Source organism: Cysteiniphilum sp. JM-1, assembly GCF_008711525.1.
Lineage (GTDB): Bacteria > Pseudomonadota > Gammaproteobacteria > Francisellales > Francisellaceae > Caedibacter.
Map to the genome: position 1 here is coordinate 115,344 of NZ_VXKS01000003.1, position 45,686 is coordinate 161,029.

Annotated in this window: 42 protein-coding genes (1 of these 42 only partly in view); 14 read left to right on the forward strand and 28 right to left on the reverse strand. The window is 38.1% G+C overall.

Annotated features, from left to right (window positions below; translation table 11 throughout):
- Window positions 1-880, forward strand: the 3' portion of a protein-coding gene (locus F3D68_RS01980) for a TDT family transporter (RefSeq protein ID WP_151192851.1). It extends 104 nt beyond the left edge of the window; the window shows 880 of its 984 coding nt (coding positions 105-984); its start codon lies off the left edge, out of view; its stop codon occupies window positions 878-880.
- Window positions 881-1,281: 401 nt separating this feature from the next.
- On the opposite strand, the gene F3D68_RS01985 is transcribed toward F3D68_RS01980, so the two are convergent.
- From F3D68_RS01985 to F3D68_RS02065, 17 genes are all read right to left on the reverse strand, one after another.
- The gene (locus F3D68_RS01985; RefSeq protein WP_117002275.1) at window positions 1,282-1,734 is read right to left on the reverse strand and encodes a F0F1 ATP synthase subunit epsilon; all 453 of its coding nucleotides are present in this window, start codon (window positions 1,732-1,734) and stop codon (window positions 1,282-1,284) included.
- 12 nt (window positions 1,735-1,746) lie between these two features.
- A complete protein-coding gene (gene atpD / locus F3D68_RS01990) occupies window positions 1,747-3,123 on the reverse strand; it encodes a F0F1 ATP synthase subunit beta (protein ID WP_151192852.1) in 1,377 nt (458 codons plus the stop codon).
- 18 nt (window positions 3,124-3,141) lie between these two features.
- Window positions 3,142-4,020, reverse strand: a complete 879-nt coding sequence (gene atpG / locus F3D68_RS01995) for a F0F1 ATP synthase subunit gamma (protein WP_117002277.1) — start codon at window positions 4,018-4,020, stop codon at window positions 3,142-3,144.
- Window positions 4,021-4,032: 12 nt separating this feature from the next.
- Window positions 4,033-5,574: a F0F1 ATP synthase subunit alpha gene (gene atpA / locus F3D68_RS02000; RefSeq protein WP_151192853.1), complete on the reverse strand. Its 1,542-nt coding sequence runs from the start codon at window positions 5,572-5,574 to the stop codon at window positions 4,033-4,035.
- A 24-nt stretch (window positions 5,575-5,598) separates the two neighbouring features.
- On the reverse strand, window positions 5,599-6,135 hold the full coding sequence (locus F3D68_RS02005; RefSeq protein ID WP_151192854.1) for a F0F1 ATP synthase subunit delta: 537 nt from the start codon (window positions 6,133-6,135) through the stop codon (window positions 5,599-5,601).
- A gap of 11 nt (window positions 6,136-6,146) precedes the next feature.
- Window positions 6,147-6,617, reverse strand: coding sequence for a F0F1 ATP synthase subunit B (locus F3D68_RS02010; protein ID WP_117002280.1), 471 nt, complete (start codon window positions 6,615-6,617; stop codon window positions 6,147-6,149).
- Window positions 6,618-6,655: 38 nt separating this feature from the next.
- Window positions 6,656-6,961, reverse strand: coding sequence for a F0F1 ATP synthase subunit B (locus tag F3D68_RS02015; RefSeq protein WP_117002281.1), 306 nt, complete (start codon window positions 6,959-6,961; stop codon window positions 6,656-6,658).
- Between the two features lie 70 nt (window positions 6,962-7,031).
- Window positions 7,032-7,817: a F0F1 ATP synthase subunit A gene (gene atpB / locus F3D68_RS02020; RefSeq protein ID WP_151192855.1), complete on the reverse strand. Its 786-nt coding sequence runs from the start codon at window positions 7,815-7,817 to the stop codon at window positions 7,032-7,034.
- Between the two features lie 27 nt (window positions 7,818-7,844).
- Window positions 7,845-8,222: an ATP synthase subunit I gene (locus tag F3D68_RS02025; protein WP_151192856.1), complete on the reverse strand. Its 378-nt coding sequence runs from the start codon at window positions 8,220-8,222 to the stop codon at window positions 7,845-7,847.
- 127 nt (window positions 8,223-8,349) lie between these two features.
- The gene (locus F3D68_RS02030) at window positions 8,350-9,816 is read right to left on the reverse strand and encodes an ATP-binding protein (protein ID WP_151192857.1); all 1,467 of its coding nucleotides are present in this window, start codon (window positions 9,814-9,816) and stop codon (window positions 8,350-8,352) included.
- Complete coding sequence (locus tag F3D68_RS02035; RefSeq protein ID WP_224728206.1) at window positions 9,817-10,500, reverse strand: response regulator transcription factor; 684 nt, start codon at window positions 10,498-10,500, stop codon at window positions 9,817-9,819.
- 75 nt (window positions 10,501-10,575) lie between these two features.
- A complete protein-coding gene (locus F3D68_RS02040; protein WP_151192859.1) occupies window positions 10,576-12,342 on the reverse strand; it encodes a cytochrome c biogenesis protein CcdA in 1,767 nt (588 codons plus the stop codon).
- Between the two features lie 177 nt (window positions 12,343-12,519).
- The gene (locus F3D68_RS02045) at window positions 12,520-12,897 is read right to left on the reverse strand and encodes a hypothetical protein (RefSeq protein ID WP_151192860.1); all 378 of its coding nucleotides are present in this window, start codon (window positions 12,895-12,897) and stop codon (window positions 12,520-12,522) included.
- 248 nt (window positions 12,898-13,145) lie between these two features.
- Window positions 13,146-14,849 carry a hypothetical protein gene (locus tag F3D68_RS02050; protein ID WP_151192861.1) on the reverse strand — a complete coding sequence of 568 codons (1,704 nt, stop codon included), beginning with the start codon at window positions 14,847-14,849 and terminating at the stop codon, window positions 13,146-13,148.
- 238 nt (window positions 14,850-15,087) lie between these two features.
- Window positions 15,088-15,774, reverse strand: a complete 687-nt coding sequence (locus F3D68_RS02055; protein WP_151192862.1) for a hypothetical protein — start codon at window positions 15,772-15,774, stop codon at window positions 15,088-15,090.
- Between the two features lie 52 nt (window positions 15,775-15,826).
- Window positions 15,827-16,321, reverse strand: coding sequence for a hypothetical protein (locus tag F3D68_RS02060; protein ID WP_151192863.1), 495 nt, complete (start codon window positions 16,319-16,321; stop codon window positions 15,827-15,829).
- A gap of 140 nt (window positions 16,322-16,461) precedes the next feature.
- Window positions 16,462-17,118, reverse strand: coding sequence for a hypothetical protein (locus F3D68_RS02065; protein WP_151192864.1), 657 nt, complete (start codon window positions 17,116-17,118; stop codon window positions 16,462-16,464).
- Window positions 17,119-17,574: 456 nt separating this feature from the next.
- Here F3D68_RS02065 and F3D68_RS02070 point away from each other — a divergent pair, with 456 nt between their 5' ends.
- From F3D68_RS02070 to F3D68_RS02095, 6 genes are all read left to right on the forward strand, one after another.
- Window positions 17,575-20,541, forward strand: coding sequence for a hypothetical protein (locus F3D68_RS02070; RefSeq protein WP_151192865.1), 2,967 nt, complete (start codon window positions 17,575-17,577; stop codon window positions 20,539-20,541).
- Between the two features lie 142 nt (window positions 20,542-20,683).
- A complete protein-coding gene (locus F3D68_RS02075) occupies window positions 20,684-21,805 on the forward strand; it encodes a hypothetical protein (protein ID WP_151192866.1) in 1,122 nt (373 codons plus the stop codon).
- A gap of 142 nt (window positions 21,806-21,947) precedes the next feature.
- On the forward strand, window positions 21,948-22,544 hold the full coding sequence (locus F3D68_RS02080) for a hypothetical protein (protein ID WP_151192867.1): 597 nt from the start codon (window positions 21,948-21,950) through the stop codon (window positions 22,542-22,544).
- Between the two features lie 43 nt (window positions 22,545-22,587).
- Complete coding sequence (locus F3D68_RS02085; RefSeq protein WP_151192868.1) at window positions 22,588-23,628, forward strand: hypothetical protein; 1,041 nt, start codon at window positions 22,588-22,590, stop codon at window positions 23,626-23,628.
- A gap of 33 nt (window positions 23,629-23,661) precedes the next feature.
- Window positions 23,662-25,554: an SGNH/GDSL hydrolase family protein gene (locus F3D68_RS02090; protein WP_151192869.1), complete on the forward strand. Its 1,893-nt coding sequence runs from the start codon at window positions 23,662-23,664 to the stop codon at window positions 25,552-25,554.
- Window positions 25,555-26,143: 589 nt separating this feature from the next.
- Window positions 26,144-26,791 carry an outer membrane beta-barrel protein gene (locus F3D68_RS02095; RefSeq protein WP_151192870.1) on the forward strand — a complete coding sequence of 216 codons (648 nt, stop codon included), beginning with the start codon at window positions 26,144-26,146 and terminating at the stop codon, window positions 26,789-26,791.
- 50 nt (window positions 26,792-26,841) lie between these two features.
- Here F3D68_RS02095 and F3D68_RS02100 read toward each other — a convergent pair whose 3' ends face one another.
- A complete protein-coding gene (locus F3D68_RS02100; RefSeq protein WP_151192871.1) occupies window positions 26,842-27,132 on the reverse strand; it encodes a hypothetical protein in 291 nt (96 codons plus the stop codon).
- A gap of 177 nt (window positions 27,133-27,309) precedes the next feature.
- Window positions 27,310-28,728, reverse strand: coding sequence for a glutamate--tRNA ligase (gene gltX, locus F3D68_RS02105; protein WP_151192872.1), 1,419 nt, complete (start codon window positions 28,726-28,728; stop codon window positions 27,310-27,312).
- A 363-nt stretch (window positions 28,729-29,091) separates the two neighbouring features.
- On the opposite strand from gltX, the gene F3D68_RS02110 reads away from it, so the two are divergent.
- The gene (locus F3D68_RS02110) at window positions 29,092-29,985 is read left to right on the forward strand and encodes a cation diffusion facilitator family transporter (RefSeq protein ID WP_151192873.1); all 894 of its coding nucleotides are present in this window, start codon (window positions 29,092-29,094) and stop codon (window positions 29,983-29,985) included.
- Window positions 29,986-29,987: 2 nt separating this feature from the next.
- Here F3D68_RS02110 and F3D68_RS02115 read toward each other — a convergent pair whose 3' ends face one another.
- Together F3D68_RS02115 and F3D68_RS02120 are read right to left on the reverse strand one after the other, a co-directional pair.
- Window positions 29,988-30,416 carry an NfeD family protein gene (locus tag F3D68_RS02115; RefSeq protein ID WP_151192874.1) on the reverse strand — a complete coding sequence of 143 codons (429 nt, stop codon included), beginning with the start codon at window positions 30,414-30,416 and terminating at the stop codon, window positions 29,988-29,990.
- Between the two features lie 20 nt (window positions 30,417-30,436).
- Entirely contained in the window at window positions 30,437-31,387 is a 951-nt protein-coding gene (locus F3D68_RS02120) for an SPFH domain-containing protein (RefSeq protein WP_151192875.1), read from the reverse strand.
- A 155-nt stretch (window positions 31,388-31,542) separates the two neighbouring features.
- Between F3D68_RS02120 and F3D68_RS02125 the strand changes: the two genes are divergently transcribed.
- From F3D68_RS02125 to F3D68_RS02135, 3 genes are read left to right on the forward strand one after another with little or no spacing between them, the layout of a single operon-like run.
- Complete coding sequence (locus F3D68_RS02125; RefSeq protein ID WP_151192876.1) at window positions 31,543-32,235, forward strand: response regulator transcription factor; 693 nt, start codon at window positions 31,543-31,545, stop codon at window positions 32,233-32,235.
- A 4-nt stretch (window positions 32,236-32,239) separates the two neighbouring features.
- Window positions 32,240-33,493 carry a sensor histidine kinase gene (locus F3D68_RS02130; RefSeq protein WP_117002290.1) on the forward strand — a complete coding sequence of 418 codons (1,254 nt, stop codon included), beginning with the start codon at window positions 32,240-32,242 and terminating at the stop codon, window positions 33,491-33,493.
- Complete coding sequence (locus F3D68_RS02135) at window positions 33,474-34,604, forward strand: hypothetical protein (RefSeq protein WP_151192877.1); 1,131 nt, start codon at window positions 33,474-33,476, stop codon at window positions 34,602-34,604. The genes F3D68_RS02130 and F3D68_RS02135 overlap by 20 nt, the downstream gene beginning before the upstream one ends.
- A gap of 354 nt (window positions 34,605-34,958) precedes the next feature.
- Here the strand turns inward: F3D68_RS02135 and F3D68_RS02140 are convergent, their stop codons facing one another.
- The 6 genes from F3D68_RS02140 to cyoA all read right to left on the reverse strand — a co-directional run bounded on the left by F3D68_RS02140 (window position 34,959) and on the right by cyoA (window position 41,825).
- Complete coding sequence (locus F3D68_RS02140) at window positions 34,959-36,827, reverse strand: cation:proton antiporter (RefSeq protein ID WP_151192878.1); 1,869 nt, start codon at window positions 36,825-36,827, stop codon at window positions 34,959-34,961.
- 166 nt (window positions 36,828-36,993) lie between these two features.
- Window positions 36,994-37,878, reverse strand: a complete 885-nt coding sequence (gene cyoE / locus F3D68_RS02145) for a heme o synthase (RefSeq protein ID WP_151192879.1) — start codon at window positions 37,876-37,878, stop codon at window positions 36,994-36,996.
- The gene (gene cyoD / locus F3D68_RS02150; protein WP_151192880.1) at window positions 37,836-38,174 is read right to left on the reverse strand and encodes a cytochrome o ubiquinol oxidase subunit IV; all 339 of its coding nucleotides are present in this window, start codon (window positions 38,172-38,174) and stop codon (window positions 37,836-37,838) included. The genes cyoE and cyoD overlap by 43 nt, the downstream gene beginning before the upstream one ends.
- 1 nt (window position 38,175) lies before the next feature.
- A complete protein-coding gene (gene cyoC / locus F3D68_RS02155) occupies window positions 38,176-38,781 on the reverse strand; it encodes a cytochrome o ubiquinol oxidase subunit III (protein WP_117002296.1) in 606 nt (201 codons plus the stop codon).
- Complete coding sequence (cyoB, locus tag F3D68_RS02160) at window positions 38,778-40,808, reverse strand: cytochrome o ubiquinol oxidase subunit I (protein ID WP_151192881.1); 2,031 nt, start codon at window positions 40,806-40,808, stop codon at window positions 38,778-38,780. Before cyoB ends, cyoC begins: the two co-directional genes overlap by 4 nt.
- A gap of 24 nt (window positions 40,809-40,832) precedes the next feature.
- Entirely contained in the window at window positions 40,833-41,825 is a 993-nt protein-coding gene (gene cyoA / locus F3D68_RS02165) for a ubiquinol oxidase subunit II (protein WP_224728207.1), read from the reverse strand.
- A 252-nt stretch (window positions 41,826-42,077) separates the two neighbouring features.
- On the opposite strand from cyoA, the gene F3D68_RS02170 reads away from it, so the two are divergent.
- Together F3D68_RS02170 and F3D68_RS02175 are read left to right on the forward strand one after the other, a co-directional pair.
- On the forward strand, window positions 42,078-42,332 hold the full coding sequence (locus F3D68_RS02170) for a type II toxin-antitoxin system Phd/YefM family antitoxin (protein ID WP_151192882.1): 255 nt from the start codon (window positions 42,078-42,080) through the stop codon (window positions 42,330-42,332).
- Window positions 42,325-42,588 (forward strand): Txe/YoeB family addiction module toxin, encoded by a 264-nt coding sequence (locus tag F3D68_RS02175; RefSeq protein WP_117002299.1) that lies wholly within the window; start codon window positions 42,325-42,327, stop codon window positions 42,586-42,588. The genes F3D68_RS02170 and F3D68_RS02175 overlap by 8 nt, the downstream gene beginning before the upstream one ends.
- A gap of 19 nt (window positions 42,589-42,607) precedes the next feature.
- On the opposite strand, the gene F3D68_RS02180 is transcribed toward F3D68_RS02175, so the two are convergent.
- Window positions 42,608-44,416, reverse strand: coding sequence for a hypothetical protein (locus F3D68_RS02180; protein ID WP_151192883.1), 1,809 nt, complete (start codon window positions 44,414-44,416; stop codon window positions 42,608-42,610).
- Between the two features lie 215 nt (window positions 44,417-44,631).
- Here F3D68_RS02180 and F3D68_RS02185 point away from each other — a divergent pair.
- A partial coding sequence (locus F3D68_RS02185; protein WP_151192884.1) for a transposase occupies window positions 44,632-45,686 on the forward strand: 1,055 nt, incomplete at its 3' end.

Sequence of the window (45,686 nt, forward strand, 5' to 3'; positions counted from 1 at the left end):
AGCTAACCATAGCTTACAAATCGCTTCAGCAATTATTGCTGGCATTTTATTATTATTTGTTGCTGCCAAATTTATTGTTTGGCCACAGAAGCTGCGTCAAGACCTTGCCCACCCTGTTGTTGGCAGTGTTGTACCTACTTTTGCCATGGCTTTAATGATTATCTCTAATAGCATTAATTACGCAAGTCATCTTGCCGCTGAGCTTGTCTGGGTTTTTGCGGTGACTATTCACTTGCTCTTTTTAGCGGCATTTATTTATCATCGCATGCGTGAATTTAAACTACACCATATGGTGCCATCATGGTTTGTGCCACCTGTTGGTATTATCGTTGCCGATGTTGCTTTCCCTGGTGGTGTGCTACAACCATTGGCAAGTGCACTATTGTATTTCGGCTTAATCAGTTATGCCATCTTGTTACCGTTAATGCTATATCGCGTAATGTTTACGCATGAGATTCCTGATGCAGCTAAACCAACCATTGCGATTTTTGCAGCCCCTGCCAGCTTATCATTAGCGGGTTATTTAACAGTTACCCAAGAACCATCACCTGTTATTGTGATGCTACTATTTGGCATCGCGATATTAATGACTGCAATGATCTATTTAAGCTTTGTTAAATTAATGAGCTTAAGCTTCTCTCCTGGGTTTGCAGCATTTACTTTCCCGATGGCTATCGGTTCAACTGCCTTATTTAAAACCGCTTACTGGGCAGAGCATACCTTAAACCTTGCACCGCAATATGTTAGCCAAATCCATTACTTGGCAGTATTTGAGCTCATTATTGCTGCACTCGTTATTGGTTATGTTGCATGGAAATACTTCTATCACCTTGTCATTGAAAACCTATTTGTTGCTCAAACTGCTTCTTCTACCAACTAATATCCAATATCCAATATCCAATATCCAATATCCAATATCCAATATCCAATATCCAATATCCAATATCCAATTAATTATTTCTGAAAAAACATAAAAACCAACTATATCAAATAGCACAGCATAAAACGGAGTTTAAGCGTGCACATTAAAAATAATAATCGCCTTACCACTACATTGGCTTGATTATTTTGTTGATATTGTCGTGAAGATTTCACTCACCACAGATGCTATTCAACTAATGCTTGCGGCGGTTATGTGGTATAGATTAAGAAAGAAATAGTAATGAATCAAGAATAAGTTGCGTTCTAATTACCCCTCACCCTTATAGCTTAAGCTGCACGAGCAATCCCACAAGGGGAGAGGTTCTAGCTGAGGCAACTTATTTATACATTGTTACATAATTATTTATCTGAATCGTTATAGTAGGCGTTAACACCTTTAAGAATTTTAAGCGCTTTTAAGCGTGCTTCAGCTTCCGCCAGCATTTGACGCGCTTCTTCGACTTCTACTTTGTCACTATCACGCGCTTTCTTTAATGCTTCTTCGGCTTGTTGGCGCGCCTTTTCAGCAGCAGCTTCATTAAGATCCTTAGCACGCTCCATCACATCAGAGAGAATAATCACTTGATGTGGCTGAACTTCTAAGATGCCACCAGAGATATAAAGCGTATCTTTTTCATTATTTTCACGTTCAATGCGGACAACACCAGGCGGCAAGGTCGATAAGAGTTGTGTATGACCAAAGGCAATACCCATCTCCCCTTCCGTGCCTCTGAGACTTACCATTTTGGCACGCGCCTCATAGACTGAGCCTTCTTGACTAACCACATTGACTTTCAGTAGTTTATCAGACATCACTGATACCTCTTAGATTGACTTTGCTTTTTCAATCGCTTCTTCGATGGTTCCAACCATATAGAAAGCCTGTTCAGGCAAGTGATCATACTCACCTGCAACAATTGCTTTAAAGCTTGCAATCGTATCTTTCAATGGCACGTATTTACCAGGGTTGCCGGTAAAGACTTCAGCAACGTGGAATGGTTGTGATAAGAAACGTTGGATTTTACGCGCACGTGATACGATCAATTTATCTTCTTCAGATAATTCATCCATACCTAAAATCGCAATAATATCTTTTAGCTCTTTATAACGTTGCAGCGTTTGCTGAACACTGCGCGCTACTTCGTAGTGCTCTTGACCAACCACTAATGGATCCAACTGACGAGATGTTGAGTCTAATGGGTCAACCGCAGGGTAAATACCTAACTCAGCAATTTGACGTGACAATACGATTGTTGCATCCAAATGCGAGAAAGTTGTTGCAGGTGATGGATCTGTTAAGTCATCCGCAGGTACGTATACGGCTTGAACAGAGGTAATTGAGCCTGTTTTTGTCGAGGTAATACGCTCTTGCAACACACCCATTTCATAGGCAAGTGTTGGCTGATATCCTACAGCTGATGGCATACGTCCTAAAAGTGCAGATACCTCTGTACCTGCTAATGTGTAGCGATAAATGTTATCGATAAACATCAATACGTCACGGTTCTCATCACGGAAGCTCTCAGCAATCGTTAAACCTGTTAATGCCACACGTAAACGGTTTCCTGGCGGCTCATTCATTTGCCCGTAAACCAATGATACTTTATCTAGTACGTTAGAGTCTTTCATCTCATGATAAAAGTCATTACCTTCACGTGTACGCTCACCAACACCGGCAAACACAGAGAAACCACTATGCTCTTTAGCGATGTTATTGATAAGCTCCATCATTGTAACGGTTTTACCAACGCCCGCTCCACCAAACAAGCCAACCTTACCACCTTTTGCAAATGGACAAATAAGGTCGATTACTTTAATCCCAGTTTCAAGGATCTCAGCACTTAACGCTTGATCTTCAAATGCAGGGGCTTTTTTGTGAATTGGTTGTCTTTCATCACACTTCACAGGACCGCATTCATCAATTGGATTACCCAATACATCCATAATGCGCCCCAAAGTGCCATGCCCTACAGGCACTGAAATTGGCGCATTGGTGTTTTTGACTTCCAAACCACGCTTTAAACCATCAGATGAACCCATCGCGATACAACGCACGACACCGTCACCGATTTCTTGTTGCACTTCTAACGTTAAACCTGCTTCGTTAACAATCAGTGCATCATAAACTTTTGGTACATTATCGCGCGGGAAAGTTACGTCAATCACCGCGCCGATAATTTGGCTAATTTTACCCATACTCATTTTTATGTCCTCTTAAATTTAAACTGCCGCAGCACCGGAGACAATCTCCGCGAGCTCTTGCGTAATCATTGCTTGACGTGCTTTGTTATATTGCAACTTCAGTGAATTAATAATATCACCGGCGTTATCCGTTGCATTTTTCATCGCTAGCATTCTGGCTGCTTGCTCACACGCGAGATTCTCAACCACACCACAGTAAACTTGCGACTCAATATAACGCACTAACAACACATCTAATACGCGCTTAGCACCTGGCTCATACAGATAATCCCAATGTCCTGTAATCGATTTATCTTCTTTTACAGCGCCCTCTTTCGGTTTAAGGATTGGTAATAACTGCTCTTTAGTCGGCTGCTGCTTGATGGTGTTGACAAACTTATTGCTAAACAGCATTAAGTTATCAATTGTATTCTCATCAAACGCCTTAACCATTACCGATACTGCACCGGTAATTGAGCTTACTGTATCACCATCGTGAAAGTTGGCGACAGAGACGATATTGACCTTACGTAAGCGCTTAAAAAAGCTCTCAGCTTTAGAACCAATCAAACATAGATCAACTTCAACTTTTTGCTCTTGGTAATGCTTAATTGACTTTAACACTTCTTTAAACAAGTTAATATTCAAGCCACCGCATAAACCGCGATCCGTCGAAACAATCACCATACCGACACGCTTAACTTCACGCGCTTGGAAGTATGGATGTGTATACTCCATACTTGCACGCACAACGTGATGAATAATATCAAGCGCATAATGAGCGTAAGGTCTTGCTTCTTCCATACGATCACGTGCTTTGCGCATCTTACTAGCGGCAACTAACTCCATCGCACGCGTAATTTTCTGGGTATTCTTAACGCTGTTAATTTTAGTACGTATTTCACGACTACCAGACATGATACCCTCCTATTACCAAGATTGCGTTTCTTTGCACTCTTTGATCACTTTTTCAAGTTGAGCGGCAATCTCATCGTTGTAGTTGCATGTTTTATTGATCTCGTCCATCAATGCCTTGTGCTGACTTTCAGCAAAAGCATGCAAGGCTGCTTCAAATGATCCAACTTTGCTTAGTTCAATCTCATCTAAGTGACCTTTATCAACTGCATATAGTGACAATGACATTTTAGCGATACTCAGTGGTGAGAATTGCTTTTGTTTCATCAATTCCATCACACGCTCACCACGCTTTAATTGAGCACGCGTTGCATCATCTAAGTCTGAGGCAAATTGTGAAAATGCTTCAAGCTCACGGTATTGCGCTAGTGCCAAACGTACACCGCCACCTAGCTTTTTAATGATCTTAGTTTGCGCTGATCCGCCAACACGCGATACCGAGTTACCTGCATTAATCGCAGGACGAATACCCGCATTAAACAAATCAGTCTCCAAGAAGATCTGACCATCAGTAATTGAAATCACGTTGGTTGGAACGAATGCTGAAATGTCCCCTGCTTGTGTTTCAATAATAGGTAATGCAGTCAATGAACCTGTTTTACCTTTGACTTCACCGTTTGTCGCTTTCTCAACGTATTCAGCATTAACACGTGCTGCACGCTCTAACAATCTTGAATGAAGATAGAAAACATCCCCTGGATACGCTTCACGCCCTGGTGGACGACGTAACAATAATGAAATCTGGCGATATGCCCATGCTTGCTTTGTCAAATCATCATAAATAATCAAAGCATCTTCACCGCGATCACGGAAATACTCACCCATCGCACAGCCGGCATAAGGTGCCAAGTATTGCAGTGCTGCTGAATCAGCGGCATTAGCGGCAACAATGATTGTATGCGCTAAAGCATCATGTTCTTCTAGTTTACGAACAACATCAGCTACTGATGATGCTTTTTGACCAACCGCAACATAAATACATTTTACACCCGTATCTTTTTGGTTGATGATCGCATCGATTGCTACTGCTGTTTTACCAGTTTGTCTGTCACCAATAATCAATTCACGTTGACCGCGACCAATTGGCACCATCGCGTCAATTGCTTTAATACCCGTTTGCACTGGTTGATCAACTGATTGACGCCAAATCACCCCTGGGGCTACTTTCTCAACCGGTGAAGTAACAGTTGTTTTGATGTCACCTTTGCCATCGATTGGATTACCCAAGGCATCAACAACGCGACCTAATAACGCTTCACCTACTGGGACTTCTAAAATACGTCCTGTGCAATACGCTTTTTGACCCTCTTGAATATGCTCGTAATCACCTAAGACAACGGCACCAACTGAGTCTTGCTCAAGGTTAAGTGCCAGACCATAAACACCGCCTGGCAGCTCGATCATCTCGCCTGCGGCAACTTCATTTAAGCCATGAATACGAATAATACCATCGGAAACAGATACGATAGTACCTTCTGTTTTTGTTTGTGGCGCATTGTCAAACTTGGCAATACGCTCTTTTATTAATTCACTAATTTCTGCTGGAGTAAGCTGCATAGTCTTTATTCCTATTAATCTTGTTTAAGCTTGTAGCTCGTGCTGTAATTTTTGAAGCTTGCCTTTGATAGAACCATCAATAATATGATCCCCTATCTCAATCGTTGCTCCACCAATTAAACTTGCATCAACTGCCACGTCAATTTCAATTGCGCACTGATATTTTTGCTCAAGTTTTGTTTTTAATTTTTGAATTTCTGCATCAGAAGTTTCAAATGCCGTCGTGATCTTCGCCTTTTTAGCTTTCTCATCTTCGGCTTTATGTAATAAAAACAACTTATAAATCGTTGGAATAACTGTCAAACGATTATGCTCTGCAGCCAGTTTGACAAAATTCTTACCATGCTCATCAAGCACGTCTTTTAAGACATCAAATATCAATACGGATACATCTGACTGAGAATAGGCAGGGTTATCAAGCAACAATGCCACCTGATTATCTGCCACACATTCCGACAGATTAAGTAGCATAATATTCCAGTTTGCAACGGCATTATGTGCTTTAGCATACTCGTAAGCAGCTTGCGCATAAGGTCTTGCAATCGGCGTTAAGTCTGCCATGATCGTACCTCTTAAAGTTCAGCTGCCATTTCTTCCAATAAATGATTATTGGTTGTCATATCAATGTTTTTACTAATAAGCTTTTCAGCACCAGCAACAGCAATGCCTACGACTTCTTTACGTAGTTTTTGCTTCATTGCAATCATATGTGCTTCAGCTTCATCATTAGCTGCTTTACGAATACGATCTGCATCAACACGTGCTGCCTCTTTTGCTTCTTCATCGATTTGCATCGCACGCATATTGGCTTGCTCAATAATTTTCGTTGCTTGAGCTTTTGCTTCATGAATAAGCTCTTGGGCTTTTCTTTTCGCAACTTCTAGCTCTTTTTCCGCGCGATCAGCGGAAGCCAAGCCATCAGCAATCTTTGCACGACGTTCGTCCATTGCTTTTTTCAACGGCGGCCAAACGAACTTCATGGTAAAACCGACAAAGATGATAAAGGTGATCATCTGACCGATTAGCGTAATATTAATATCCATGATTTCTCCTTGTGGATATGTTCAGGATTTATCGTTAATTATGCACCTAGTGCTTTTGTTGCAGCTTCTGCTAAACCGTTAATTGCTAATGGGTTTGCATAAAGAACCAAGAAACCGATTGCGATTGAGATTGCCGCGAACGCATCAACGAAAGCCGCCACGATAAACATGCGCCCCAGTAACATACCGCTTAATTCAGGTTGACGTGCCACACCTTCTAGGTACTTACCACCTAACACACCAAAGCCGATCGCAGTTCCTAATGCAGGCAAAGCAATCAATAACGCAACGGCAATTGCTGTTAGACCGTTTAATTGACCTAGTACTTGTAATGACATTTCCATTTTTTTCTCCTTAGTTGGTTTTTTTAGTTTTAGTTTTTTAACTCGTTTAATTCTTAACTCTTAACTCTCATTAATGGTCATCTTGTGCAAGATTCAAATAAACCACTGTTAGCATCATAAATACAAATGCTTGAATCACGATAACTAAGATGTGGAATATCGCCCATAATCCGCCCAATGTCCATTGAATCCACCATGGTAATAAAGCGATCAAGATAAAGATCAGCTCCCCTGCGAATAAGTTACCGTACAAACGCAGTGATAATGACAATGGCTTAACGACTTCATCAATAATTCTAAAGGCGATATTTAATGGGAAAGCCCAGATACCAAAGGGCGCACTTAAGATTTCTTTTAGTAAACCAAAGCCACCTTTAGCCTTAAGGTTATAACCAATAATCAAAATAAAGACGCTCAATGATAACGCAAAGGTTAAGTTAGGATCAGCCGTTGGCACGATCTTGAAGTATGCTTCAGACGAACCACCAAAAAGCACGATCAAACGCCCTGCAAAATCTACTGGAATCAAATCCATAAAGTTCATCAACAATACCCATACGAAAATCGTAATCGCAAGAGGGGTTACAAAGTCACGCTTATGATGATAAGTATCAGCTACTGCGCCATCGATCCATTCACATATGAGCTCAACCCCATTTTGGAATTTACCTGGAGTATCTGAGCTTGCTTTTCTTGCTGCTAAATACATTAAGCTTAAGAAAAACACGCCCAATACAATACTGACTATAAGGGTGTCTAAGTTTAGCGTCCAGAACGAAGAATCGCCCAAACTCACCTGCCAATGGTGAAGATGGTGTCTTACATATTCTGAAGAAGTTAAGCTTTCTCCTGCCATATCACTCTTCTCTTATTTGTTTAGGGTTTATTTTAAATGGGTTAACTTCATAAAAAGCGGCATAAACCACATTGCCAGTTGCAACACCAAAAGCCCCGCAATATACGGCAGAAACTTCGGTTGCACATAAATTGCAATTAACACAGTGCCGACAGCAACCATGACTAATTTTGCAAACTCACAGGCATATAAAATGCACACTTCTTTGAAAGGATGATATTGCGCTTTGCGCAAAAAAAGACGTAATAAGAAAATAACATTGGCTACAAACATCAAACACGAGCCCAACAGGAACCCAACGGCATAGCTTTTACCCCACAAAAGACACACCAAACTCCCCAAGATCACAAGGATCATTTGGAAAGCAAAAAAGTGCCTTTTATATAGTTTTCGGTTTGCTAGCATCGTTAGATTTTATCCCTTAATTTTACGCCAAGCAGTATATAGAGCGTAAGCTATCGGCGCAAGCGAAAAGTGTTCTTTTTATGTAAAGGCTATTAACACAAGCACTAGAGCATTTATCAGCCTAGACTTACACCCTATCCATGGGCAGCTCAAAGCTAAAAGAAGTTCCCTTGCCTAACTTGCTCTCAACATAAATACTTGAACCATGTAATTCTAGCAATAACTTAACAATAGTTAGCCCCAATCCCATGCTATGTTGAGACTGCACGCTATTTTTTGCACGATAACTTGGGTCAAATACATAGGCTAACTCATCCTCAGGAATGCCTTTCCCTTGATCTTTAATGCTTATAATAATAACATCCACGCTAGATTTAATGCTTAAAACTACTTGTTTGCCTGAAAATGAATACTTTATTGCATTATCAATTAAGTTAGTTAAGATCCTTTCAAGCGCTCGAATATCAGCATTCACATATACACCAGTATCATCACAGTCAAGCGTCAGTAAAACACCTTTTTCTAGTGCATTTAATCGAAAAGAATTTAATACATCATTCGCTAAATCAGCAATTAATATGGGTTCTAAGCTTAATTTCTGCTGACTAGTTTGCAAGTAAGCAATCTCTAACAGCTGTTCAATAAGTCTTTGCAAATTATTGGCATTTTTTAATGCAATTTCAATATAACTCTTATTTTCAGCACCCTCATTTAGGATAAGCCATGTCTCCAAATAACCTTTTAAAGATGCAAGCGGTGTTTTAAAATCATGCGAAACATATGAAATCAAGTCTTTTCTTAGTTTCTCGACAGATTTAATTCTAGTGAACTGTGCTGCGATATGAAAAGATAGTTCATCAAAGTGCGACTCTAGGCTATTTATTTCTATTGCTTTCCAAATATTTTTTTTCGGTGATGACGGCAATTGGGTAAAATCGCTTTCTCGAAAGCGAAGCATCTGCTTATTCAGCCTCAGTATTGGCTTAGTAACACTTAGATATATATAGATAATCAAAAGCAATATCAATAACGACATAAATATCATAAATAAAAGTATCTTCTCAAAATTTGTTGACCACAGGTATTGTTGGTTGCTGCTTATTTTCTTGTGGCTATTTAAAACAATGTATAAATACCCAACAAGCGTATTATTAGACTTGCTAATGGGAGCAACCGAAAATGTGCTTAGCTCATCTAAACTTGCTGGGTTGGTACCATAAATAGGTAAATCCTTATCGCTCAAAAAATTTTTAATTGGCTTCAAGTCAACTATATCTCTTTTAATCTCAATATTTGCTTCTGATGTTGCGATAAGTCTCCCTGACTTATCAACAGCATAGACCTCATACTCAGGGCCTAGCTGCATCAGATTATTAAAAATCTGGCGCAAACATTGCTCATCAACTTTACCGTGCTTCAAATCACTGTTATTAGCAACAACATAGCTTGCTAACGATCGATGAATCTCTTGATCAACCGTATCATTAAAGGTTTGATTTAGGTCATAAAAGGCAAAAATAATAATTACCATAACAAGCAATGTTAATACAATGATAGGTGCTGCTAATTGAATACTTAGGCGATTTTTAAACATTTATGCACCATGAAAACTATAACCGACACCCCACACAGTTTTAATATATATAGGATTTGCAGGATCTGGCTCCAATTTCATCCTTAAACGATTAATATGCGAGTTCACTGTATGCTCATAGCCACTATATTTAACACCCCAAACGCAATCAAGTAACTGCTCTCGACTATAGACACTCTGTGGGTTTTTCGCCAAAAAATATAAGATATCAAACTCTTTACTGGTTAACTCAACTTCTTTTTGATCTCTAAATACTTTGTGTTTATCAGGGTCTATCACAAGACTACCTATCCGTAGGCTCGACTTATGCGTACTTACAGATAAGGTATTGCGCCTAATTAATGCTTTTACACGCGCTTGAAACTCCAATACTCCAAATGGCTTTGTAAGGTAATCATCCGCACCACAAGACAACCCTTCGACCTTATCAATCTCACTACTACGCGCTGTTAGCATTAATATTGGAGTTTTCTGGGTGTGCTCACGCACATATTTGCATAGATCCAAGCCATCACAATCAGGTAAATTAAGATCGATTGTTATTAAAGAAAACTCCTGATGCAATAGCGCCTTTTTCGCCGATTCACCATTAGCGCACACAACCACTTCAAATTCCAACATTTTAAGATTAATCTCAATCAAACCGCTAATATCTTCCTGATCCTCAATCACTAAAACTTTCACTTTTGAAATCCTCTTTGTCTTAAATTGCAAATCCACTATTTGCAGAGCTTTTGACAGGATATCATAGCACATAGCTTAACCAAATGAGAACGTATATATTTGCGCACCAGGTCTTAATGCTTTTAAAGCAATGACTCCATTTGTTACTTTTTTAAATGACAGCAGTCTATACAATCGATGATCGCTTACTAATAACTCATTTTTACTACTAATATCAGAGCCCCGATCAGCATTTAAAGGCTTGCCATTTAGAAGTATCTCAAAAGAAGCTCCTTGTTGCTTATCACCCAAGCCTGCTACCATATAAACTTGGCGTGCTGTAAAGTGCAAACTAATTTCAGCGCCTGCTTTTTGCGGGGTAATATATTTATCTGTGATTTCCCACAAACCTGACAATCCCCAATAATTAAGTTTAAGGTCTGTCATGCCTTTATATATGTTTACACCATAATGCAGTCCTTGCTTATTAGCAAATCGCTCGGCTCTTTCAAGTCCAGGATAAGTCTCTGGTGTGGAATAGTAATCAACATCTTCTGATATTTGACTTGATGCACTATTTTCATCTAGATTCTTGTTCAAGTTTAACAGCTGCTTTATATTATGCTCAATCACATCCTCATCACCTTCGCCATCATGACGATAAACCACTTGGCCATCTTGATCGATAAGGTATTGCTGTGGCCAATATTTATTTTCATATCTTAACCATGTCGCAAATTTATTATCTTGGACAACTGGATAGGTAATTTTAAAATCTTTCACTGCCTTGGCAACATTTTCATATTTTTCTTCAAATGGAAACTCAGGTGAATGAACACCAATCACGACAAATCCATACTTGCCATACTTTTGATATAAATTTTCAAGGTTAGGAACTGTACGAATACAATTAATACATGAATATGTCCAAAAATCTACTAGAACGACTTTACCTTTTAGCTCTGAGAAGTTTAATGCCGAAACATCACCATTCTTCTTAGCAAAGAATTCTGTTAACACAGATGTTTTTTTAACACTTACATCAGTAATCCATTTCCCTGGAGCAATCGTTGGTGCGTCATAAGGATCATTTAATCCATCCTTAAGATTACTATGTAATTTTATTTTTGGCTTATCACCTGGTGTAGTAGTTGATGACATCGACATAATATCTGCCGCTGAGGCATTGGTTACAAAATATTTCTGTACCACATTTGTGTACCCAAAAATTAAAGATGACAGAATGATAACAACACCAAATACTTTCTTTATTAACTGCGAACGCTGGCGCAAAAAAGCAATTTTCCCAATAATCTTTCTACTAAAGATCGCAATGATAAACATTGGAATAGCGCTACCTAACGAGAACGCCAATAAAATCAAATAACTATAATAAGTTGTTTGACTCGTAATTGTTTGCAAAATGACCGCCGCAAGTATAGGACCAGCACATGGCACCCAAACGATACTTATCAACGCACCGAAAATAATACCACTAAAAAATCCACCCTCATTATTATTCAATGTTTTTGAATTTTGCGCTGAATCGGTAAAACGCTGAGTGAGCATCGAAAATTTATTTGCCCACGAATCAAACACCATCGTAATTCCCATTAATATCAATAACGCATAAGCAACATTATTAATCCACTCATCAGGAATACCCGTCACTTTAATCAACGCCCTAAGTAATAAAGTTGCCAAAGTAAAAGTCAAAATAAAGCCTACAATAATTCCATAAGGTTTACGTTTTCCCCCTGTTGCGCCACCTGCTAACATAAATGGCAAAATTGGAATAATACAGGGTTGCACGACTAGCCCGATACCCTCTAAAAAAGCAAGTGGTAATGAAAAATTAAGCATGTTTATCTCTCCAGAATCAAGGTGAATTAGTCTATAAGCAGATAAAAGTAAGACATACACACATAAATATCATGATTAAGTGTGATCGAACTTATTAACAAACTAAATGAATAAGTAAAGTGAATAATGATTAATTCTCCCCCTAGAAATTAATCACTGAAAGTAAGATATATAATATTACATTGACATCTTTGCGTCTTTCTTCATCATCTCATCATTTTTTTTCATTGCCATCTTATCGTCTTTCATCATCATGGCGTCATGCTTCTTCATTGCCATTTTGTCGTCTTTCATCATCATGGCATCATGTTTCTTCATCGCCATCTTATCGTCTTTCATCATCATGGCATCATGCTTCTTCATTGCCATTTTATCGTCTTTCATCATCATGGCATCATGCTTCTTCATTGCCATCTTGTCATCTTTCATCATTGCATTACTTTTTTGCATTGACATATTATTGTCTGAAGCATTTACAATCGAGCTAGAAACTACTGCCATCACTACGACTGATGACATCAACACGACTGCTTTCTTAACATTGTTAAACTTCATATTCAGCTCCTATTATTGGTTTTTGATCTAAGCCATGCCATTATCTGTTGTAAAAATAACAATTACTTCACAAAAAAAATATTTATTTATCACGCTACAAGCAAAGATAGTCTGATATCGTAGTACGAGCGCACTACTATCTTTATGAGTTTGCGTACTATGTAGTTCTTTTATCAAATGATAATAATTGATCAAGTTAAGCAAATTACTAACTAACTAATTCATATCTAGATCAGTGGTTTAATCAGTTAATAAAACCTTCCACCGCCATCGATTGGATAGAGTGCTGGTGCGGACGCACTTAGTACACTAATTAGGCCCTCTGTATTCCCACACTTAAAAGCCATTCTCAAATACACGCCAGCGCTATATATATTTACGCCTTCACATTTTCTTGGTGTGAAATTATATCCATCAAGACTAAGTGTTCCTTGTGTAAGACTAAGTCCAGGAAAAGCAGCTACGCCCCAAGCCGTTCCACTAAAATGCCAATATGCCGCCCCAGATGATGAAAGTACCGGCGTATCAAGAGTACAATAGAAAGTCGCTCCAAACTCCCAACCGACACCCCAGCACATAGCACCTGTCTCTAGATCTACAGGTTGATGCAGCCTCCAATCTTCAGCTGTATAGCCGACAGATTCTATCATATCACTACTCCAATTGTATTTTGCATACCTACCATCAGCAAAGAAAAAGTAAATCTTTTCATCTTTATATTCTGTTGCTGCAATAATCTGATGAGGATCTAAATTATAGGTTTTGAATGCTGGCCACGAATCAATAGTATTAGTATCCTCAGAAGCATTTGATCCTTCATAATCCTTGACAACTCTACCATTGCTAAAAAAGAAATATAATGTATTACTATTAGGTCTTGGAACGACAGCTACTAAATCTTTATAATATTTTGTTACATTCTCATTGAATTCATTTATATTTCTTAGTTCTGAAAAACTATTGTAAGCATAGTGATAGCGCCATGTACCATTGTCATAAAAAACAATACTATAATTAACATATCTAGCTACCGCTACTATAGAATAGAGATCACCTCCCAAACCATACATTAAGTCAGATGTTGGCTTTGAATAATTGCTAGACTCATCACTATTATCGGCAAAGCCTAAATAAGTACCATTCGGATACCCCAGATATCTCGTATCATTATATGATGAGTTGTATGCAAAAATTGGCACAGAATATATGCTTTGACCATACTCTGATACAGAGATATATTGAGTATCACACGTTTGATTATCATTATTGGTCAAAGTCTTCATTTTTAATGAATTAAGACCAATGCAATTAGCCGCTAAATTATAAACATGACCAATTGTCTGTCGCAACACAACAACCCTACCTTGATTAGGGGCATTACCCCATAAGTTTCTTGGGGCTGGAGCATTATTATCAATATATGGCGTCATAATATGATGCGTATTATCTTGCGCCATCACCTCTACCCCATTTCTATAAAAGATAGCCCTATCAACATTGGCAACTCGAATAGGACCATTAATAAACCAAGCCATATCTGCTGTAGCAGATTGATTAAAATATTGTCTTTGATTTTCATCTAAAACATTATTCCAGTAATCAGTATCTCGTTGCATCGCTCGGATTGTTGCTCCAAGATTATACCAATAAGCGCCCCAAGTGTTCCGAACCTCTATTCTAAGAATCAAAGCATTTCCGTTTCTTGGCACAGCTGCAACTGGTGCAACATTATTTCCTAGGGGCAATCGATTTCTTTGTTCATTATTACCAAAAAATGAATCCACTAATGTGCCATGATTATCTACTATTACATTATTTTGGTCGCGAGCTGAATCAATCATTTGATATACTTCACTAGGAGAATAGTGACCACCAACATATAATAAATAGATATATTGAGCTGATGCAATATTTGAAAAAAACATTAACAGAAGAATTGATATATATTTCATTTTTAGATACCTCACAAAATTGACTTGACGGATTTGTATAATAGGCACACAGCCCTTTCTAAAATAGAGGTAGCAAAAGAGATTATCTATGCTGTGTAAGACTTGGATAATCTCATTGCAACCAAACAAACTTGGAGGTTATATATTAAAACCTTTAAATACAAGATCACTTGATTTCCTTTATAAATTCAATATGACCTACACTATCTCTAAAGTATTCGCGTACTTTGGATATGTGTCACCACAAATCATTGTAATAAATATTAACTACAAAACTTTCAGCTGCACCCCAATAACTTCTTGGAAGGGAACTGTTATTAGTATATACATAAGCTATCGGTATTTTTTCTTCTTCACTAAAATCTACATAACGACCATCATAACCACTATTTGGCGGATACATTCCTTCTTTCTTATACTTACAATTGTGAAAAACAGTACCTATTATATTATAACCACAACTAATACTATTGTGCCAAAAGACCATATTAGCACCAACCACTTTAAATTTACCTTTCCAGTAAAAGCTTATGTTTGCGTAAAAAGGAGAATAAAGTCCAGTATAATAACCCATACTAAAATATGATTTTGCAATCGTATAATCATCTGGCGTCTTAAAATCCCATTGTTTGTACCAACCATCATCGTCATAAACCTCAAATCCACTAGGGAACCAATAACTAATCTTGTGCTGATATTCCACATATTGACCCGTTGCTCTATTTAAGTAATATTTTTTACCGTCTTTACTAAAATCCGGCTTTAATAGATTTGAAATATCTACAGCTGTACTGACAGCAGAATGATCATTCTTATCGTTAAGCATATCCAAGTGCCTGGCTTTACCATTAGTTTCCTCGGCGCTGGAAAGATAAGGATACCACATAGACAATAAAACTAAACCACATAATATTTTACTTTTCATAACTTTGGCTCCTTGTTAAAAAAGTTATTTCGACAACTTTAAAATTAATAAATCAATATGTGTACTGATAGTTATATGAGACAGTGCAACTCCCACTATAAATATCGATAGTGGTAGGATCTGATCCCCACGGCACATTATTAAAGTTTATTTGTATCCATCCATCCCAATCTTTTATACTACATAGTTTTGCTCCTAAATAAGGATCAGTAAAAGTCACCATATCCACTATCCTTAACCGCTGAGTAGACGGGTTGAAAGTGTTTGCATAATCATATGTTATATTTACATGTCCATCAGCTCTAACATTTGAATAACTATACTTATCTCCATTATAAGCAGTATAATCAATAACATAACCCCACACATCAGCTGCGTTTGAACCTGTTGTCACCAATGGATAATCAAAATTATCATCGCTTGGCGGATTTTTCGGATAGCATTCACCATATAATAGAGGCTCGCCATGTCTAATTACACTGGGATAATATACCTCATGACTTAGGCTAGCAAATCCTACAATATTGTAACTCCACTCATATTGCATATCCTAACCTTATGGACACTATCAGCAGCAGATACCACACTGATCATACTTACGCTTAAAGTGACAGACAAAATCAAAAATTGAAAAACTTTCATTGGCTACTCCTTAAGCATTTAACACAAACTCTATTGATTAAGTCGTTATTTTCCAAAAACAACGATGACCTTATTTTCTTTAGGAAGGATTCTAAGGTAATGATTGCTGCGAACATGCTCAACAATATCAAATGTTGACGAGTCATATCCATACTTCACCCTGAATAACTGCTTATGTTCATTTGTAGAACTGGAAACAATATAGCTAAGTCGTTTAGTATTCTCCTGAGTTGCAGACTCAAGATCCTTACCGTGCAACCAGATACTATGATATGCAATCTTTTGCCAATAATAGCCACTTTGATGCTCCGCCTGCTGACCAGAAACAACCACAAAATTTGGCTGCCATGCCAAAGGAGTCGTTGAGAATTTAATATTTAAGACAGGGTAATACTGCCCATTTATTTCGATTTGCAAATATCCCGTTTTTGAGTCCACTTTGAAATTAAGCGGGTGTCCAAATTCTAATCTTTGTTGCGGCATATATGCTTCAAAACCCACGGCAGGCTTGTAGAGCACCGTATAATTAATAATAGGCATTTTATGCCCCGCATTATCATGCTCCCCAACTGCAAATTCAAGTGAATCCATCTTGACCTGATTGTAATTTGAACCGCTATTTAGACCGAAACCGAAATTAACACTAAAGGCTATAGAGCCTGCCAATGCGCTGATCGTTACAACTCTTTTTAAAAAATTCATAGATTTAAACTCCATATCTATTGAAGACATTGAATATCGTATCTCTAAGACTTCACAAAACAATCACATTCTAGTCATTTTTTTACTGAAGAAATGACCTCACAAAGCGCATCCATCCTTTTTAAATACTCAAAAAGCAATAAATTTACAATACATGCGCCCTTACACAGCATCAAGCCTGATAGTTGATGATCAATAATATGATAAATTTGTTATGAAAAAGGTATTTTTTCGTGACGCACAACCACAGCATCAAGCTTACAATACACTCAATTTCATCAAGCAAATTGCGCAGCATTGGTAGCGCCTTTGGTTGAATTGAAAATCATCCTGGGAGGGTTGATGACTTTTTGAAGGTGAATATTTTTAGTCACCTTAAATTTGGAAGCTGAGTTCAAAACAAACTCAGTCATTAAATGATGAAAAATTACCACTTTGATGGGAAAGGGGATAAAAATGAAATATGGGAAAATTAAGCCTGTGCTTGCATTGGTTACTAGCAGCTTATTTTTATATGGATGCTCTTCAGGGTCATCTGCGGATTATCAACAACAAGGATCTAGTTTAGATGGCTATGTCATCTCATCCGAGAATATTGACTCAACACAAAGCGCTTATACCAAACTTCCTGTTAACCTAAGCATGAAGCATTTAAATATTCGTAAAGAGAATAATGCGAAGCTTTATTCAATTATTACTAACGGCTCTAAGGACATTACAATTAACAATGTTTGCCAAAACATTCCTATTGGTGATAACTGTGACTTATTAATTAGCAATATTGGAAAGTACAATGTAGGTTCAGATATCAAATTAGATGCTTTAATTGACGGCAATAAGACATCAATATCGACAACAATACATGCCAATGCTAACAACCTGTGGACCAGCAGGGATAAAAACATTACCCTTCCACTTAATCAAGTCATTGATTTTTCAGTCCTTAATACTAGTACCATCGATAGTATTGTATTCAATCAGCCTGTGTTCACTAGTAATAGTGCAGCTAATGACAATGATTCAGTAAATATTTTAAACAATTCTTGCATAACTCAATTATCACCAGGTCAAACCTGCTCGTTTGATATCATAGCGACAAAAAGCATAAGTGGCGCTGTAACTCTGTCTGAACAACTATTACCTATTGCTAATATCACTTTTGGTAATACCGATATCGAGGATATTGCCTTAAAACCATTACCTGAAAACACACAACCTAATATAAATTATCCGGTTATCTACCAATTAATTAATAAATCCAGCTCATCCATTAGTGACCTTGCCATCAAAAGCACTTCAAGCGCTGATAACGCTTTTGCAATCAAAGCGGATAGTAGTTGTATCACTAAAACAACTTTAGCTGCTGGCGAATCATGCTTAATTGAACTTGATTTTAAAGGCGATATGTCTGATACCAATTATTTTAGTGATATTGATGTAACCTATAGTGGTGGTGAGGCACTTAAGCTCAAATTACATACTTATACACATGAAAATAACCTTACTGTAAGTTACCTTAACTCATTACCTGATAATATATTAACTGGTATTACTTACCCTTTTACCTATGAGGTCTCAAACAGATCAGAACAACCAATAGATATCAAAAGTCTCACCGATAACTTCGATTCTGATAAAGGAATTGTTATCAACCCTGATCAGAGTAATTGCCTAACCTATAAATCAGGGGGGACAATTGATATTTCTCAATCATGTCGCATTGCAGGAAAGTATATCACTACAGATAGTACGAGAAATGCCTTGATTGCTTCAACCATTTCTCCAGTTGGTGCAGCTAATGTCAATATCATTAATCATGCTCATAATATTGCATCTGCGTTGACGATTAAAAAAGATCTTGAGATCCCAGACAACATATTGCCCAATAGTCAATATCATTTTAAATATCAGATCATAAATAGCAGCCCAGAAACCGCTCAAGACTTGATCTGGTCAACAGCCACTAGCAACTATAAGAAACTAGAGTTCACAAATAACAGCTGCCAAGACCTTACGTCTCTTGCCTCTGGAGAGAGTTGTATTATTGAAGGAGATGTTACATCTGGTGAGTTAACCACTGGACAAACGATTGCGGTTTACAATATAGCAATAGCCTATAAGGGCGCTAAAACCATTTCTATTGGCACTATTTCGCAAATAACAAACGCTCCTATTCAATACACCCGTATACATGATATTCCCAAAGCAACGATTTCAGGAACAACATTCAATTTTGAATATCAGTTTACAAACGTTGGCACAGAGCCTGCCACTGGAGTGAAGTTTTATGTCAGTGCAGAGCAAAGTGATGGCTTTATTGTCGATAAAGATAACAGTAGCTGTAACACGCTAACCACTTTAAAATCTGGGGAGTCTTGTAGCTGGAAAGGGCAGTTTAAGCCTTTAAACCCAAATAATGACATTGACTATAGGACGATTGCAATAGCCGCCACTTATAATGAAGGGCAATCAACAACATTAACCTCCACAAGTAAAATTTCATCAATTGATATTAATAAGTCTAGTTATAGCATTACTAAGAACAATGCAGAATCGGATGGTAAAGATATTAATATTGTAGATATTTTTATCAAAGATAGCGCTGGAGATTTGCTCGAGGGAGTGACTAATTTATTAAATGCTAGCGCCGGTGATTTAAATTCGACATCGATTGCTAGTCTCAATCAACAATATCAAGCAAGTTTTGCATCGGATAAATCAGGATCATATCCGCTAAATATTCTTGTTGATAGTCAACAAATCAAGCCGCTTGATGACAACAATTTAATATTTAAGGGCAACGGTGGCTTTACACCTATATATCCACCATTACCTAAGTTATTAAATACAGGGGTTAATCAATTTGACGCTAATCATTCGCTAGGTGCTATCGGTCAGAGATTTACCGGCGAATCAGTATATCAAATATACAGCAATGATAATGGTGGTGCTCAAAGCTCTCAGTATGAAGTTAGAATAACTGATCCCAAAGCTATTAATGTTAGCGCTGACGATACCACTGCACGATATATACAGCCTACTATAACTATGAATCCTTCGATAGATCACCCGATTAATTATTTTTTCATTTATAGATTTACGCTACCTGATAGCATTGACCTAAGTAAGGTAGAGCTTACATTAGATGCATATACTAATGTACTGCCTGATGACTCTGTTCCATCTATTCCTAAAAGCAAAATTTCAATAAACAATCAGAAAATCTCTAATATCACCATGCTTGAGCCAGAGATGGGATCACATAGTCCAAATGTTATAATCAATGACAAAACATGTAAGCTGCAACACATTTGTCTTGTAAAGGGTGAAAACACTTTAAGATTAGATGTCTATGCATATATTCCAAACGCTGTAACTGCAATAAAAGTTGATCACACAGATCTACATTATACAAGCCTATAAAATACATCAACATTGTGAGTAGCATATAGCAAACAACATTAATTAAACACAGATCTTCTATGGGGGGGAAATCAAAGAAATAATCAAAAACTATAGTCATTTTGTAAAAATTTAATTTGATATAAAAAAACGGAGAGTCAATATGAAGAATAAAATAAATTTACTGTCAATAGCAGCCTTATCAGTACTATCGCATCTAAGCTTTGCAGCAGATACGCAGACAGATATCAACTTATATCCTACAGGATATAACCAATATAATGGTTCTTTAATCGATTACGATGGACACACCCCTGATTTCAACTACATAGCCATTAGCGATGATTCTTCATCACATCTTGCTGTAAATGCAATTATGCCTTCGGAGTTGGGCTTAACTGGTGAGAACCTTGATACAACTTCTCGCTATATAGGACCAACTGTGTCACAGAATGCTAAAGAAAAGATCGCGTTTACTACTCACTTTAAGGTAAGCCCAGATAACTTTAAAGATTTAGCAGTGGAATTTAATGCATACGCAACAATACTTGGCGATGCAAATGATCAGATGAATAAACCACTGCCCAAGATTGAACTCAACGGTGCTACTGTTGGTTACATCGTAAGAAACACCCCAGATGTTAATAATCCAAATGACAAATTCACCATTGATTTTAAAACATGCAAAGATAAAGGAGCCTGCTTCAAAGAGGGAGATAATGAATTAGATATAATCTTATATAAGACAAGCATTGAACAGCGTCCTGCCATTAAAGTTGATAATATTCACTTCTATCACTCTAAACCATTAACACCGCTAACACCCGCAACACCCGCAGATAATGGATATAAACCAAAGGAAAATCAACAGATTGAGGTAGAGGTAACTAATACTTCTGCACTTGGCTATGGTCGATTGATTGGTCTGGGCAGACAGTTTGGAGGTTTCCCAGTCTCTCCATCTTGGGCAGCTGGTTACTTTTACAAATCTGTACGCGCTGGACACACAGAAAAATTCACCTTATATCGGTATGGTACAACCGGTGACTTCCAACATATAAGTTCATTATGGTTGTTAGGTTGTGGTATAGGTAGAAATGTGCCAATTATCATTGATGGTGTCACTACAGAAGTTAGAAAAACCCAAGCTTGCTCTGCGGCGTTAAATGATCAAGTTTATTTACCAGTAAATATTAAAAAGATCCAGTATATTCTTGGACAAAAGGATACTGTTGCACATGATGCTGCGATTAATAAAGTACTGATAACAACTTATAAAAATTAATAATTTTATTACATGATACTTTTGTGTCATTTTATATTGAAAGTGATTATTGACACTCGATTACAACAGTTATGTAAAGAAGGGTGTCAATCAATATCAAAATATTGTAACAACAAATTTTAAGATCAAAATGGAAAAAATCATGATAAACAAATATGGTTTAGCATCGCTAGTATTATTTTCACTATCACATGTAAGTTTTGCAGCAGAGGTATCTACTAAAAACGTAGATGAATTTAGTTCATATCAGGATAAAATCTTAATACACCAAAAACTATCAAAGCAAATGGACCCTCAATATAAGCCTAATGAAAATCAGAAGATTCAGGTAACAGTAACTAATACTGCATCAAAGGGATATGGTCGTCTAATTGGTTTGGGCAGACAATTTGGAGATGTGGTGATCTCACCAGATTGGAGTAGTGATTACGCGTTCAAAAGTGTTCCTGGAGGAAAATCAGTAGATTATGATCTATACAGATATGGCCATGATGGTAGCTTCAAACATGTAAGCTCATTATGGTTATTAGGTTGTGGTATAGGTAGAAATGTGCCAATTATCATTGATGGAGTCACTCAAGAAGTTAGAAAAAACCAAGCTTGCAGTGCGGCGTTAAAAGATCAAGTTTCTTTACCAGAAAATATTAAAAAGATCGAGTATATTCTTGGACGTCAGAATACTTTGGCAAGTGATGTTGCGATTAACAAAGTACTGATAACCACATTTAAAGGCTCTTAAATCAATCAATTAATTAAAAATAGTAAATACAAGGATAAATATTATGAAAAATATCATTAAATCTCTTTTATTGTGCTCATTAATATCAAGTGCTGTCTATGGATCCTCACTAGGCCCGAATTTCCCAACCATCCCAGCAACAGGTGTAGATGACAATGGTAATCTAGTTGATAAAGAGCAACATTGGAAAAGTTTTTACAATGTAGGTGGGACGTGGCAGAGCACTGATGAACAATATATTTTTACAGATGCTGAACCTTTATATGGCAAAGGCTCCACTGCACGATATGTATATATGTCTAAAGGTAATGAAGGATATTGGGGAACTCAAGCGAAACTAGAATATACCTTCAGCATGAATCCTAAGGTAGGAAATAATGTAAATATTTCTTTTAATGTATATGCGGCCATTAAAAGGCGTGTTGATAATCCAAGCAACTACCCACAATTGGCAAATGTACACGTTTACTTTAATGATATAGATATCGGGACTGTAACAAAATTCAAACCACAGTCTAACGATAGTAGCTCTCCAGAGTTTGTCATAACAAATAAAGATTGTGGCAATGATACATGCTTTAAATCACGTAATACTATATCTCTTAAATATTCTTATAATGGAGATTATTTAACTTTACTCAAAGTCGATAATGTCAAAGTTAACTACATTCGTACGAGCAATGAAAATAGGAATATTAAAGTGCACATACATAAAAGTGGGGCTGGACTTGTTATTGGAGTTGGTCGTGCATGGCAATCCTTAGTAACTTCACCAGCATGGGCGATTGGTTATTATACAAAATATGTCGGCTGGGGAAACACTATTGATTATACTGTTCCTACATATGGCGAAGCAAGTCTTCAGCCTGACCCTGTAAACTATATCTGGTTAGAAGGCTGTGGTGTTGGTCATAAGGTTCCAGTTTCGGTTGATGGTCGTTTAGTGGAAACCAAATCAACGATGTACTGTGGCAATTTCAGCAATAGCCGTGTTCGCATCCCATATGACACTACAGATGTCTATATTGATTTAAGTCGTGGTGGCGCTCCAGCAAAAGTTGATATTAAAACCATTTACGGATAATCAACAATTAAAAAAACTTAGGTGACACATAGCATGTTTAAAAACTATAAAAAAATCAGTATCTGCTTGGCTGCTACTTTACTTAGCGGTTTATCGCTAGCTAATACAACCTCAATGCATAACGCTTCTAACAAAATTGACCAAATTGTTATTTTTGGTGATAGTCTATCCGATAACGGTAATCTGCATAACAGAACATTACATCTTTCGATAGGCAACACCCCGCATAATAACTATTATTACGGTCGATTTACCAATAACTATGGGACATGGGCTGATTATCTTGCTAATTACTTTAACCACATGGGTTATTTATCGCATACAGCACCCGATCGTCATTTGGATAAAAAAACGCTAGAGCAGCTGACAGATAAACTGCCCAATGGTACTAACATCATCTTACGCTCTATGTTAAAAACATTGGTTGGTTTCGGAGTGCCTATTGCTAGCATATTAAGTTATGCAAACACGAATAGACATGGCTTTGTCTTAAATTATGCAGTTGGCGGGTCAACTGCTTATCGGTATATGCGTTTTATACCTGAGTATTTTGAAGCACAATTTGACATGATCACTTACAATCTAAGATTAGAAAGAAATGATTATAATGACTTTATTGGTAATAACTGGATGCTAGATCCATCAGCCTTTGATCAAAACCCTAAAGCAGATGAACAATATCGTGGTAAATTTATCTTTACTGCTGATGGCGATATAATACAACCATTTGTCACAGGCAGCCTACAAAACCAATTTTGGGCATATAAGATCGAGCAAGAAGCAAAGAATACACTTGATAGCAATCATATAAAGCAAAATACACTTGCCGTAGTGCTATCCGGTGCAAATGATTATCTAGCCGCTGGACCAAATGATCAAATTAGTGATCAATATATGGCATACAGACACTCACAGCTTAATCCGATAAGTTTTGCAGCATTTAAAGCGCAACAAAAATTTCAAGTTTTTGACAATAGGTATAACTATGATGAGGTGACTCAAAAAGCCTTAAGCGGGATCGAGCTATTAATAAAAAATTTAGAACAAAGCGGGGTCAAAAATATTGTTTTGGTTGGTTTACCCGACATTACTAAAACGCCTAGATTTAATATTTATGACCGACCTCAAGATTATAATGAGCTCAAACAAAAACTATCAACTGCTATCGATAAGTACAATGATGGATTACACAAAATCAGTCAATCTGCTCAAGCAGCAAGGATAACTTATATTGATATTAACAATTATTTCACTGATATTTTAGAGCATCATTCAAACGATGTACCTCGATTTGATGACTATTCGCACGCTTGTATTCCAATACCTCAGGATGCTAATCCATCATCAAACACACATCAGTTATTAGATAATATTAAAGAGCTGCACTCTGTCAGCAAGTTATTTGACTATAGAGCGTGTATTGAAACCAATATGTTTTGGGATGATGTCCATCCTAATAGTCGAGTGCACAAGTACATTGCACAAAAGGTAATTTCTTTTTTAAACGCCAACTATAATTTACCTATGCCAAATCAAGAAAATACTTGTTCAGCAATTGTATTTGAAAAATCTGCTGAGCCTAAGAATATAGCGCATTCTTACTTATCTGGCACCAACTGCAACAATCAAACATTCAATTTAAACCTAAAAAGCGATATCTATGACCATCTTAATCTACTGGATGATGCATCGACAACTCCGCAGTCACAAGATAGGGAAAATGGGTACCGTGATCGCTATATACTCTATGTAAAAAGTAATAGCACATTAACTGCTTACAACTCTCAAGGGCAGACCTCTTATATATCACTTAAAGATAGCGCTGAAAATTATAAAGCACAGTTTAATCAAAATATCTTAAACATTGAAATGAATAAAGATAGCTTTGAACCTGTAGATTTTTTAAGCCTTACCAGTGACATATAAAGCTGCATTTTGTTTGTAAACTATTTCACATCATAAACTATTTTTCTTATGACAAAAGTACCATATTGCTTTCCGTGATATTTTTGTTATAGAAAAATGTCTTTGATGTGAATTTATTTCCTTTCCAAACACATAAAATAGCATGCAATATAGCCAGAGATAGCCATGAATAATAATCTGAACATCTAGATATGAACCTTGATGTTCCTAAGTCTTCCAAAGAGGGGGAAGAAGTTGTTTCTCAGTAGCACAAATGTTGTGGTTGCTGCTGCTGAGTTACACTTCATTAAGTATCACGTTATCGAATGACTTAAGTTATTGACCATCTTAGCGCATATATTTTATTGGGGTTTTATAAGAAAAAAGCAGGAGATAAAAGTGTCATATATAAACCATATCAAGATTCGTATTCGATCATCTACATGTTTTTGGTGATGCTAATGTTAATGCCTATTATTATAATGTCATTATACAAACGATCATCTCCAATACAATTACGATTGTCTCTTAATTTTGTAACTTTTCATTTTTCAACCCGTAGAACTCAGCATTCTACATAAATATCAACCAAATAATAAAAGGGAAAAATATGATAACCATATCTAAACAATCACTCATGGCAATACTGGCAACTTCATTATTGATTGCTAGCGGTAATGCACAAATGCAAGCGCAAGCTCAAACCGGTCTATTAGCTGGTGTTAAGCTAGGATACAGCCTTCCTTCTGGAGATTTCAAAAACTTATTGAAAAATAGCAATAATTCAACTAAAGATGGGGGAATTTCTGGCGGTTTTTTTACTGGTTTTGATTATGCGATTAATCCAATAATTAGTATTGGTGCTGAATGGGGTGCTGATTACGCTCATCAGTTCTCTCAAGTTTCTGATAGTACAAGCACAGGAAATCTAAAGTTAAGTTTATTAAGCATCCCTTTCTTTATTACCAGTAAGTTTTATGCCCCTGGAGTATCAGGATTAAATGTTTTTGGTAAGGTTGGCTATGCATACAATCGCATTTCTGGCAAATTATCAGATGTCAGCAGTGATATTAGCTCTAGCCATTTTGATCCTGTTGTTGCTGCCGGAGTCGGATATAAAATAGCTCAGTTCAATCTTTTTGCACAATATCAATACAACTGGTTGAAATCTGATGCGCTTGTCAATCTGCAAAATACCTCTTTAAAAGGTGGATTAAGCACCATATCAATCGGAGTATCTTATACACTTTCTGCCTAAAATCAAGTCTCACATAAGCCTTTCTAATCGCATTCCTACAATCGCGTAGTCTAATGCTTTGAACCGTGAAAGAGTGACAACAATAAACAGATGATAAACACAAGCCATGGAATGACTATCGTCACCTCACCAAGCAGAATCGCAAGATTCGATTGCTTTATTAGTGGGAAGTAATACGCCAAAGTCATGGCAAAAACGATAGCAATTATTCCAGTAAAAAGTGCATAAATAGTGACTTTATCTAATCTTTTAACTTGCATACAATACATTCCCGCCAACCACGTTTGAGCACTTAGTATGCCGCGCATTGCCAAGTGTGTCCAGTGTGTTATATACACCATACCCATCGCGAACCATCTTACAGTATTTCTGCCATTGAATTTCTCGCACTTTTAGGTGATTGGCTCTTGCTAAGAGTCCTAGCTATTAGCTGCAATCCAATCACCCAAAATCATCAAAAACTTCCTCAACATTAAACACCGCAAAATAATTCACGATGGGTATATGCTTTTTAGATTTTATTCACCAATGAAATCGATCGCTTTTTGTAAGCGTGAAATAACACGCTCTTTACCAAGCCACTTCAAGGTTAAGCCGATATCCGGTGACTGCCCAGAACCGGTTACAGCAACACGTACGGGCATGCCAACTTTCCCCATGCCAAGATTTAACTCGCTGGCCGTATCCTTTAATAAATGATGCAATGCAACTTCATCCTGCCAACTCTCATCATTTAATTCCTTTGCCTTATTTTTGACATGCTGCAGCACACTGGCTGCATCTTTAACTAAATGCTTATGAGCCGCTTTTTCATCAAATCTATCAAATTCACGATAAAAATAAGTAGATTGCTCTGTGAGTTCTTTTAACGTTTTTACTTTTTCCGCCATCACCGGAATAAGCGCATCAAACGCAGGTCCGTTATTAACATCTAAGCCTTCAACCTGAAAATGATAAATAAGCTCTTTTGCAACCTCTTGTGTTGGCAAATGACGCATATAGTGCTGATTAAGCCAGTTTAATTTTTCGGTATTAAATGCTGACGCTGAGGCATTGATATCATCTAGCTCAAAATATTCCAAAATCTCATCCAGACTAAAAACTTCTTGATCACCATGCGACCAACCTAAGCGAATAAGATAATTAATCAGCGCTTGCGGCAAATAACCCTCTTCTTTGTATTGCATCACACTCACCGCGCCATGACGCTTGGAAAGTTTCTTGCCATCATCACCCAAAATCATTGGCACATGTGCAAATACAGGCACTTTAGCGTTTAAAGCGTGATATAAATTGATCTGACGTGGTGTATTATTCACATGATCATCACCACGCACCACATGGGTGATCTGCATATCGCTATCATCGACAACCACACAAAAGTTATATGTCGGCGCACCATCTGAGCGCTTGATAATTAAATCATCCAACTCACTATTGGCAATCGTGATTTCGCCTTTCACCGCATCGATCCAGCTCACCGCACCTTCTTCTGGGTTCTTAAAACGAATGACATGAGGCTTTGAAATATCTTCTTCACTGACATCAAGGTGGCGACAATGTCCATCATAGCGTGGCTTTTGTTTATTTGCCATTTGCGTTTCTCTTAATTGATCCAAACGCTCGCGCGAGCAATAGCAGCGATAGGCTTTACCTTCTATCAACAGCTGATCAATAACTTCTTGATAGCGATCAAAATGCTCAGTTTGGTAGTATGGCGCACTATCGGCATGTAGCCCTAGCCAATCCATGCCATCTAAAATTGCCTGTACAGCTTCTGGTGTTGAACGCTCAAGATCAGTATCCTCCACACGCAATACAAATTCACCGTTATTTTTACGCGCATAAACCCACGAAAAAAGTGCAGTTCTTGCGCCACCGACATGCAAATACCCCGTAGGACTTGGGGCAAAACGCGTTTTTACTCTTTTAGTCACGTTATCTACCTTAATTAATTTTATCTTTAATTAAAAAATATTACTTACTGAAAAACGCTGACTAGTGTACTGGAAAAGACAATACTAATAAACCATGATGTTATTGCTAAGATCTGCATTTTTGCTTTTATCTTTGAGCAAATGACTGTTACAATGAGTCACTTTTAAGCAATTTCACGGCACAACATATCGCCGCTTTTTTATGTCTTTAATGCCAAGCTGTCATCTCAGTAATAGTTATTCATTTTCAAGCATTATTTATTTACTCAAAAATCCTTAGCGTCCTTTTGGTTCTTAATTTTCATTTTTTTAGAATATCCCACTGTAAATAGAAACAAATACCATCACACTTAAGGTAGAATCATGAGTACTCAAACCTCACAAATGATTGAGGCAAAAACCCTAAAAGTTAATTTTATTCTCTCCATTGTCTATGTGCTATTTAGCTTAGTAATTGTCTACTTTGCACAATCTTTAACGGTGCTGCTAGATGTCGGCTATTCAGTCATTACACTACTAATCTATGCTGCATCACTCTATGTAATCAAGAAAATCAACCAACCTGCTAACAAACGCTACCCTTATGGCTATCATCGCTTAGAGCCTGTTTTTGTACTCTTACAAGCTGGCTTTATCTTAATCGTTGCAGCAAGTGTTATCATTATGGCAATTGTTAACCTAGTTACTCACGCCATAACACCCAACTATTTATTCGCTTTTATCGCCTCTGTCACAGGCACCCTGACTTGTAGCATAATGTATTTTTACGTTCGCAATGCTGCGCGCAAAACAGGTTCAAAAATTTTGAATGCTGATGCAGAGCTGTGGAAAGCAGATGCATTACTTAGCGCCTCCGTTGATATCTCGCTTGCTATTGCCCTGATATTAGTATTTTTTGGCTTACCGCATTTTGCCATCTACATCGATCCTATTATTGCTATTATTATGGGACTCCTGATTACTATCAAACCGTTAAAACTCATCAAAGAAGCAGGACTTAACTTATTAGACGCATCGGTTGCACCTGAGTTGCGTGAAAAAATCACCCAGGCAGCCAACCTAATTTGCGCTAATCAAGGCTTAAGCATTCAAAACAGTATCGTTACCCAATCTGGACGTTTTTTATTTGTTGATGTGCATTTAAAGCTTCCGCAAACTTTACCAACGCAAGAGTTGCGTAATTTAAAAGCAACCTTACTAAAACACTACAAGGACAATCATAAAGAAAATGTCGTTTACGTTTACCTAAGCATCTAATCTTATACCTTTCTTGCAATAAAGCTTGTTGATTGAACATCTAAAATCTCAACCGAATCACCGACCTTGGCATCCTCGACCAACACACGCCATTCAGTGTCACCAATCCTTGCTTTGGCAACGCCTGAGTGACTTCTTTGCGTGATCACAACAGTCCTCCCGATATAACGCCCCAAGCGATCATTGACATCAAGTTGCACATTATTTTTTTGCTTACGCTTTTTCAGAAAAAAATACCCCAACAGCATTGAGCCTAAGGCAAAGACACCTGCCAATAGCAATTGCCAATTGATCGGCAACTCAGGATAAAACCACATAATCACCCCCAGCAGAAAGGCTGATATGGCAAAAAACAAGAAAAACATCGTTAAAGTAAAAATTTCAATAATAAGCAAAATCCCCATTAAAACCCACCAATGCCAATACAACATATTCTATCCACCTTAATTTGTCATGCTTTAACCTGCATCGACTTTAACAACTCACTGATCCCGCCAACAGAACCTATGATATTAGATGCCTCTAATGGCATCATAATTGTTTTACTGTTATCCGATGACGCAATCGCGCCCACTGCTTCAATATACTTTAATGCCACAAAGTACTGAATCGCTTGAATATCTCCTTTGGCGATGGCATTAGAAACGGTTTCAGTGGCAACTGCCTCGGCTTGCGCTGTCCGCTCACGTGCCTCAGCTTCACGAAATTGCGCTTCTTTATAACCTTCGGCTTCTAACGCTTGTTTCATTTTTTGTGCTTCTGCAGCAAGAATCTCAGATTGTTTTTCCCCTTCGGCCTTTAATATAGCCGCTTGACGCACCCCTTCAGCACGCAAGATCTCAGCACGCTTCTCACGCTCTGCTTTCATCTGCTGCGCCATTGCGTCTAATAGATCGCGTGGAGGTGTAATATCTTTAATCTCGACACGAACGATTTTAACACCCCATGGATCCGTCGCCTCATCTAGCACTGACAATAGTTTAGCATTCATAAAGTCACGATTCGACAGCATTTCATCCAAATCAATCCCACCTAAAACCGTACGGATATTCGTCATGATTAAGTTTTCTAATGCTAGGGGTAAATCATTGATCACATAAGTGACCTTCTTTGCATCAAGTACTTGGAAAAAGGCAACGCCATCGACTTGGACACTGGCGTTATCGCGACTGATAACTTCCTGCTTTCTGACATTGAGCACGGTCTCTTTTAAACTCACGCGACTACGCACGCGATCGATTAGCGGGAAAATGATATTTAACCCCGGATGCAAGGTTTTATAGTAGCGCCCAAAGCGCTCGACCACAAACTCTGATGCTTGTGGCACCACCTTGACGGAGGTAAAAACAAACACAATTGCTAAAACAATAATCACTATAGGAATCAATGCGTGAAGTGCCATGTTACTACTCCTGTAAAGCTAACTTACGCACCAAAGTGTAGTTAGTTTCGCTTAACTTTCCAAGCATTTGCAGTAAATCAATCTGATTTGTTTTACAACTCAAAAAAAACATCTACACTGAAGGTCACAATCATGTACGATATATACGCTTGCTTATGGATACTATTGCAATTATTGATGATGAACGAGACATTCGCGAAGGACTTGCTAGCTACCTTCAACAAAACCACTTTGATACTGCTGTATTTGAAGATGGTTTAAGCTTTTTAGAGGATTTTCATAAACGTGATTTTTCCTTGGTGATCCTTGATGTGATGATGCCTAAAATCGATGGTCTTGAGGTTTGTCGTGAATTAAGAAAAAAATCGAGCGTCCCCGTGATCTTCTTATCGGCAGCTGGAGAAGCATTTGATCGCATTTTAGGACTTGAAGTCGGTGCGGATGATTATATTAGTAAACCCTTTAATCCACGTGAGGTGCTTGTGCGTGTTAAAACAGTTTTGCGCCGTCGCGGCAATACCAGCAATAGCACCCATGGCGCGATTGAAACAAACGACTGGGTGATATCCCCTAATAAGCGCACATTAACCTACCCTAATGGCGAAGAAATCAAGTTTACACCGGCTGTTTATGAGCTTTTCGAATACCTGTATCAGCACAAGGGTGAAACCGTCTCGCGCGAGCAAACCTTTGAAGCGCTTTTGAAACGTCCCTTTGAAGAGTTTGATCGCACAATTGATATTCGCATTAGTCGGCTACGTAAAATGCTTGATAACAACCCTCAAGATGGCACCAGCTATATCCAGACAGTTAAAGGCGCTGGTTACTTATTTGATTTAAAAGACTAAAGATATGAATATCAACCTTCGCAAAGTCATTCGCAGTCAAAAAAAGGCTTTTCATATCGGCATCAGTTGTGCATTTTTTTTAATCTTCCTGCAATTTATTACCTCAAGTTACTATGTTTATTCCGGCATCAACTTTCAACGCTCAGCTGAGATTAAAAACTACGACCCGACAAAACAAAATGGCATATCAACCTTAAGTTTATTTGATCTAGCTAACATCGAAACTAATGAGGACAACTATATTCATGATCGCTTTGCTTTTTATTCAACTTTCCCATCATGCACTCAGTTAGGCATTTCACAATTGTTGAATAAAGTTGAAAAACCAATTAATAAATGTGAGAGCTTTTTAAATAGCAACGGGACGTGGCTTAATGTCGTTTATTACTCAAAATTCCAACTGAATACCCCTGTTAGCATTGTCTTTGGCGTTGTTGTTAGCGTGTTATTTTTATTTATTTTGTTATTTTTAATTCAAATTAAATGGAGTATTCCTTTTTTTGAATTCCAACGCTTCGCGCAAGATATGGGACTTCGTCTTGAAGCCACACCGATCCAAATGCAACACGGAATTTTCGCTAAGGAAACTGCAGATACCTTTAACTTCATGCAAGATCGAATCAACCATGTATTAACCTATCAAAACAAGCTTCTTGCAATGACCTGTCATGATATCAGAACACCGTTAGCACGCATTCAAGGGCGCCGTTTACAAGATCAAAGTGAACTATCAATCAAGGATCAACGTGACATTCACGAAATCAATCATATGCTTGATGATCTTGTCCTTTTCTCCAAAGAAAACTGGCTAAGTGGTATTCAGTTTGAACAGACTAATGTTTGTGATTTTTTTGATGAGCTTATTGCTGAATACATCGAAAATAATAAAAATGTACGTCTTATCAATCAAATGGATGATGATTTAGAGCTTGATCTTAAGCGTCCAGCGTTCAAGCGTGCTATTAACAATATCATTAATAATGGGCTTAAACATGGCACCGAAGTGATGATCACTTTACAAACACGTTTAAAAGAATCATCCAAGCCATCACTGATTATTGATATTTCAGATAATGGGCCAGGCATTCCAGAAAATGAAATCCACAATATATTCACCCCTTTTTATACAGGCTCCTCCAAGAAAAAAGGCAATGGCTTGGGACTTGCTATTACCAAAGAAATTATCGATATTCACCAAGGAAAACTGAAGGTCAGTAATGCTACAAATGGAGGGCTTAATGTTCAGATTGTTATCTAAAACATGGCAGCTTAATGCATTATTGCTGCTTTGCTGCTTAATCTTTTCAGGTATTGCTTTTACCTTATACTCTGCTTTTATCATTCAAAAAGTTGCTTTGCACGATGTTTATTACAATAGCCGCCTGTACACATCCACCTATCACTTTTTACTGGTGAGTTTGTTTTCACTGGGCTTTTTCCTGCTGCCTTTTTTAAATATCTTCTCACGCAGCTTTAACCATAGGCGGCTACTCACGATTTGTCTTGCAGTACAATTTATCTCAATACTTATACTTTATTATCACTTCAACTTTATGAGTCTTTTGTTCTCTGTCGTATCGATGTCCTTAACAAATATTATCTTTGTGCTGATCATCTTAAATTTATGGGCAATAACCCCTGCTAAATATCGTTTTTTTGTCATCTCAATCAGCTACGCAATTAAAACGGCTATTCTGACGGCTTTTTTTAATGCCACCTATAGCTACCATCAAACCGTTGATAATCCTTACTTTCTATTGATTTGCACTATTTTTATTATTATCAGTGCTACTTCCTTATTATTTTGCAGCTTAAATATTCAAAAAAAAGCAGCATATCATAGCTATACCGATCATTTATTTATCAATATCTTTTATCTTATGCGTCACTCGCGTGTTTTTTTCAAAACCACTGCAATTGCGATTATTATCACGGTAATCTCTATTTACTTAGATAAAATCAAATTTCAGGCACTTGTACATTATAGCGATTACTTAACACCTAGTTTGTTTTTAAAAACAGCCCCAATTAACCTCTTACTAGCAGCGATTATTTGCTATATCGCCAGTATCAAGAGGCTCAAAACTCAGCTTGCCATCTTACTTATTGTGATCTTTTGTGTTAGTTCTATTACTTTACTCACCATGCTGTATTTAAGTAGCAATATCAGTATTAATTTATTTTTTAGCTCATTATTTATTACTGATCAAGCCATTGGCTTTCTTGCCTATGCTTTTATTATTGGTATTTGTATCGATAAATTATTGAATGAGTTCAAACGCAGTCAAGTGTTTGCCTTTAGCGTCTTTTATGTCCTCACTGGTGTGATGGTGTGGACGATTCTGCAGATCTTAAATGCAGTATTTTAGAAGGTATATCTAATGGCACTACCTTTAGGAGGATTAATAACCATCCATGGCAGCTACGCATTGGATCCTTGCGCCATTCTGGCTCAGGATGACAAGTCAGGGAACGCGTCATTGCGAGCATGGATGCGTGGCAATCCAGTTTGCCAAGGATGGTTGATGTCTGCTCTTTGCAAAGCTTATATTCACAAGCTACTTCTTAAGATAGTGGCATTAGAACGTATATCCTCAAGTTACGCAAGCTCGGCACTCCTTTTGCAAAGCATAGGTTTGTTACCTCTCTCCTCGCGGGATTGCTCGTACAGCTCAGCTGTGCGGGTGAGGGCTAATTTAAACTTAACTTAGCTTGTTTGATCACTATTCCTCATCGCTCTCAGCCACCCAATTTTCAGGTGGCATCAGGTAAACCACGCGCCAACCTGCTTCAGGCGTGTATTGGCTATCAGGAGAAACGACGTGAATTTGTGATTTTTTATTGATATAAAATAGTGGAATTGCCTGTTGGTTAAGGGACAAAAACTGCTCCCAATTAAACTCATTACTAATGGTTGTCGTTTTAACTTGCCCACCTTGCTTGATAATACTTCTTAATGTTTGATAAGACAGATCTTTACTGAACAAACGCTTTGCGTATTTCTTAGTAAGATACGTGAGCTTAGAATTCGCTTTGTTTTGTGCTGTTGGCAAGACAAATACAGATGCTCGCCCATCAAATTCACGATAATACTTAACCGCTGCCAAAGTGTTCATCTGCTCACTTGACGAGCAACCAAGCATGCGTCCAATGCCCACCAAATTCAAATGCCAATCAGCATGCTCTGATACCGAGCTGCCATAATAACAGGTTAAGCCTTGTAAACGACACGCCTGAACACTACGCCAACTAGTATCAGCAAGTACGACATGCACATCGTTATTATGAAGCTCCTTAGCAATGCTTCGAGCTAAGGTATTGCCACCAATGACCAAGAATCCGCGAGGCTCAGGTGCCGATGCATGTAATATTTTTGCCAAAAATGGCGACGTGAGACTCTGGATAATTACCGTACCTAAGATAATCATAAAAACAATAAGAACCAAGAGCTCCCCCTCTTGTGGCAAGCCCAAATTTTCAATGACCTTGATTGAAAATAATGCAGCTACGGCAGCCGCAACAATCCCGCGAGGTGCGATCCACCCCACCATCACTCGCTCACGCCAATTAAGCTCACTGCCTAAAGTTGAGAAGCTCGCAGCAATTGGTCTGACAATAAATTGCAATATCAGCACCAAAATAATTGCTTTCCACCATACAGCCTCTAAGTACTCAAAACTAACATTCGCACCCAAAATAATAAATAAACTTGATATTAAGATAAGGCTTAAGGATTCTTTAAAATCAAGAATTTCCTCAATATGGGCATTAGGCATGTTACCGACGATAATCCCCATAATAGTGACAATCAAAAGCCCGCCACCTTCAACAATATGCTCAGCAATCACAAAGCTGGTAATAACAAAAGACAGCACAAACATATTATTTAAATAGCTTGGCACCCACTGCTTTTTAAGCACGGTACCCAATAAAAACCCAGCAACCAAGCCACCTATACCACCAACGAGGAATACCAATAGAATATGCACGGTGATATGCCAAAAGGCATTGTATTGCGAAGCAGTAATCGCGGTAAAAACAATCACAGCTAACAGCGCACCAATCGGGTCAACCAACATCCCTTCCCAACGGATGATATTGGCAAGCTTTTCTGTTGGGCGCACGCTACGCAAAATTGGTACAACAACCGTAGGACCACTGACTGAAGATATCGCACCAATAAGAGCTGCAACCTTCCAAGAAATATCAAAAAGATAATGCACTAGCAAGGTTGTTAGAATCGCGGTAATCAAAAGCCCAATGGTCACAATATTTCTAACGGTTCCACCCAAGCCTCTAATTTCTCTAAATTTCAGACTCATACAGCCTTCAAACAGTATAATTGCCACACAAATTGAGACAATTGGATATAACATATCTTTAAAGACAAGTGTCGGGCGCAAAAACTGGTAATGATCACCTAAAACTAACTGACTGACAGGTCCCAATAAAATCCCAACAATCAATAAAAATAAAATTGCCGGCAATCGCAGACGCCACGCTAACCATTGACAAGCAAAGCCCAACAATAAAATAACCATTAACACAATAGGGATATAGGTTATTGAGGCAAAAAAGTTACTAACTTCCACGTAGGTCGTCTTCCTTGTTGGTTTAATTCCGGATAATTGTAGCAAACAACTTAATAAGCGAAAGTACTTTTTCACCGTCTTTGCTTACAGCATACTAATATCATAGAGGCAAAGAGCAGTTATCCGTAGTGGCAATTCATGAATTGCCACTACCCATGAATTACCCCTACACTGCCATAAAAATGCTCAATAAGGTAATACTCACAATGGAGAATATAAACATCTTGCGCGCCCAATGGGCTTTATCTTCAGCCTTAAATCCTTTAATACTCAATGCAATCCATGCAATCCCTAAGATAAAGGCAACAGCTAAATACAACAAATGGACATGTGCAACCACTGCTAACATTAATGTCGCAATAACATATAATACAACAAAAATAAGCGCATTAACTTGAGTATACAGCATGCTACGTTTAAGTGGTAAGACAGGGATATTTGCTGCGGCATAATCATCCTTGCGATAAATTGCAATCGCAAAGAAGTGCGGCATTTGCCAACAGACTAAGATAATAAATAGCGTCAATGCAACTGCATCAAATCGATTCGTCACTGCGGTATAACCAATGACTGGCGGAACAGCACCAGAAATAGCACCAACCACTGTCCCAAAAATTGAGCTTCTCTTAAACCATAGTGTATAAGCCACGACATAGGCAAATAAGCCAATGGCGGCAATAATTACCGTTAGGTTATTTGTTCCTAGATACAATGCCATAAAACCAACAATGCCTAAGATAAATGCATAACTTAGGGCAAAACGTAACGATACTAAACCACAAGCAGATGGTCGCTTTTGTGTACGCTTCATGAGCTGATCAATATCGCGATCGATATAGTTATTCAAAACGCAGCCACAGGCGATGACAAATGCCATACCAATGAGTGCACTTAAAAAAACGATCCAAGAAAAATTACCTTGTACCGCAACAAAAAAACCACCGCACAAGGTAACGATATTACCGAAAATAATTCCCGGCTTGATAAGTTTAATGAGTTTCATTAACGTTACATGACCATCATCATGCTGCAAAGATTGAACATAATCCATAACGTACCGATAACTAGAATTAATACAACAATCACTGCAAATATGAAGCTAATCATATTCCAGCGTGCTTTTGAGTCTGTACTTAAGTGCAAAAAGAATACTAACTGCACATACAATTGGATAAGTGCCAAAATCGCTACCGAGATATACAGCCCAACTGGAGAGAAGACTTTAAACCCAACTAAGCTAAATGCGATAACGGTAATAATGATTGATAATACAAAACCGGTGATATAGGTTTTGTATGTGCCATATGCCGCACCCGTTTCGTGATCGTATAAATGTTCGCCTGCCATATTAGATTGCTCCCATTAAGTAGACAACTGAGAATACAAAAATCCACACGATATCCAAAAAGTGCCAGAACAAACCTAAGTAGGTTAGCTTTGTTTTGCTCATTGGCGTAATACCATGCTTACGGATTTGAAAAATCATACTCACAATCCAGATTAAACCAATGCTTACGTGCAAACCGTGCGTTCCCACCAAGGTGAAGAACGACGATAAAAATGCACTTGTCGCCCAAGTATGACCTTCCATATATAAGTGATGGAATTCATACAGCTCCATAATGATAAATCCTAGACCAAATAGGAATGTCACCCATAACCAACCCGTAATCACTTTGATGTTACCTGAGTTGCGCGATAGCATTGCCAGACCAAAGGTAAAGCTACTGATCAATAAGAGCATGGTTTCAATAAATACAAATGGTAAGCTAAATAGCTCTTTGGCACTAGGTCCACCAAATGTATGGGTGTGAAATACCGCATATACTGCAAACAAAGTCGCAAATAATACGCAGTCACTCATAATATAAATCCAAAAACCAAATACGCTTTTGGAACCATCATAGTGGTGGTGATGTTCACCGTGATGGTTTTCTACTGCTGTAGTACTCATACGCCCACCTTCTTCATTTTTTCAATTTCACCTTCAGTTTCTTCAACTTCTTTGGCTTTCACATAGTAATCAATATCGTAATTAAACGAACGTGAAATCACGGAAGCCAGAATACCTAACAACCCAACGCCTGCTAGCCACCAAATATGCCAAACCATAGCAAAGCCAAAGGCCAAGCTAAACGCACCAATCGCAAAAGCAACTCCAGTATTTCTTGGCATATGAATATCTTCATATGGGCGCTTTTCAGCTTCAGGGCGATTCTCGATATTTAAGCCCTTTTTCTTGTGCTCCCAAAAGCCATCTAATGAATCAACCACAGGATCATGCGCAAAGTTATAAAAAGGTGCAGGAGATGCTGTTGCCCACTCTAGTGTACGCCCATCCCAAGGATCACCTGTTAAGTCACGGTTTTTATGACGATCTTTGATACTTACAATAATCTGAATGATTTGCAACAACACACCAATAGCAATCAACATTGAACCAATCCAAGCCACAATCAACCATGGTTGGAATCCAGTTGACGCATCATAATGATATAAACGACGCGTCATGCCAATAGCGCCTAAATAGTAAAGCGGCATAAAAGCAACGAAGAAGCCAACAATCCAGAACCAAAATGACCATTTACCTAAGCGCTCGTTAAGCTTAAAGCCAAACATTTTAGGGAACCAATAGATAAGTCCGGCAAAATAACCAAACACAACACCACCAATGATCACATTATGGAAATGCGCAATCAAGAATACACTGTTATGCATCTGGAAATCAACACCTGGCACGGATAGCAATACACCGGTCATACCACCAATGGTAAATGTTACCAAAAAGCCCATTAACCAGTACATTGGTGTGGTAAAGGTGATGCGTCCGCGGAACATAGTAAACAGCCAGTTAAAGATCTTAACCCCTGTTGGAATTGCAATCACCATTGTCATAATACCAAAGAAGGCATTCACATTGGCGCCCGCCCCCATCGTGAAGAAATGATGCAGCCATACCGAGAAGGCAAGAATCGTAATAACAATACTTGCGCCAACCATAGTGGCATAACCAAATAGCTTCTTTTTAGAAAACACAGAAACAACTTCTGAGAAAATACCAAAGGCTGGCAGAATCAAAATATAAACTTCAGGGTGTCCCCAGATCCAGATCAAATTAACATACATCATTTGATCACCGCCACCACTGACAGTAAAGAAATTTGTACCTATATAACGATCTAAAGTCAATAATGCTAACGTCACCGTTAAAACTGGAAATGCCGCAATGACCAAAATAACAGAACAAAGTGATGTCCACGTAAATACCGGCATCTTCATTAATGTCATGCCTTTACAACGCATTTTAATGATGGTGACAAAGAAGTTAACACCCGTCATCAAGGATCCTATACCGGATATCTGCAGTGCCCATATCCAGTAATCAACCCCGACCCCGGGGCTAAAAGCGGTCTCCGAATAAGGTGGATAAGCCAACCAACCTGTATGCGCAAAATCGCCGATTAATAGCGACATATTAACCAAAACCACACCAACTACAAAAAGCCAGAAGCTTAATGAGTTAAGGTATGGAAAGGCCACATCACGCGCGCCAATTTGCAAAGGAATGGCAATATTCATCAAACCAAACATCAATGGCATTGCCACAAAGAAGATCATAATCACACCGTGAGCAGTAAAGATCTGATCAAAATGCTGTGGAATCAAATAACCAGTACTGTCACCTGATGCTAAAGCTTGCTGTGTACGCATCATTGCTGCGTCGACAAAACCACGAAACAGCATGACGAGTGCGACAATGATATACATAATACCAATTTTTTTATGGTCTACTGTTGTGAACCATTCACGCCATAAGTAGCCCCATTTTTTGAAGTAGGTCAAACCACCTACCAATAACAACCCACCAACAACAATAAAGATAAACATTCCAAGAATGATCAACTGCTGGCTTACGGGTTCCCACAAATACGGGAAAGCTGTGTGCGGATCACTCAACCTTCCAATCAATGCTTCTAACATATTCGTTCCCTATTTATTCACACTTTAGTGGCTCATTTCTGACATATGATGCATATGCCCCATCATGCCGGGTTTATAGTTTGGCATCATGTAATACATAACAATGTCATTAAACAAATTCTTATCGACTTGACCATAATAAGTCACTGGATTATTAATCGATTGTTTTGCCAAATGATCCCAGAAAAAGTCCCAAGTTAGATCTTTCTTCGATGTTTTAGCCTCAAGCACCCACTTATTAAAGTCAGCCTCAGATGTGGCATCTGCATAAAATTGCATATGCGCAAAACCCTCACCTGTATAGTTAGCCGAGAAGCCACGATACTCACCTGGATTACTTGCCAATAAATGAAGCTTAGTAATCATACCAGTCATCGCATAAATCTGACCACCTAATTGCGGAATAAAGAACGAGTTCATAGGAGCTGCTGATGTGATTCTAAAGTTAATCGGATGTCCAACAGGGATAACGATTTTATTCACTGTTGCGATATCATATTGCGGATAAATAAACATCCATTTCCAGTCCAATGCCACCACCTCAATTTCAACAGGTGCTTTATCAGATTTTAGTGGTTTGTACGGGTTAAGTGAATGCGTTGTCACCCAAGTTACAATACCTAAAATCAAAATAATCACACACGGAATCGCCCACCAGACGATTTCAAGTGCTGTGCTGTGTGACCAATCTGGACGATACTTTGACTTGGTTGCAGAGTCGCGATAGCGCCATGCAAACCAAAACGTCAAGAAAATCACTGGTATTACCACGATTAACATTAACAAAATAGCAAATATCAATAGCCTAAGCTCGTGATGCGCGATAGGTCCTTGCGGATCTAGCACACCTGAGGAACACCCCCCAAGCAACATTGCTGGCAATAATACCAACAATGCAACAAACGGCTTAGCTAAAGGCTTTTTGCGCTTTAATTTTCTGCCTCCAACACCTGACAAAGACAATGGCTTAACCATCCTTTTTAGTGTGGATACAAAAAAGTACAAGTACTTGATCATATCGATTTCCTTAGTTCCTTTATATCTAGCTAAGTTATTGGAAAATAACTTAGCGCATAGTATAACTATTTTTTTCCTAATTAAAACTGGCATGATTGACTTTATGGCTAAAAGGTATTTATCACATTTAAAACATGAATGATTATTAGCCACAACTATTTAGTATTCATAACTTACGTCTAATTTTTTATTTGAACAATATATTGTTCAACTCTATAATGTCATTAACAATCATAATTTAAGAGGTGATCTATGAGAATCGTAAATTTTTCATCCGCTCGGAACAACTTTAATCGCATCCTTGATCAAACAGTTGAGGATTATGACTATACGGTAATAACAAGACGTGACAAAGAAGATGCTGTTGTTTTGCCTTTAAGTCTTTTCAACAGCTATTTAGAAACTATGCACTTACTACAATCACCCAAAAATGCTGCTCATTTAATGAAAGGTATTAAAGAGTACAAAGAAGGCAAAGCTCAAGAACGAGATCTGCTTGATGAATAAGATTATTGCATTCGTTAGCGATGCTTGGGAAGATTACCTTTACTGGCAAACACAAGATAAAAAAACGTTAAAACGTATCAATAAACTGATTATAGATTGCAAACGTTCTCCTTTTGATGGTTTAGGGAAACCAGAGCCGCTTCTTGGAAACTTAAGCGGCGCTTGGTCAAGACGCATCGATCAGGTGAATCGCCTTGTATATATGGTTGATGCATCACACATCACGATTATTTCATGCAAAGGGCATTACGATTAAAGTAAATAGATTGAGTTTCTTAATGATTGATCAAAGCACCTGCTATAGCATCACTACCACCGCTAGTAACATATATGAGTTGATTCGTTATTGGAGAGATAGCTGTAGCGCTATTCAATGGGAAGCCGACATAACTCACTGTCCACGCACCTGTATTGGTCTCAACATCATTCATAGATTTTACCTGCATATTAGCTGAAGTAGCACTTACAAGAACCATAGCATCATTATAGATTGTCATATCTTGAAGCTTCATATCAGTAGGAGTTTCTATCTTAGTTGCTTGAATATCGCCACATTGATTATTTAATGCCGTCACCTTACTTAAGTCCATATGATAAAGGCTATCAGAGCTTAAGATATATAAGTTATTCATACTATTATAAGCAACCACTTTTTTAACTTCCGATAGCTGAGAAAATCTACAATTTTTGATTTGATTGCCATCAACAATAAATGTTAATGTATTATCACTATTTTCAACAATTGCAATTTTTTCAATAGCATCATCTGCTTTAATATTGATCTTATCTACAGGCATTGCACTGAATACAGTATTGCTATCATCACGCAGAATCTGATAGCCTGAAACTGCTTTTATTCCTGTGGCTTGTAATGTATTAGGGCTAAGATACCCATAGATCATCTCATCATCTGGATATAGGATGTCAAAATGACACTGATCAGGCGTAAGCTCAAAGTTACCATCATCAATAATTTTATAATCATTATTATCGATTGCTAAGGCATAGCGCCCTACTATCATTGCCTGAGACTGATCATAGCGACATATAAAATCACCTGCTGCAGTTGTTAGTGCTAATGCCAGATCATCATCGTTAATACTTTTTAAGGCATAAGAGGTAATGCCACCACTATCAGCCGTCAAATCTATCAACGCATCCCACGTGATCCCATAATCTTTAGATGCATAAATGCCATCATCTCCGGCACGATATATTGAATCACCCATTTTAGTAAAGCCATTGGCTGTAAGTCTTGGTAACCTTGAAAGTGCAGTTACATCCTCGCTATTTGCTACAACATAAGGTGTACTTCCTAATAAAAACATATTAGATGCATTGAAAAACTGCGGATCTCCAACGCCACTCATTAACTGCCATGTATTACCGTTATCAACAGACCACACAATACTGGTGGGTGCTTCATTATCAAAAAGATTACCCTGATAAACCAGAGCAAACAATCTATCATTTAGCTCCCCCAATAGTTTAAAATGCCCCGATAATGCATCGTGAGGCAAAGTAATATCATTGACAGGGATAAGCGCTTGCTTGTTATTTAACTCATAAATACCAATCGATGCTTTTCCAACATCCATATCAGGTGCTAAGAGTATATTAACATAAAGTCTGCCAGCGATATTTCGCAATCCGCCTTTTTCAATATAGCCATAGTCACTGCCAGTGAGCATTGATAAGTCACCACCTATGCTTTGCCATGTGTGTGCATTATCTGCAGAAACTAAAAGCTCCACATTGCTTAACTTCGGATCTTCGCCATTGCTATATGATAAATAAAACAAGCCCTCAACATTAATTAAATTAGCTTCTGTTTTTGGGCTATATGGGGTAATGGCAGCACTCATTTGCCAGCTTACGCCATTATTATCTGAGCTTATGCTAATCAGTTCATTCTTATCATTGACGGCAAGGCATGCAATGGACTGACCATTAAAAGCGCAATCACCTTGGGCGGGCATTTGCTGATCAAACCCAATAGCCATTGCCACGCCACTTTGTTGCCAATGCAACCCATTATCATTTGAAACCCACAACGTTGCCGATTGACGATCTGCCGCAACCATTATATATAAATGACCTTGTCCCAAGTTGGTAAATTTTTGATTACAAAGCATTCAAATCGAACTTTTTTTGCAATTTCATGCCCCTCAAACCCTTATTCCTACGTTCATTTTATGTCAAAATCACTTTTGTAGTGCCATAATATATGTATTTGCTATTGCTTATGCTTGCAAACTCTGATAAAGTCAGCTCAATACAAAATATCACTGCATAATTTATGTACATACGCAAAACAAAAACACGCACCATCGCTGATATCACCTACTACAGCTATCGTTTAGTTGAAACGATGCGCATGGCAAGCGGCAAGGTGCGCCAAATTACACTCTTAAATCTAGGCAGTAGCTATACTGCCATTGATGAGTCAGAATGGACATTGTTAACCGATCGCGTTAAAGACTTACTTCATGGTGCTGAGCATGCGCTATTGAGTGTGGATGATCATATTGAAGCAGAAGCACGTCGCTTAAGTGCTCTTGTGATTAAAAAACACGGTGAAGCGTTATTTAATACAACACCGACAGAATCGCACTATGAGCAAGTAGATATTTCCTCTGTTGAATCCTCTGATATTAAAAGCATTGGTGCCGAAAGCCTTGTCCACAAAGCAGCGCAAGACCTGCATTTGCCAAAGGTTCTAAGCACATGTGGTTTATCCAATAGCGAGTGCCAAGACGCGCTAGCCACGATTTTAGCACGCACATTGTACCCTGCCAGTGAGGTGAGGACGTGTGAAGTTTTAAAAACCAAAAGTGCGCTAGATGAGGTACTACAGACTGATTTTAGCACCTTACATAAGAATCGCCTGTACCGCATTTCAGATGTCCTATTAAAGTCTAAAGATGCCATTGAAGAAGCCTTATACCAAAGAGAGAAAACATGGTTTCAATTTGAGGAAATTGTGACGCTTTATGATTTAACCAATACCTATTTTGAAGGTCAATCATTGGGCAATGAGCTAGGCGCTTTAGGACGATCAAAAGAAAAACGCAGCGACTGCATGTTAGTGACCTTAGCACTGGTACTGGATGGTTCTGGGTTTATCAAAAAGAGTCAGTTGTTTAAGGGTAATGTTTCTGAGCCAAAAACATTAGAGGAGATGGTTAAACCTTGTAGCAAGGAAGCTATTGTGGTTATGGATGCAGGTATTGCGACAGAGGACAATATCCAATGGTTGACAGAGCATGGTTATAAGTATTTGGTGATATCACGTAAACGTAATTTATCCTTGCCAGAGGACATTTCAGGTGTTGTTGTCAAAGAAGATCAGGA

Excerpts from the sequence above, each read along its gene's own strand:
- F3D68_RS02010 (WP_117002280.1), bottom strand. The coding sequence starts at position 6,617 with ATGGATATTAATATTACGCTAATCGGTCAGATGATCACCTTTATCATC.
- cyoC (WP_117002296.1), bottom strand. The coding sequence starts at position 38,781 with ATGAGTACTACAGCAGTAGAAAACCATCACGGTGAACATCACCACCAC.
- cyoD (WP_151192880.1), bottom strand. The coding sequence starts at position 38,174 with ATGGCAGGCGAACATTTATACGATCACGAAACGGGTGCGGCATATGGC.
- F3D68_RS02090 (WP_151192869.1), top strand. The coding sequence starts at position 23,662 with ATGTTTAAAAACTATAAAAAAATCAGTATCTGCTTGGCTGCTACTTTA.
- atpB (WP_151192855.1), bottom strand. The coding sequence starts at position 7,817 with ATGGCAGGAGAAAGCTTAACTTCTTCAGAATATGTAAGACACCATCTT.
- atpA (WP_151192853.1), bottom strand. The coding sequence starts at position 5,574 with ATGCAGCTTACTCCAGCAGAAATTAGTGAATTAATAAAAGAGCGTATT.
- F3D68_RS02030 (WP_151192857.1), bottom strand. The coding sequence starts at position 9,816 with ATGTTTAAAAATCGCCTAAGTATTCAATTAGCAGCACCTATCATTGTA.
- atpD (WP_151192852.1), bottom strand. The coding sequence starts at position 3,123 with ATGAGTATGGGTAAAATTAGCCAAATTATCGGCGCGGTGATTGACGTA.
- F3D68_RS02120 (WP_151192875.1), bottom strand. The coding sequence starts at position 31,387 with ATGGCACTTCACGCATTGATTCCTATAGTGATTATTGTTTTAGCAATT.
- F3D68_RS02040 (WP_151192859.1), bottom strand. The coding sequence starts at position 12,342 with ATGCTTAATTTTTCATTACCACTTGCTTTTTTAGAGGGTATCGGGCTA.
- F3D68_RS02130 (WP_117002290.1), top strand. The coding sequence starts at position 32,240 with ATGAATATCAACCTTCGCAAAGTCATTCGCAGTCAAAAAAAGGCTTTT.
- F3D68_RS02125 (WP_151192876.1), top strand. The coding sequence starts at position 31,543 with ATGGATACTATTGCAATTATTGATGATGAACGAGACATTCGCGAAGGA.
- F3D68_RS02060 (WP_151192863.1), bottom strand. The coding sequence starts at position 16,321 with ATGCAATATGAGTGGAGTTACAATATTGTAGGATTTGCTAGCCTAAGT.
- cyoB (WP_151192881.1), bottom strand. The coding sequence starts at position 40,808 with ATGTTAGAAGCATTGATTGGAAGGTTGAGTGATCCGCACACAGCTTTC.
- F3D68_RS02050 (WP_151192861.1), bottom strand. The coding sequence starts at position 14,849 with ATGAAATATATATCAATTCTTCTGTTAATGTTTTTTTCAAATATTGCA.
- F3D68_RS02095 (WP_151192870.1), top strand. The coding sequence starts at position 26,144 with ATGATAACCATATCTAAACAATCACTCATGGCAATACTGGCAACTTCA.
- F3D68_RS02045 (WP_151192860.1), bottom strand. The coding sequence starts at position 12,897 with ATGAAGTTTAACAATGTTAAGAAAGCAGTCGTGTTGATGTCATCAGTC.
- F3D68_RS02055 (WP_151192862.1), bottom strand. The coding sequence starts at position 15,774 with ATGAAAAGTAAAATATTATGTGGTTTAGTTTTATTGTCTATGTGGTAT.
- cyoA (WP_224728207.1), bottom strand. The coding sequence starts at position 41,825 with ATGATCAAGTACTTGTACTTTTTTGTATCCACACTAAAAAGGATGGTT.
- F3D68_RS02025 (WP_151192856.1), bottom strand. The coding sequence starts at position 8,222 with ATGCTAGCAAACCGAAAACTATATAAAAGGCACTTTTTTGCTTTCCAA.
- F3D68_RS02180 (WP_151192883.1), bottom strand. The coding sequence starts at position 44,416 with ATGGTTGCGGCAGATCGTCAATCGGCAACGTTGTGGGTTTCAAATGAT.
- F3D68_RS02110 (WP_151192873.1), top strand. The coding sequence starts at position 29,092 with ATGAGTACTCAAACCTCACAAATGATTGAGGCAAAAACCCTAAAAGTT.
- F3D68_RS02135 (WP_151192877.1), top strand. The coding sequence starts at position 33,474 with ATGTTCAGATTGTTATCTAAAACATGGCAGCTTAATGCATTATTGCTG.
- F3D68_RS01985 (WP_117002275.1), bottom strand. The coding sequence starts at position 1,734 with ATGTCTGATAAACTACTGAAAGTCAATGTGGTTAGTCAAGAAGGCTCA.
- F3D68_RS02170 (WP_151192882.1), top strand. The coding sequence starts at position 42,078 with ATGAGAATCGTAAATTTTTCATCCGCTCGGAACAACTTTAATCGCATC.
- F3D68_RS02100 (WP_151192871.1), bottom strand. The coding sequence starts at position 27,132 with ATGGTGTATATAACACACTGGACACACTTGGCAATGCGCGGCATACTA.
- F3D68_RS02075 (WP_151192866.1), top strand. The coding sequence starts at position 20,684 with ATGAAGAATAAAATAAATTTACTGTCAATAGCAGCCTTATCAGTACTA.
- cyoE (WP_151192879.1), bottom strand. The coding sequence starts at position 37,878 with ATGGATTATGTTCAATCTTTGCAGCATGATGATGGTCATGTAACGTTA.
- atpG (WP_117002277.1), bottom strand. The coding sequence starts at position 4,020 with ATGTCTGGTAGTCGTGAAATACGTACTAAAATTAACAGCGTTAAGAAT.
- F3D68_RS02015 (WP_117002281.1), bottom strand. The coding sequence starts at position 6,961 with ATGGAAATGTCATTACAAGTACTAGGTCAATTAAACGGTCTAACAGCA.
- F3D68_RS02070 (WP_151192865.1), top strand. The coding sequence starts at position 17,575 with ATGAAATATGGGAAAATTAAGCCTGTGCTTGCATTGGTTACTAGCAGC.
- F3D68_RS02065 (WP_151192864.1), bottom strand. The coding sequence starts at position 17,118 with ATGAATTTTTTAAAAAGAGTTGTAACGATCAGCGCATTGGCAGGCTCT.
- F3D68_RS02080 (WP_151192867.1), top strand. The coding sequence starts at position 21,948 with ATGATAAACAAATATGGTTTAGCATCGCTAGTATTATTTTCACTATCA.
- F3D68_RS02085 (WP_151192868.1), top strand. The coding sequence starts at position 22,588 with ATGAAAAATATCATTAAATCTCTTTTATTGTGCTCATTAATATCAAGT.
- F3D68_RS02175 (WP_117002299.1), top strand. The coding sequence starts at position 42,325 with ATGAATAAGATTATTGCATTCGTTAGCGATGCTTGGGAAGATTACCTT.
- F3D68_RS02115 (WP_151192874.1), bottom strand. The coding sequence starts at position 30,416 with ATGTTGTATTGGCATTGGTGGGTTTTAATGGGGATTTTGCTTATTATT.
- F3D68_RS02005 (WP_151192854.1), bottom strand. The coding sequence starts at position 6,135 with ATGGCAGACTTAACGCCGATTGCAAGACCTTATGCGCAAGCTGCTTAC.